The 55,444-nt window shown below is 71.7% G+C and carries 48 protein-coding genes (1 of these 48 only partly in view); 22 read left to right on the top strand and 26 right to left on the bottom strand.

Going from position 1 to position 55,444, the window contains the following annotated elements:
- Positions 1-161: 161 nt before the first annotated feature.
- A complete protein-coding gene (locus tag AACH11_RS18410; RefSeq protein WP_341375716.1) occupies positions 162-947 on the top strand; it encodes a UDP-2,3-diacylglucosamine diphosphatase in 786 nt (261 codons plus the stop codon).
- Positions 944-1,753: a M90 family metallopeptidase gene (locus AACH11_RS18405; protein WP_341375715.1), complete on the top strand. Its 810-nt coding sequence runs from the start codon at positions 944-946 to the stop codon at positions 1,751-1,753. Before AACH11_RS18410 ends, AACH11_RS18405 begins: the two co-directional genes overlap by 4 nt.
- A gap of 100 nt (positions 1,754-1,853) precedes the next feature.
- On the opposite strand, the gene clpA is transcribed toward AACH11_RS18405, so the two are convergent.
- A complete protein-coding gene (gene clpA / locus AACH11_RS18400; protein WP_341375714.1) occupies positions 1,854-4,166 on the bottom strand; it encodes an ATP-dependent Clp protease ATP-binding subunit ClpA in 2,313 nt (770 codons plus the stop codon).
- The gene (gene clpS / locus AACH11_RS18395; protein WP_341375713.1) at positions 4,163-4,519 is read right to left on the bottom strand and encodes an ATP-dependent Clp protease adapter ClpS; all 357 of its coding nucleotides are present in this window, start codon (positions 4,517-4,519) and stop codon (positions 4,163-4,165) included. Before clpS ends, clpA begins: the two co-directional genes overlap by 4 nt.
- A gap of 300 nt (positions 4,520-4,819) precedes the next feature.
- On the opposite strand from clpS, the gene AACH11_RS18390 reads away from it, so the two are divergent.
- The 3 genes from AACH11_RS18390 (at position 4,820) to AACH11_RS18380 (ending at position 6,173) form a co-directional block, all read left to right on the top strand.
- Complete coding sequence (locus AACH11_RS18390) at positions 4,820-5,104, top strand: cold-shock protein (RefSeq protein ID WP_341375712.1); 285 nt, start codon at positions 4,820-4,822, stop codon at positions 5,102-5,104.
- A gap of 241 nt (positions 5,105-5,345) precedes the next feature.
- Positions 5,346-5,825: a bacterioferritin gene (gene bfr, locus AACH11_RS18385; RefSeq protein WP_341375711.1), complete on the top strand. Its 480-nt coding sequence runs from the start codon at positions 5,346-5,348 to the stop codon at positions 5,823-5,825.
- A gap of 126 nt (positions 5,826-5,951) precedes the next feature.
- Positions 5,952-6,173: a (2Fe-2S)-binding protein gene (locus AACH11_RS18380; protein WP_341375710.1), complete on the top strand. Its 222-nt coding sequence runs from the start codon at positions 5,952-5,954 to the stop codon at positions 6,171-6,173.
- Between the two features lie 127 nt (positions 6,174-6,300).
- On the opposite strand, the gene icd is transcribed toward AACH11_RS18380, so the two are convergent.
- From icd to hemN, 3 genes are all read right to left on the bottom strand, one after another.
- Positions 6,301-7,566, bottom strand: coding sequence for an NADP-dependent isocitrate dehydrogenase (gene icd / locus AACH11_RS18375; protein WP_341375709.1), 1,266 nt, complete (start codon positions 7,564-7,566; stop codon positions 6,301-6,303).
- 172 nt (positions 7,567-7,738) lie between these two features.
- Positions 7,739-8,515 (bottom strand): sulfite exporter TauE/SafE family protein, encoded by a 777-nt coding sequence (locus AACH11_RS18370; protein WP_341375708.1) that lies wholly within the window; start codon positions 8,513-8,515, stop codon positions 7,739-7,741.
- Between the two features lie 97 nt (positions 8,516-8,612).
- Complete coding sequence (gene hemN / locus AACH11_RS18365) at positions 8,613-10,022, bottom strand: oxygen-independent coproporphyrinogen III oxidase (protein WP_341375707.1); 1,410 nt, start codon at positions 10,020-10,022, stop codon at positions 8,613-8,615.
- Between the two features lie 202 nt (positions 10,023-10,224).
- Here hemN and fnr point away from each other — a divergent pair, with 202 nt between their 5' ends.
- Complete coding sequence (gene fnr, locus AACH11_RS18360) at positions 10,225-10,968, top strand: fumarate/nitrate reduction transcriptional regulator Fnr (protein ID WP_341375706.1); 744 nt, start codon at positions 10,225-10,227, stop codon at positions 10,966-10,968.
- A 120-nt stretch (positions 10,969-11,088) separates the two neighbouring features.
- On the opposite strand, the gene AACH11_RS18355 is transcribed toward fnr, so the two are convergent.
- From AACH11_RS18355 to AACH11_RS18325, 7 genes are all read right to left on the bottom strand, one after another.
- Positions 11,089-11,394 (bottom strand): nitrogen fixation protein FixH, encoded by a 306-nt coding sequence (locus tag AACH11_RS18355; protein ID WP_341375705.1) that lies wholly within the window; start codon positions 11,392-11,394, stop codon positions 11,089-11,091.
- A 76-nt stretch (positions 11,395-11,470) separates the two neighbouring features.
- Positions 11,471-12,388, bottom strand: coding sequence for a cytochrome-c oxidase, cbb3-type subunit III (ccoP, locus tag AACH11_RS18350; RefSeq protein ID WP_341375704.1), 918 nt, complete (start codon positions 12,386-12,388; stop codon positions 11,471-11,473).
- A gap of 31 nt (positions 12,389-12,419) precedes the next feature.
- Complete coding sequence (locus AACH11_RS18345; RefSeq protein ID WP_341375703.1) at positions 12,420-12,572, bottom strand: cbb3-type cytochrome oxidase subunit 3; 153 nt, start codon at positions 12,570-12,572, stop codon at positions 12,420-12,422.
- Between the two features lie 14 nt (positions 12,573-12,586).
- Positions 12,587-13,204 carry a cytochrome-c oxidase, cbb3-type subunit II gene (gene ccoO / locus AACH11_RS18340; protein WP_341375702.1) on the bottom strand — a complete coding sequence of 206 codons (618 nt, stop codon included), beginning with the start codon at positions 13,202-13,204 and terminating at the stop codon, positions 12,587-12,589.
- A 23-nt stretch (positions 13,205-13,227) separates the two neighbouring features.
- The gene (gene ccoN / locus AACH11_RS18335) at positions 13,228-14,667 is read right to left on the bottom strand and encodes a cytochrome-c oxidase, cbb3-type subunit I (RefSeq protein ID WP_341375701.1); all 1,440 of its coding nucleotides are present in this window, start codon (positions 14,665-14,667) and stop codon (positions 13,228-13,230) included.
- A 39-nt stretch (positions 14,668-14,706) separates the two neighbouring features.
- Positions 14,707-14,928 carry a cbb3-type cytochrome oxidase assembly protein CcoS gene (ccoS, locus tag AACH11_RS18330; protein ID WP_341375700.1) on the bottom strand — a complete coding sequence of 74 codons (222 nt, stop codon included), beginning with the start codon at positions 14,926-14,928 and terminating at the stop codon, positions 14,707-14,709.
- Positions 14,929-14,943: 15 nt separating this feature from the next.
- Positions 14,944-17,256: a heavy metal translocating P-type ATPase gene (locus AACH11_RS18325; RefSeq protein ID WP_341375699.1), complete on the bottom strand. Its 2,313-nt coding sequence runs from the start codon at positions 17,254-17,256 to the stop codon at positions 14,944-14,946.
- Positions 17,257-17,354: 98 nt separating this feature from the next.
- On the opposite strand from AACH11_RS18325, the gene AACH11_RS18320 reads away from it, so the two are divergent.
- Entirely contained in the window at positions 17,355-17,894 is a 540-nt protein-coding gene (locus AACH11_RS18320; RefSeq protein WP_341375698.1) for a DUF192 domain-containing protein, read from the top strand.
- A 159-nt stretch (positions 17,895-18,053) separates the two neighbouring features.
- On the opposite strand, the gene AACH11_RS18315 is transcribed toward AACH11_RS18320, so the two are convergent.
- On the bottom strand, positions 18,054-18,635 hold the full coding sequence (locus tag AACH11_RS18315; RefSeq protein WP_341375697.1) for a superoxide dismutase: 582 nt from the start codon (positions 18,633-18,635) through the stop codon (positions 18,054-18,056).
- A gap of 98 nt (positions 18,636-18,733) precedes the next feature.
- Positions 18,734-20,104, bottom strand: coding sequence for an exodeoxyribonuclease VII large subunit (xseA, locus tag AACH11_RS18310; protein ID WP_341375696.1), 1,371 nt, complete (start codon positions 20,102-20,104; stop codon positions 18,734-18,736).
- 563 nt (positions 20,105-20,667) lie between these two features.
- Here xseA and AACH11_RS18305 point away from each other — a divergent pair.
- The 6 genes from AACH11_RS18305 to adk all read left to right on the top strand — a co-directional run bounded on the left by AACH11_RS18305 (position 20,668) and on the right by adk (position 25,023).
- Positions 20,668-21,342, top strand: a complete 675-nt coding sequence (locus AACH11_RS18305) for a MotA/TolQ/ExbB proton channel family protein (RefSeq protein WP_341375695.1) — start codon at positions 20,668-20,670, stop codon at positions 21,340-21,342.
- A gap of 9 nt (positions 21,343-21,351) precedes the next feature.
- The gene (locus tag AACH11_RS18300; RefSeq protein WP_341375694.1) at positions 21,352-21,783 is read left to right on the top strand and encodes an ExbD/TolR family protein; all 432 of its coding nucleotides are present in this window, start codon (positions 21,352-21,354) and stop codon (positions 21,781-21,783) included.
- A gap of 13 nt (positions 21,784-21,796) precedes the next feature.
- Positions 21,797-22,918, top strand: coding sequence for a tetraacyldisaccharide 4'-kinase (gene lpxK / locus AACH11_RS18295; RefSeq protein WP_341375722.1), 1,122 nt, complete (start codon positions 21,797-21,799; stop codon positions 22,916-22,918).
- Between the two features lie 47 nt (positions 22,919-22,965).
- On the top strand, positions 22,966-23,193 hold the full coding sequence (locus AACH11_RS18290) for a Trm112 family protein (RefSeq protein WP_341375721.1): 228 nt from the start codon (positions 22,966-22,968) through the stop codon (positions 23,191-23,193).
- Between the two features lie 143 nt (positions 23,194-23,336).
- Positions 23,337-24,116: a 3-deoxy-manno-octulosonate cytidylyltransferase gene (gene kdsB / locus AACH11_RS18285; RefSeq protein WP_341375693.1), complete on the top strand. Its 780-nt coding sequence runs from the start codon at positions 23,337-23,339 to the stop codon at positions 24,114-24,116.
- 250 nt (positions 24,117-24,366) lie between these two features.
- A complete protein-coding gene (gene adk / locus AACH11_RS18280) occupies positions 24,367-25,023 on the top strand; it encodes an adenylate kinase (RefSeq protein WP_341375692.1) in 657 nt (218 codons plus the stop codon).
- Between the two features lie 106 nt (positions 25,024-25,129).
- On the opposite strand, the gene AACH11_RS18275 is transcribed toward adk, so the two are convergent.
- The 7 genes from AACH11_RS18275 to guaB form a co-directional block, all read right to left on the bottom strand.
- Positions 25,130-27,697: a TonB-dependent receptor plug domain-containing protein gene (locus AACH11_RS18275; protein WP_341375691.1), complete on the bottom strand. Its 2,568-nt coding sequence runs from the start codon at positions 27,695-27,697 to the stop codon at positions 25,130-25,132.
- Positions 27,698-27,826: 129 nt separating this feature from the next.
- Positions 27,827-28,894 (bottom strand): LD-carboxypeptidase, encoded by a 1,068-nt coding sequence (locus tag AACH11_RS18270; RefSeq protein WP_341375690.1) that lies wholly within the window; start codon positions 28,892-28,894, stop codon positions 27,827-27,829.
- Positions 28,891-29,571, bottom strand: coding sequence for a tRNA adenosine(34) deaminase TadA (gene tadA / locus AACH11_RS18265; RefSeq protein WP_341375689.1), 681 nt, complete (start codon positions 29,569-29,571; stop codon positions 28,891-28,893). The genes AACH11_RS18270 and tadA overlap by 4 nt, the downstream gene beginning before the upstream one ends.
- Positions 29,572-29,613: 42 nt before the next feature.
- On the bottom strand, positions 29,614-30,285 hold the full coding sequence (locus AACH11_RS18260) for a hypothetical protein (RefSeq protein ID WP_341375688.1): 672 nt from the start codon (positions 30,283-30,285) through the stop codon (positions 29,614-29,616).
- A 161-nt stretch (positions 30,286-30,446) separates the two neighbouring features.
- Positions 30,447-32,060 carry a glutamine-hydrolyzing GMP synthase gene (gene guaA, locus AACH11_RS18255; protein ID WP_341375687.1) on the bottom strand — a complete coding sequence of 538 codons (1,614 nt, stop codon included), beginning with the start codon at positions 32,058-32,060 and terminating at the stop codon, positions 30,447-30,449.
- Positions 32,061-32,157: 97 nt separating this feature from the next.
- Positions 32,158-33,372: an MFS transporter gene (locus tag AACH11_RS18250; RefSeq protein WP_341375686.1), complete on the bottom strand. Its 1,215-nt coding sequence runs from the start codon at positions 33,370-33,372 to the stop codon at positions 32,158-32,160.
- Between the two features lie 95 nt (positions 33,373-33,467).
- A complete protein-coding gene (gene guaB, locus AACH11_RS18245) occupies positions 33,468-34,940 on the bottom strand; it encodes an IMP dehydrogenase (protein ID WP_341375685.1) in 1,473 nt (490 codons plus the stop codon).
- 185 nt (positions 34,941-35,125) lie between these two features.
- On the opposite strand from guaB, the gene AACH11_RS18240 reads away from it, so the two are divergent.
- Positions 35,126-35,662, top strand: a complete 537-nt coding sequence (locus AACH11_RS18240; protein WP_341375684.1) for a DUF4124 domain-containing protein — start codon at positions 35,126-35,128, stop codon at positions 35,660-35,662.
- Positions 35,663-35,690: 28 nt separating this feature from the next.
- Here AACH11_RS18240 and AACH11_RS18235 read toward each other — a convergent pair whose 3' ends face one another.
- Positions 35,691-36,008, bottom strand: coding sequence for an RnfH family protein (locus AACH11_RS18235; RefSeq protein WP_341375683.1), 318 nt, complete (start codon positions 36,006-36,008; stop codon positions 35,691-35,693).
- Positions 36,009-36,142: 134 nt separating this feature from the next.
- Complete coding sequence (locus tag AACH11_RS18230) at positions 36,143-36,616, bottom strand: type II toxin-antitoxin system RatA family toxin (RefSeq protein WP_341375682.1); 474 nt, start codon at positions 36,614-36,616, stop codon at positions 36,143-36,145.
- A 155-nt stretch (positions 36,617-36,771) separates the two neighbouring features.
- Here AACH11_RS18230 and smpB point away from each other — a divergent pair, with 155 nt between their 5' ends.
- Positions 36,772-37,398 (top strand): SsrA-binding protein SmpB, encoded by a 627-nt coding sequence (gene smpB / locus AACH11_RS18225; protein WP_341375681.1) that lies wholly within the window; start codon positions 36,772-36,774, stop codon positions 37,396-37,398.
- Positions 37,399-37,485: 87 nt separating this feature from the next.
- Here smpB and AACH11_RS18220 read toward each other — a convergent pair whose 3' ends face one another.
- The 3 genes from AACH11_RS18220 to AACH11_RS18210 are packed head-to-tail and all read right to left on the bottom strand — an operon-like array spanning position 37,486 to position 50,334.
- The gene (locus AACH11_RS18220; protein WP_341375680.1) at positions 37,486-38,742 is read right to left on the bottom strand and encodes an OmpA family protein; all 1,257 of its coding nucleotides are present in this window, start codon (positions 38,740-38,742) and stop codon (positions 37,486-37,488) included.
- Between the two features lie 17 nt (positions 38,743-38,759).
- Positions 38,760-42,131 carry a hypothetical protein gene (locus AACH11_RS18215; protein ID WP_341375679.1) on the bottom strand — a complete coding sequence of 1,124 codons (3,372 nt, stop codon included), beginning with the start codon at positions 42,129-42,131 and terminating at the stop codon, positions 38,760-38,762.
- A complete protein-coding gene (locus tag AACH11_RS18210) occupies positions 42,118-50,334 on the bottom strand; it encodes an SdrD B-like domain-containing protein (protein WP_341375678.1) in 8,217 nt (2,738 codons plus the stop codon). Before AACH11_RS18210 ends, AACH11_RS18215 begins: the two co-directional genes overlap by 14 nt.
- A gap of 462 nt (positions 50,335-50,796) precedes the next feature.
- On the opposite strand from AACH11_RS18210, the gene aat reads away from it, so the two are divergent.
- From aat to tolQ, 7 genes are all read left to right on the top strand, one after another.
- The gene (gene aat, locus AACH11_RS18205) at positions 50,797-51,618 is read left to right on the top strand and encodes a leucyl/phenylalanyl-tRNA--protein transferase (protein WP_341375677.1); all 822 of its coding nucleotides are present in this window, start codon (positions 50,797-50,799) and stop codon (positions 51,616-51,618) included.
- Positions 51,615-52,364: an arginyltransferase gene (locus AACH11_RS18200; protein WP_341375676.1), complete on the top strand. Its 750-nt coding sequence runs from the start codon at positions 51,615-51,617 to the stop codon at positions 52,362-52,364. Before aat ends, AACH11_RS18200 begins: the two co-directional genes overlap by 4 nt.
- Positions 52,365-52,422: 58 nt before the next feature.
- A complete protein-coding gene (gene ribH, locus AACH11_RS18195) occupies positions 52,423-52,887 on the top strand; it encodes a 6,7-dimethyl-8-ribityllumazine synthase (RefSeq protein WP_341375675.1) in 465 nt (154 codons plus the stop codon).
- The gene (gene nusB / locus AACH11_RS18190; RefSeq protein WP_341375674.1) at positions 52,884-53,411 is read left to right on the top strand and encodes a transcription antitermination factor NusB; all 528 of its coding nucleotides are present in this window, start codon (positions 52,884-52,886) and stop codon (positions 53,409-53,411) included. Before ribH ends, nusB begins: the two co-directional genes overlap by 4 nt.
- 83 nt (positions 53,412-53,494) lie before the next feature.
- Positions 53,495-54,688 (top strand): pyridoxal phosphate-dependent aminotransferase, encoded by a 1,194-nt coding sequence (locus AACH11_RS18185; RefSeq protein WP_341375673.1) that lies wholly within the window; start codon positions 53,495-53,497, stop codon positions 54,686-54,688.
- Positions 54,685-55,146: a tol-pal system-associated acyl-CoA thioesterase gene (gene ybgC, locus AACH11_RS18180; protein ID WP_341375672.1), complete on the top strand. Its 462-nt coding sequence runs from the start codon at positions 54,685-54,687 to the stop codon at positions 55,144-55,146. The genes AACH11_RS18185 and ybgC overlap by 4 nt, the downstream gene beginning before the upstream one ends.
- Positions 55,143-55,444: the 5' portion of a protein TolQ gene (tolQ, locus tag AACH11_RS18175; protein ID WP_341375671.1), read on the top strand. It continues 421 nt past the right edge of the window; only the first 302 of its 723 coding nucleotides appear in the window; its start codon is at positions 55,143-55,145; the stop codon falls past the right edge of the window. The genes ybgC and tolQ overlap by 4 nt, the downstream gene beginning before the upstream one ends.

Raw genomic sequence — 55,444 nt, 5'->3', positions numbered from 1 at the left:
GGCAACTCCCCTTCACCGAACAGACCTTGTTGGGTCTGCTCACCCTCGTCTCCAACCGTCGTAGCGTCCATGCAATGCTCAACGGTTCAGGGGCGCATTTCGTTCACACGTTCTGAGGCCAGGATCGCCGGGCGGGCGCCAAGGCTCGTCCGCCATCGCCCATGAGTGATTCTCCGGCCGCGCTCGGTCATCTCGTCGCCCCCGCGCACTGGCGCCGCATCGACCTGCTGTCGGACGTGCACCTGCATGCGCAGGCACCGGCCACCGCGGCACTGTGGTGCGAGCACCTGCGCCACACCGATGCCGACGCGGTCCTGATGCTCGGTGATCTGTTCGAGGCCTGGGTCGGCGACGACGCGCGCCACCAGGGCTTCGAACAGCAGATGCTGCAGGTGCTGCGCGAGGCGTCGGCACGGCTCACGCTGGCCTTCCTGCCGGGCAACCGCGATTTCCTGCTGGGCGCCGCGATGGCCGCCGATGCAGGCCTCCTGCTGCTCGACGATCCCTGCCTGCTGGAGGCCTTCGGCCAGCGCTGGCTGCTGGGTCATGGCGACGCCTGGTGCGTCGATGACGTGGCCTACCAGCGCTTCCGTGCGCAGGTGCGGGCGCCGGCCTGGCAGCAGGCCTTCCTGGCCCAGCCGCTGGCCGAGCGCCAACGCCAGGCCCGCACCATGCGCGAAGCCAGCCAGGCCCGACAAGCGGGCCTGCCGGCCGCGGACTATGGCGAGGTCGATCCCGGCTGCGCCGCTCAGGCCCTCCACACGCACGGCGCGACCACCTTGATCCACGGCCACACCCACCGCCCCGGCTGCCATGCGCTGCCCGGCGGTGGCACGCGGCACGTGCTCGGCGACTGGGATGCGGAGGCCACCCCCCCGCGCGCGCGCTGGTTGCGCCTGGATGCGCAGGGCCTCCACCCGCGCGACGCGACCCGGCCCGCCGCATGAGCGGCGCACCGCCCTGGTGGCGGGACCCGCTGGGCTGCTGGCGCCGACACCGGCTGCAGCGGGCGCTCGCGCGCCGTGCGATCCCGGAGCCGCTGTGGCAGCAGACCATGCTGCGCCTGCCCTTCATCGCCGTCCGCCCGCCGCAGGACCTGCAGCGGCTGCGCACGCTGTGCAGCCTGTTCCTCGATCGCAAGCAGTTCAGCGGTGCCGGCGGCCTCGAGATCACCGACGAGATCGCGCTGGCCATCGCGATGCAGGCCTGCCTGCCGGTGCTCGGCCTGGGACTGGCGGCCTACGACGGCTTCGTCGGCATCGTGGTCCATCCGGACGGGGTGATCGTGACCCGCCAGCACCTGTCCGACGACGGCGTGGTGCACGAGTACGAGGAGACGCTGGCCGGCGAGGCCGTGGCCGGCGGCCCCCTGATGTTGAGCTGGCGTGACGTGCAGGCCGCGGGTGCCGGCGACGGCGCACGGCCCGAGCCCTACAGCGTCGTGATCCACGAGTTCGCCCATGTGCTGGACATGGGTGATGGCCAGGCCGACGGCGTGCCACCGCTGCCCGGAGGTGCCGCCGCACGCGCACGCTGGCAAGCCACCCTCGAGCGCTGCTGGCGCCAGTTCTGCCGCGCCGTCGACGAAGGCCGCGACACCCTGCTCGACCCGTACGCGGCCGAGGCACCGGAGGAGTTCTTCGCCGTCGCCAGCGAGGCCTTCTTCGTCTGCCCACAGGCGCTGCGCGAGGCCTCACCCTCGCTGTACCGGCTGCTGGCCGGCTACTACCGCCAGGATCCGGCGCCCCCCTGAAAACGCGACAGGCCCGCTCCCTCGTACGGGAACGGGCCTGCCGGGGGAAGACCGTGCAGGAGCGGCATCGACCCGATGCCGCCCGGGATGACGACCCGACTCAGGCCGGCGTGGTCTCGGCCTTGGGCTTGTCGCTCTTCTTCGGCGGCTGGATGTCCAGCAGCACCTCGCCCTTGTCATCGAGATCGACCGTCAGGCGCCCACCGTCGGTCAGACGACCGAACAGCAGTTCGTCGGCCAACGCCCGGCGGATCACGTCCTGGATCAGGCGCTGCATCGGCCGCGCGCCCATCAGCGGATCGAAGCCGGTCTTGGCCAGATGCTGGCGCAGCGGATCGGTGAAGGTCACCTCGACCTTCTTCTCGGCCAGCTGGCTTTCGAGCTGCAGCAGGAACTTGTCGACCACGCGCAGGATGATCTCCTCCGTCAGCGGCCGGAACGAGACCTGGGCATCGAGCCGGTTGCGGAACTCGGGCGTGAACATGCGCTTGAGGTCGGCCAGCTCGTCACCGGCCTCACGGGCGGTGGTGAAGCCGATGGTCGACTTGTTCATGGTCTCGGCGCCCGCGTTCGTGGTCATGATGATGATCACGTTGCGGAAGTCGGCCTTGCGCCCGTTGTTGTCGGTCAGGCTGCCATGGTCCATCACCTGCAGCAGCACGTTGTAGACGTCCGGATGGGCCTTCTCGATCTCGTCGAGGAGCAGCACGCAGTGCGGCTTCTTGGTGACCGCCTCGGTCAGCAGGCCGCCCTGGTCGAAGCCGACATAGCCCGGAGGCGCACCGATCAGGCGGCTGACCGCATGGCGCTCCATGTACTCGGACATGTCGAAGCGGATCAGCTCGATGCCGAGGATGTAGGCCAGCTGCTTGGCGACCTCGGTCTTGCCGACGCCGGTGGGGCCACTGAACAGGAAGGAACCGATCGGCTTGTCGGCCTTGCCCAGGCCCGAGCGCGCCATCTTGATGGCCGCGGCCAGCACGTCGACGGCCGCGTCCTGACCGAAGACCACGCTCTTCAGATCGCGATCCAGGCTCTTGAGCTTGCCGCGGTCGTCGTTGCTGACCGAGGCCGGCGGGATGCGCGCGATCTTGGCGACGATCTCCTCGACCTCGTTGCGCGTGATGGTCTTCTTCTGCCGGCTCTTGGGCAGGATGCGCTGCGCGGCACCGGCCTCGTCGATCACGTCGATCGCCTTGTCGGGCAGGTGACGGTCGTTGATGTACTTGGCCGACAGCTCGGCGGCGGCCTGCAGCGCCCCCAGCGCGTACTTCACGCTGTGGTGCTCCTCGAAGCGGGACTTCAGGCCCTTGAGGATCTCGACCGTCTGCTCGACGGTGGGCTCGGCCACGTCGACCTTCTGGAAGCGCCGCGACAGCGCCGCGTCCTTCTCGAAGATGCCGCGGTATTCCTGGAAGGTGGTCGCGCCCATGCACTTCATCGAACCCGACGACAGCGCGGGCTTGAGCAGGTTGGATGCGTCCAGCGTCCCGCCCGAGGCCGCACCGGCACCGATCAGCGTGTGGATCTCGTCGACGAACAGCACGGCATGGGGCTGCTCCTTGAGCTGCTTGAGCACGCCCTTGAGCCGTTGCTCGAAGTCACCGCGGTACTTGGTGCCGGCCAGCAGCGCACCCATGTCGAGCGCGTAGACGGTGGACTGCGCCAGCACCTCGGGCACATCGCCCTGGGTGATGCGCCAGGCCAGGCCTTCGGCGATGGCGGTCTTGCCCACGCCGGCCTCGCCGACCAGCAGCGGGTTGTTCTTGCGCCGACGGCACAGGACCTGGATCACCCGCTCGACCTCGGCGTCACGGCCGATGAGCGGATCGATCTTGCCGTCCTTGGCCTGCTGGTTCAGGTTCTGCGTGAACTGGTCCAGCGGCGAGCCTTTGCCGGAGTCCGCGATGTCTTCCTTGTCGCCCTCACCACCGGCGGAGCCCTCGGCGCCCTTGCCGGTGGGCTCGGGCGGCTCGCTCTTCTTGATGCCGTGGGCGATGTAGTTGACGACGTCCAGACGCGTCACGCCCTGTTGGTGCAGGTAGTAGACGGCATGGGAGTCCTTCTCACCGAAGATCGCGACCAGCACGTTGGCGCCGGTGACTTCCTTCTTGCCGGTGCCGGTGGACTGCACATGCATGATGGCGCGCTGGATCACGCGCTGGAAGCCGAGCGTCGGCTGGGTGTCGACCTCCTCGGTGCCGCTGACGGTCGGCGTGTTCTCCTTGATGAAGGTCGTCAGGCTCTTGCGCAGGTCATCGATGTTGGCTGCGCAGGCCTTGAGGACTTCGGAGGCGGATGGGTTGTCCAGCAGCGCGAGCAGCAGGTGCTCGACGGTGATGAACTCATGGCGCTGCTGGCGGGCGTCGACGAACGCCATGTGCAGGCTGACTTCCAGTTCTTGCGCGATCATGCGGCCTCCATAATGCACTGCAGCGGGTGCCCGGCGCGGCGCGCCTCGGCTTGGACCAGTTCTACCTTGGTGGCGGCGACGTCCTTGGTGAAGACGCCGCACACCCCTCGACCTTCGTGATGAATCTTCAGCATGATCATCGTGGATGTCTCGAGATCAAGCCGGAAGAACTGCTGAAGCACCATCACGACGAATTCCATCGGCGTGTAGTCATCGTTGAGCAGTACCACCTGGTACATCTGCGGCGGTTGGGTACGCGCCGTCTTGCGCTCGGCCACCACCGCGCCACTGTCGTCGCGACGTGGCACGACCGGAGGCCTCGGCGGGTTCACGGGGGGTTCGTCCTGAGGCATGACCCATTCTATAGAGAGCGGCTTTTGCGCGTGTCCATGACCCGGATATTGCGCCAGAGGCGTCGGACTCAAGCCGTGAAAAGCGACGCGCGAGGCCGGTTGCTGGTGGGCGGACGATGTCGAGAAATGTCCGCGGCACCTGCAACTTAGCAAGCCTCAGGCCAACATCGGCCGCTCCCCGCCCATCTGTAGGGGAAACACGACCGAGCCTCGTCCAGAGCTCCGCATTGACGCTTTTTGACCCGGATCCCGAGAATTTGCTTCATCCCGTCGAGGGCACGGGAACCTCGGGAGTACGCAATGCAAGTTGGAATGGTCAAGTGGTTCAATGACGCGAAGGGCTACGGCTTCATCGAGCCGGAGGGCGGTGGCCCGGACATCTTCGCCCACTTCTCGGCGATCGACATGGAGGGGTTCCGTACGCTCAAGCAGGGCTCATCGGTGACCTTCGTGATGGAGCAAGGTCCGAAGGGTCTGCTGGCCAAGCAGATCCGCCCGCTGGGTCAGACCGCCGCGGCGCCCGGCAAGACGCTCGCCACGCCGGACGAGGAAGTCAGCGAACAGGGCCTGCGCATGACGGCCTGACGCCGTACAGGTCCATGGTTTGCGGCACCACGACGGCCGCACGCGACGGCCGACAGGCTCCGACAACGGGCCTGTCGGCCGTCGTGCGTTGGGGCGTCCGGCCGCCACGCCGTGGATCGTGGCGGCCACGCCACGCCGCCGGACGGAACGGCGATGCCTGACCCCCGACAGGCGCGGCCGGGTCGGGCGACAATCGACGTCCCTACGAGATACGGGGCCCAGGGCCCGGAGGACAGACGCGATGCAAGGCGATCCCGACGTGCTGCGCTACCTGAACGCCCAGCTCAAGAACGAGCTGACGGCGATCAACCAGTACTTCATGCACTACCGCATGCTCAAGCACTGGGGCTTCGGTCGCATGGCCAAGCACGAGTACCACGAGTCGATCGAGGAGATGAAGCACGCCGATCGGCTGATGGACCGCATCCTGATGCTCGAAGGCCTGCCCAATCTGCAGGACCTGGGCAAGCTGCTGATCGGCGAGAACGCGGTCGAGATCCTGCACTGCGACCTCAAGATGGAACAGGGCTCACATGCCCTGCTCAAGGAAGCCATCGTGCACTGCGAGACCGTGCGCGACTTCGTCACCCGCGAGCTGCTGGCCGACATCCTCGACGACACCGAAGAGCACATCGACCATCTGGAGACCCAGATCGAGCTGGTGGCCAAGGTCGGTGAGCAGAACTGGCTGCAGAGCCAGATGGACGAAGCGGCGTCCTGAGCCTGTCCGGCGACCGGTGCGCACAAGGCCCGCGGTGACACGGGGTCTTGCGACCGACATTGCGAATCATTCGCATCACGTTCATACTGCGGCCCGTCCAGACTGAAATGCCTGACGGAGCCCACCATGATCGTCTGCCTGTGCCACAAGGTGTCCGACCGCGACATCGATCTCGCCGTGCGCCAGGGCACCCACTGCTTCGATCTGCTGCAGGACGACACCGGCGTGGCGTCGGCCTGCGGGCGCTGCCACGACTGCGCACGCGAGACCTTCGGTGAATCGTGCCGCCGCCACGGGGTGGCGACCGGCGGCACGGGTCACGAGCAGGTCGTGCGTCTGGCGGGCTGAGGCCCTCCCGCGGGCCGCCACAAGCCGCAACAGACGGCGCCCCCCCGGCGCCTGCGGCCGGCGCGGGCGGATCGACATCCGCGCGCCGCTCCTGCGGTGACCGGCCGAGCGGTCACCGCCACCGCCATCACTCGGCCGGCGTCATCTGGTCGATCAGCACCTGGCCGAATCCCGAGCACGAGACCTGGGTCGCACCGGCCATCAGACGGGCGAAGTCGTAGGTCACGCGCTTGGTCTGCACCGCCCGCTCCATCGCCGCGATGATCAGGTCCGCGGCCTCGGTCCAGCCGATGTGGCGCAGCATCATCTCCGCCGACAGGATCATCGAGCCCGGGTTCACGTAGTCCTTGCCGGCATAGCGCGGCGCCGTGCCGTGCGTGGCCTCGAAGCAGGCGATGGTGTCCGACAGATTGGCGCCCGGGGCGATGCCGATGCCGCCGACCTGGGCCGCCACCGCGTCCGAGATGTAGTCGCCGTTGAGGTTCAGCGTGGCGATGACCGAGTACTCGGCCGGCCGCGTCAGCACCTGCTGAAGGAAGGCGTCGGTGATGACGTCCTTGATGATGATCTCGCGGCCGCTGCGCGGATGGCGCAGGCGGCACCAGGGACCGCCGTCGATCGGCTCGGCACCGAACTCGCGCTGGGCCAGCGCGTAGCCCCAGTCGCGGAAGCCCCCTTCGGTGAACTTCATGATGTTGCCCTTGTGCACCAGGGTGACGTTGGGCTTGTCGTGGTCGATCGCGTACTGGATGGCCTTGCGCACCAGACGCTCCGTGCCCTCGATCGACACCGGCTTGACGCCGATGGCCGAGGTTTCCGGGAAGCGGATCTTGTGCACGCCCATCTCCTCGCGCAGGAAGCGGATCAGGCGCTCGGCCTGCTCGCTGCGCGCCGGGTACTCGATGCCCGCGTAGATGTCCTCGGAGTTCTCGCGGAAGACCACCATGTCGGTCTTCTCGGGCTCCTTCAGCGGCGAGGGCACGCCCTTGTAGTAGCGCACCGGACGCAGGCAGACGTAGAGGTCGAGCTCCTGGCGCAGCGTGACGTTCAGCGAGCGGATGCCGCCGCCGACCGGCGTCGTCAGCGGGCCCTTGATCGACACCAGCGAGGACTTCAGCGCCTCGACGGTCTCCTCCGGCAGCCAGACATCGGGCCCGTACAGCCGCGTGGCCTTCTCGCCGGCATAGACCTCCATCCAGTGGATACGGCGCTCCGCACCGTAGACCCGCTCGACGGCCGCATCCACGACCCGCCGCATCACCGGGGTGACATCGCGGCCGACCCCGTCGCCCTCGATGAACGGGATGATGGGATTCGGCGGGACGATCAGCGCGTGGTCCGCACGGGCGGTGATCTTCTGGCCACCCTCGGGCACCTGGATGTGCTGGTACATGAGCAGGGGACTTTCGTGCCTCTCGGCAGGCTGTGGTTGGACGGTTGCGCGGGATTATGTCGTCGCAGGCTGGCACTGCCAGCCGACGGGCTCTCTCAAGGACACAGCGGCCTGCCCACGGTTGCCCTGCCCCCGCCGGGGACAGGCCGGGCAAGGCCCGGCGCAAAGGCCCTCAGAAGCCGCACCAGGCCGCCACCCGCAGCCACAGCCCATGGCCCAGCGCCCAGGCCGAGGCCGAGGCCAATGCCAGCCCGGCGAGCCGGATCGACATCACGGACCAGCGCTGCGCCCGGCGTGGATCGATCCGATGCCCGGCCAGGCGCCACCACAACCACGGGCCGAACAACAGGCCGGCGGCCGATCCGGCGGCAAAGCCGGTCATGACCAGTGCGCCCTGCCAGGGCCGCGAAGCCAGGGCGGCGACCAGCAGCGCCGACTGCAACAGCCCGCAAGGCCAGGCGGCCCACAGCAGACCCGCGCCGCCCGCGCGCAGCCAGCGTCGTGCATCGACGCGGGCCACGCCGGGGCGCTCGCCGGGCAGCGCGACGACGGCGTGCTGGCCTTGTGGCGGCCGCACCGCGCCCGACCGCTCCATCCAGCCAGGCTGACGCCCCTGCCACAGCAGCCAGACGCCGAGCACCAGCGCCGCGACGTGCAACAGCGTCCACAACGGACGCAGCACGGCCACCGCCTGCCCCAGGGCCGACAGCGCGCCGACGCCAGCCGCCACGACGGCACCGGCTGCCGCATAGGACGACGCCCGGCCCAGATGGAAGGCCAGCAGCGGCAGCAGGTCGGCGACGGACCTTGACGGGGCACAGCCCCCGCCCTCGCCCCCATCGCGCGGCGGCCCGGCCAGGGCCGTGCAGGCGGCCCCGCACATGGCCAGGCAATGTGCGCTGCCCGCCAGGCCCATCAGCACGGCGCTGCTCAGCAGGCTCTGCCACATCTCGGTCCCATCCTCTCGCGCATGCCCTGCGCGTCACACCGATCCGATGACCGGGCCGCGGACCCGCTCCAGGGCCCGGCCAACGCCCGGGATCAGCTCAGATGATGCGCGAGAAACGCTCGCGGGCCTGGTCGGCGCGCAGATGACGGTCGAACACCGCCGCCACCGCCCGCACGAAATACCAGCCCAGGGCCGTGACCTGGATGGCCGCGGGCTCGACCTCGACCAGACCGAGGTTCTGCAACTCGGCCAGTTCATCGAGTTCCGGGCGGAAGTAGTCGCGCACCCGCACCAGATGGGACAGCTCGATCGATTCGAACTCCAGCCGCCCCTGGCACATCAGCGCCATCACCACCGCGCGGCGCAGCAGATCGTCACGGGTGAGGGCCAGGCCGCGCACGACCGGCAGCAGGCCCTGCCGCAGGGCGTCCGCATACTCCTCGATCGTCTTGGCATTCTGGCTGTAGGTCGCGCCCATGCGGCCGATGGCCGACACGCCGAGCGCGATCAGGTCGCAATCGGGCTGGGTGCTGTAGCCCTGGAAATTGCGGTGCAGACGGCCCTGCCGCTTGGCCTGGGCCAGCGCATCGCCCGGCAGCGCGAAATGGTCCATGCCGATGTAGGCATAGCCCAGCGCGTTGAAGCCGCTGATCGCGCTGCCCAGCATCTGCACCCGGGCCTCGGGCCCCGGCAGTTGCAGCGGATCGATGCGGCGTTGCGGCTTGAAGCGCTGCGGCAGATGGGCATAGGCATACAGCGCGATGCGGTCCGGCCGCAGTTCGCCGATGCGCTCGATGGTCTGCGTGAAGCTGGCCGGGGTCTGGCGCGGCAGGCCGTAGATCAGGTCGGCGTTGATCGAGTCATAACGCAACTCGCGGGCGGCCAGCACCAGATCACGCACCAGCTCCCAGGGCTGGACGCGGTGCACGGCTTTCTGCACCTCGACATCGAAGTCCTGCACGCCGAAGCTCAGGCGATTGAAGCCCAGCGTGCGGAAATGCGCCAGCCGCTGCGGCGTGGCCGTGCGTGGATCGACCTCGATCGAGATCTCGGCATTCGGCGCGAGACGGAAGTTCTCGCGCAGCAGGTCCATCAGCCGCGTCAGTTCCTCGTCACTGAGAAAGGTCGGGCTGCCGCCGCCGAAATGCAGCTGGCTGACCGCCTGCCCCCGACCGAGCACCTCGACATGCAAGGCGATCTCGCGCGCCAGCAGGTCGAGATACTCCGCCGCCCGCTCATGGTGCTTGGTGATGACCTTGTTGCAGGCGCAGTAGTAGCAGACCGATTCGCAGAACGGAATGTGCAGGTACAGCGACAGCGGCGGCTTGCCACCGACGGTGGCGCCGGTGGCCCGCTGTTCCAGCGCCTGGCGGTATTCGGCGGCACCGAAGGCCTCGACGAACCGGTCGGCGGTGGGGTAGGAGGTGTAGCGCGGGCCGGGCCGGTCGAGCCGGCGCAGCATCGCCTCGGTGAGGACAGGGACCTCGTCGGCTTGGGCGGTGGACATGGGAGCGGACTGTGCCAAAGCCCGCGCGCCCGGACTTGACCTGCCTCAAGCGCGGCCGAGCGGACACACCGAACAATCCCGCAGACCGACGCGCAGAGGCCTTCCCGGCACGGCCCGCCATCCCGTCGGTCAAGCATCGAACACCCGCGTGGACGGCACGTTTGATCTACCGCAGCCGCCACTCACCCCAGATAATCCGTGCATGACCACGACACCTGACGTCCCGAAGCTGCGGCTCGAGCCCTTCAAGGTCGCCTGCTCCAGCTGCAACCTGCGCGAGCTGTGCCTGCCCGTGGGTCTGTCGCGCGACAACCTCGACCGACTGGACACGCTGGTGGCCACCCGCCGCACGGTCGGCCGCGGCGAATCGCTGTTCCGCGCCGGCGACGCCTTCCAGTCGCTGTACGCGGTGCGCACCGGCTTCTTCAAGACCTGCGTCTCGTCCGAGGACGGCCGCGACCAGGTCACCGGCTTCCAGATGGCCGGCGAACTGCTGGGCCTGGACGGCATCAGCACCGACCTGCACACCTGCGACGCCGTCGCGCTGGAGGACTCGCAGGTCTGCGTGATCCCCTACAACACGCTCGAGGACGTCGCCCGCGACTTCACCGAGCTGCAGCACCAGTTCCACAAGATCATGAGCCGCGAGATCGTGCGCGACCATGGCGTGATGCTGCTGCTGGGCTCGATGCGGGCCGAGGAACGCCTGGCCGCCTTCCTGCTGAACCTCACGCAGCGCCTGCAGGCGCGCGGCTTCTCCGGCTCGGCGCTGATCCTGCGCATGACGCGCGAGGAGATCGGCAGCTACCTCGGCCTGAAGCTGGAGACGGTCAGCCGCACCTTCAGCAAGTTCCAGGACGACGGCATCCTGGAGGTCAAGCAGCGCCAGATCCGCATCATCGACCAGAGCAAGCTGCAGAGCCTGGTCAACGGCGCGAACTGCTGAGTCCGCGGGGCGAAGGGCGCACGGCCGCCCGCAGCGCCTCGCCGGAAACGACGAAGCCCGCACGGCCTGGTGGCCATGCGGGCTTTTTCTCATGTGTCGCGGACGGGCCGCGCCCCCGCTTCAGCGCCCGCGGCCGACGGCATCGGCGGCCGCCGCCGTCGCCGCATGGTTGCGCGCCATCATCGCCGGCGTCTCGCCCGACGGCCGCACGGCCGACTGCACGGTGGCGCGGTCGACCAGTACCTCGTCGGCATGGCGGTAGGCGATGACGGCGGTCGTCAGTCCGGCGACGACGACGGCCAGCGGGCCACCGACGACCAGCCAGACGATGCCGTAACGCCACCAGGGACGCCCGGCCTCCTCGTGGTCGGGGCCCGGGGCCGCGGAACGGACGGAGGAGGCGGCGGCGCGGATCGAATCGGACATGGAAGGGCTCGCGGGTCGGGCCGGGCTGCTCTGCTGCCCGGCGATCAGGAGAGGAACGGGCGTCGGCGCGTCACGCTCACGGCGCGGCGGCGACGGTCGTCTTCTGCGACAGGCTCCAGACGTAGGCCGACAGCACGTGGATCTGCTCCGGGGTCAGGCGCTTGCCGAAGGCGGGCATGACGTTGGTCTTGCCCTGGTTGATGATCGACACGATCTGGCCCTCGCCCCAGCCATGCAGCCAGACCTTGTCGGTCAGGTTGGGCGCACCCAGCACCGGGTTGCCCTTGCCATCCGGACCATGGCAGGCCGCACAGGCGGCGAACTTGCCCTGACCCAGCTGCGCCGCGACGCTGCTGTGCGCACTGCCCGACAGGCTCAGCACGTAGTTGGCGACGTTCTTGACGTCATCGCCACTGCCGACGGCCGCAGCCATCGGCGGCATCATGCCTTGACGCCCTTCGGTGACGGTCTTCTTGATGTAGTCGGCACCGGTGCCGCCCAGCCAGTCGGCGTCGGTCAGGTTGGGAAAGCCCTTGGAGCCGCGGGCGTCCGAGCCATGGCACTGCGCGCAGTTGTTGGCGAACAGCCGCTCGCCGATGCCCATGGCCTGGCCGTCCTTGGCCAGATCCTCGGCCTTCATGGCGGTGAACTTGGCGTAGACCGGGGCCATCGCCTCGTTGGCCTTGGCCTGCTCGGACTCGAGCTGGCCCACGCTCGACCACTTGAACGTGCCGGCATGGGTGCCCAGGCCAGGGTAGAACGTCAGGTAGGCGGCGGCGAAGACGATGGTCAGGATGAACAGGCCCATCCACCAGCGCGGCAGCGGGTTGTTCAGCTCGCGCAGGTCCTCGTCCCAGGTGTGGCCGGTGGTGTTGTCGTTGGCCATCACCTTGCGCTTGCTGGCCACGGCCAGCACGAACACGCAGAAGATCAGCCCGCCGACCGTGATGCCGGCGACCCACAGGGCCCAGCCGGCGTTGATGAAATCACTCATAGAAAACTCTCCGTGAGGGGTGAGTGAAGGCCTAACGGGAGACCTGATCGTCGTCGACGAGCGGCAGACGCTCGGCATCGGCGAAGCCCGCCTGCTGGCGGCGGCTCCAGGCCCAGACGCAGATGCCGACGAACAGCACGAACATCAGCAGCGTGGCGATGCTGCGCAACAGGTTCAGATCCATGTCAGGCCCTCCGGTCACTTGCGGGCCGTGCCCATCACCTGCAGATAGGCGATGACGGCGTCCATCTCGGTCTTGCCCTTGACGTCTTCGGCCGCCTTGGCGATCTCGTCGTCCGCGTAGGGCACGCCCACGGTGCGCAGCGCCTTCATGCGCGGCGCCATGCTGGCGGGATCGATGGTGGCTTCCAGCAGCCAGGGATAGGCCGGCATGTTCGATTCAGGCACCAGATCCCGCGGGTTGTTCAGGTGGATGCGATGCCATTCGTCGCTGTACTTGCCGCCGACGCGGTGCAGGTCGGGACCGGTGCGCTTGCTGCCCCACTGGAAGGGGTGGTCGTAGACGAACTCGCCGGCCAGCGAGATCGGACCGTAGCGCAGCACCTCGGCGCGGAACGGACGGATCATCTGCGAGTGGCAGTTGTAGCAGCCCTCGCGGATGTAGACGTCACGGCCGGCCAGCTGCAGCGCGGTGTAGGGCTTGACGCCCTCGACCGGCTGGGTCGTCGACCGCTGGAAGAACAGCGGCACGATCTCCACCAGACCACCGAAGGCGATGGCCAGCAGGATCAGCACGATCATCAGGGTGTTGCTGGTCTCGATCTTCTCGTGACCGACAGGGGCATGGGATGCCATCGATGTGCTCCTCGATTCAGCGGTCAGGCGTGGGCGGCGACCAGCGGGATGCGGGCCGTCGTCACCTTGCCGACCTGCACGGTCTTGATCGTGTTCCAGGCCATGATCAGCATGCCGGTGAGGTACAGCGCACCCCCGCCGAGACGGATCACGTAGAACGGGAAGGTGGCCTTGACGCTCTCGACGAAGGTGTAGACCAGCGTGCCGTCCGGGTTGACCGCGCGCCACATCAGGCCCTGCATCACGCCGGCGATCCACATCGCGGCGATGTAGAGCACGATGCCGATGGTGGCGACCCAGAAGTGCAGCTCCACCGCACGGGTCGAGTACATCTTCTCGCGGCCGAACATGCGCGGGATCAGGTGGTACAGCGAGCCCATCGAGATCAGGCCCACCCAGCCCAGGGCACCCGAGTGCACGTGGCCGACGGTCCAGTCCGTGTAGTGCGACAGCGCGTTGACGGTCTTGATCGACATCATCGGACCCTCGAAGGTCGACATGCCGTAGAACGACAGCGAGACGATCAGGAACTTCAGGATCGGGTCGTCACGCAGTTTGTGCCAGGCACCCGACAGGGTCATGATGCCGTTGATCATGCCGCCCCAGCTCGGTGCCAGCAGCACCAGCGAGAAGATCATGCCGACCGACTGCGCCCAGTCCGGCAGCGCCGTGTAGTGCAGGTGGTGGGGGCCCGCCCACATGTAGGTGAAGATCAGCGCCCAGAAGTGGACGATCGACAGGCGGTAGCTGTAGACCGGACGGCCGGCCTGCTTGGGGATGTAGTAATACATCATCCCCAGGAAGCCCGCGGTCAGGAAGAAGCCCACGGCGTTGTGGCCGTACCACCACTGCACCATCGCGTCCTGCACGCCGGCATAGGCCGAGTACGACTTCGTCAGGCTGACCGGAATCTCGGCCGAGTTGACGATGTGCAGCAGCGCCACCGCCAGGATGAAGGCGCCGAAGAACCAGTTGGCGACGTAGATGTGGCGGACCTTGCGGGTGCCCACCGTGCCGAAGAAGACCACGGCGTAGGCCACCCACACGATGGCGATCAGGATGTCGATCGGCCATTCGAGCTCGGCGTATTCCTTGCCCGTGGTCATGCCCAGCGGCAGCGTGATGGCCGCCAGCAGGATCACGACCTGCCAGCCGACGAAGGTGAACATGGCCAGGCGCGGCATGAACAGGCGCGTCTGACAGGTGCGCTGCACGACGTGGTAGCTGGTGGCGAACAGCACCGAGCCGCCGAAGGCGAAGATCACCGCGTTGGTGTGCAGCGGCCGCAGTCGTCCGTAGCTCAGCCACGGGATGCCCGCCGTCAGGTCGGGAAAGGCAAGCTGCGCGGCGACGATGACGCCGACCAGCATGCCCACGATGCCCCACAGCACAGCGACGAGGGCGAATGCACGCACCACGGTATCGCTGTAGACCGGTGAAGCGCTGGTGGCATTGGAAGCCATGGACTCCTCCTAGGAAAAAATCTCGACGGGTCGCGGTTTTCAGACGCGCGAATGCCCCGACCCTGGACCTGGGTATTGTTCGGCCGACGACCCCGCCGGGGATTGATCGCCATCAACGGGCTCGGGATCGGTCGCCAGAATGCGTGTGCCCTCTCGCTCGAGGTCATCGAACTGGCCGCGGTTCAGGGCCCAGCCGAAGACGCCGATGATCCCGAGCACCAGCACGGCCGACAGCGGAATCAGCAACCACAGGATGTCCATCGGTGCTCCGTCGTCTCAGCGGGCCAGCCGCAGCGAATTGCCGATCACGAACAGCGAACTGCTGGCCATGCCCAGGCCGGCGGCCCAGGGCGGCAGCCAACCGGCCATCGCCAGCGGAATGCACACGGCGTTGTAGGCGGCGGCCCAGCCCAGGTTCTGCCGCACCACGCGCAAGGTGCGCCGGGCCAACGCCCGGGCGCGCAACAGATCGTCGAGCCGGCCACGCACCAGCACCGCATCGGCATGGGCGCGGGCGACCAGTGCGCCCTGCCCCATCGCCAGGGAAATGTCGGCCTGCGCCAGCACCGGCGCATCGTTGATGCCGTCGCCGACCATGGCCACCACATGACCGGCCGCCTGCGCGGCCTGCACCTCGGCCAGCTTGGATTCCGGTGTCGCGTCGCCGATCGCCTGGCGCAGTCCCAGGCGCTGCGCCATGGCCCGAGCGCGCGCCGCGCGGTCGCCGGACAGCAGGCACAGCGTCAGCCCTTCGGCCTGCAGCGCGGCCACGGTCTGTGCCGCGCCGTCGCGCAGCACCTCGTCGAAGCGCACGTGCAGCAGCGGACGACCTTCCCGGCCCAGCCAGACCGCAGGACCGTCCTGCAGGGCATCGTCCTCGGCCCACGCCGGCGACGTGCCGTCAGCGGCCGGCCGCACATGGGCCAGCGAGCCCAGGCGCCATTCGCGGCCCTCGGCGTCACGGGCGCACAGCCCGCCGCCCGCGACCTCGCGCAGATCGGACCAGACGGTGCCCGACGGCTCGGCCGCCGCCGCCAGCGCGCGCGACAGCGGATGACCGGACCAGCCCGCCAGCGCCGCGGCCTGCGCCAGCAGCGCCGCCTGGCGCTGCGCCGACGCATCGCCCGCCGGCCCCTCGCCGACATCGGGCAGCAGCCGGACCTCGCCCAGGCTGAGGCGGTCCTCGGTCACGGTGCCGGTCTTGTCCAGATACAGGCGGTCGATGCGGGTGAGCGTCTCCAGCGCATCGAGCCGCTGCAGCAGCACGCCGTGGCGGGCCAGCGCGCGGGCGGCCGACAACAGCGCGGACGGCACGGCCAGCGACAGCGCGCACGGGCAGGTGACGATCAGCACCGAGACCGCGACCCACACCGCACGCGACGGGTCGATCACGCTCCAGACCGCCGCCGAGCCCGCGGCCAGCACCAGCACCGCCCAGAGGAAGGGGCCGGCCCAGCGGTCGGCCAGCCGGGCCAGCGCCGGACGCTGGGTCAGCGCGTCGCGCATCAGCGCGACGATGGCCTCCAGGCGCGTGTCATCGCCCACGCGCTCGACACGCATCAGCACCGGATCACCCAGGTTCAGGCTGCCGGCGACCACCGTCGAGCCCGGCTCCTTGGCCACCGGCAGCGACTCGCCGCTGAGCAGCGACTCGTCCGCCGTGGTCCGCCCCTCGATCAACACCCCGTCGGCGGCGAAGGCCTGGCCCGCCGGCACGCGCACGCGGTCACCCGGCAGCAGGCGCTGGACGCTGACGGATTCGACCGTCCCGTCCTCGGCCACACGCCAGGCGGTCTGCGGCATGCCTTCGAGCGCGGCCTCCAGCGTCTGGGCGACGCGGTGGCGGGCCCGCGTCTCCAGCAACCGGCCACCGAGCAGGAAGCTGACGAACATCGTCATCGAGTCGAAATAGACCTCGTGGCCGAACAGGCCCTGCGGATCGAAGGTGGCGCCGCTGCTGGCGACGAAGGTGACGGCGATGCCGAGGGCCACCGGCACATCCATGCCGATGCGCCGTGCCCGCAGGCTGCGCCACGCCCCCTGGAAGAACGGACCACAGGAGAAGACCAGAACCGGCAGGCTCATCAGCCAGCTGCCCCAGTTCAGCAGCTGGCGCAGGTCCGGTTCGAGCTCGTTGCCGTGGGCGACGTAGCTGGGCGTGGCCATCATCATCACCTGCATCGCGCAGAAGGCGGCGACGAAGAGCTGCCACAGCGCCCGGCGCTGCTCGATGCGGCGCGCCTCGCGCGCGTCGGCCGCGGCATCGGGCAGCGCGCCGTAGCCGGCCGCGCGCACCGCCTGCACCAGCGCGGAGGCACGGGTGCGCGCGGGCTGCCAGCGCACGCGCGCGCGCTCGCCCGCCGCACTGACGGTGGCCTCGATCACACCGGGCACCCGGCGCAGCGCGTCCTCGACCAGGCCGGCACAGGCCGCACAGTGCATGCCCGTGATGCGCAGCGACGAATCCGCCAGCGTCTGGCCACCGGCCCCGGTGTCGAAGCGCGTGTAGCGGCGCAGCTCGACCGGGTCATCCAGCACCGCGAGATCCGGCGGCACGGCGCCGGACGTCGTGCTGGACAAGGTGGACATGTTGAAATCGCTCCAGAGCGCCCGCGATGGTGGCCGCCCGGCGGACGGCCGGTCGACATCGGGCAGACCGGATCCTAGAGTTAGCCCCAGGAATCGAAATGATCTATGTCAAGACACCGCCGACCCGGCTTGATCCGTCGGCGGTGAGCCCCGCGGCCCGCGGACGCCACCGGCGCGCGCTCGCGGCGGCCGTGGCCCTGGTCGTGTCCGCGGCCGGCCTGCTGGCCGGCGCGTCCGAAGCGCAGGCGCAGACCGAGGCCCAGCACCTGCCGGCGATCACGCTGCAGGCCGGCATGCACCTGATCCGGGCCGAGCTGGCCCGCACCCCGGCCGAGCGCCAGACCGGCCTGATGTTCCGCCGCGACCTGGGGCCGAACGACGGCATGCTCTTCGTCTTCGAGGAGCCGGCCGTGCAGTGCTTCTGGATGCGCAACACGCCCACACCGCTGGACATCGCCTTCGTCGAGGACGACGGCCGCATCGTCAACCTCGACCAGATGGCGCCGCTGAGCGATGACTCGCACTGCTCGAAGAAGCCGGTGCGCTTCGTGCTGGAGATGAACCGCGGCTGGTTCGCCAAGCGCGGCATCCAGGGCGGCTTCAAGCTGGGCGGCGCGCCCTTCAGCGGCGCACGCTGAGGACCGCCACCCGCAAACGACAACGGCCGGACCCGTCACCGGATCCGGCCGTCAGGGCGGCGGCGGACTGCGCAGCGTCAGTCCACGGCATGCCCGCCTTCAGGTGTCCCCCGCGGCCGGGCCCGTGGCCCCCCGGGGATGGCACCTGCCGGCGCGGACTCAGGCGAAGTTGGCCGCCACGAAGTCCCAGTTGACCAGGCTGTTCAGGAAGGTCTCGACGAACTTCGGACGCGCGTTGCGGTAGTCGACGTAGTAGGCGTGTTCCCAGACGTCGATCGTCAGCAGCGCCTTGTCGGCGGTCGTCAGCGGGGTGCCGGCGGCGCCGGTGTTGACGATGTCCAGCGAACCGTCGGCCTTCTTGACCAGCCAGGTCCAGCCCGAACCGAAGTTGCCGACGGCCGACTTGGTGAAGGCCTCCTTGAAGGCGGCGTAGCTGCCCCACTTGGCGGCGATGGCCGCAGCCAGGGCGCCGGTGGGCTCGCCACCGCCGGCCGGCTTCATGCAGTTCCAGAAGAAGGTGTGGTTCCAGACCTGGGCGGCGTTGTTGTAGATCGGGCCGCTGGCCTTCTTCACCACGTCTTCCAGCGGCAGACCGGCCAGCTCCGTGCCCTCGACCAGGTTGTTCAGGTTGGTGACGTAGGCCTGGTGGTGCTTGCCGTAGTGGTACTCGAAGGTCTCGGCCGACATGTGCGGGGCCAGGGCATCGGTGGCGTACGGCAGGGCCGGCAGGGTGTAGCTCATCGGTGGTTCCTTGCTGCGAGGACGGGCCGCACGGCCACGTCCGGGTTGAGGGTGCGCGGCCATTGTAGGCAGGCCCCCTGCCCCGGCAGCACCGGGGGTCAATCGTCGGCGTCGCCCTCTGGCCGGAGCGGTGTCGATGTCGATGTCGATGTCGGCGTCGCGGCCGGCAGCCGGCGCACCTGCACCTCGGCCTGACCGTCATGCCATCGGGCCTGCAAGGTCTGGCCGATCTCCAGGCCGCGTGCCGAGGTCACCGGACGCCCCTGCCCGTCGGCCAGCCAGGCATAACCCCGCGCCAGCACGCGCTGCGGGTCCAGCGCCTGCAGCCGCAGTTGCAGCTGCGCCAGGGCCTGCCCGCGCGCCGGCCACTGGCGCTGCCAGGATGCCTGGCCACGCCGGGCGACGGCCTCCAGCCGCGACTGCTGCGTCTGCGACACGGCGCGCGCGGCCTGCGGCAGACGCAACTGCAGGGCCTGCAGCCGGGCCTGCTGCTGACGCAGCAGCCGGGTCGGACGACCGATCTGCAGCGCCAGCCGGTCCAGCCGCTGGGCCTGGCCGTCCAGCCGGTGATGGAGCGCACGCTGCAGGCGTCCGGCGAGCTGGGACAGGCGCAGCAGGGCCTCGTCTCGCCGAGGCGTCGCCAGCTCGGCGGCGGCCGTGGGGGTGGGCGCCCGCACATCGGCGGCCAGCTCGGCCAAGGTCACGTCGGTCTCGTGGCCGACGCCACAGACCACCGGCAGCGGGCAGGCGGCGATGGTGCGCACCAGCAGTTCGTCGTTGAAGGCCCAGAGGTCCTCCAGCGAGCCCCCACCGCGGCAGACGATCAGGGCATCGGCCACCCCGTGATCGACCGCCGCGACGATCGCCCGCACCAGCTGCGCCGGCGCATCGGCGCCCTGCACCACGCTCGGATAGACCACCACCCGGACATGCGGCGCGCGGCGCCGGATCGCCGTCAGCACATCGTGCAGGGCTGCCGCGCCGAGTGAGGTGACGATCCCCAGCGTGCGCGGCCAGACCGGCAACGGCCGCTTGCGCCCGGCATCGAAGAGGCCCGCCGCTTCCAGCTTGGCCCGCAGGCGCAGGAACATCTCGTACAGCGAGCCGGCGCCCAGCGGCTGCAGGTGCTCGACGATGCACTGCAGCTCACCCCGGGCCTCGTAGACCGCCAGGCGCCCGCGCAGTTCGACCTGCTGGCCATCGGCGGGCCGGAACGCCAGCATCCCGGCCGCCCGGCGGAACATCGCACAGCGCAAGGTCGCCGACTGACCGTCCGCATCCTTCAGGGTGAAGTAGCAGTGGCCGCTGGCCGCCCGGGTGAAGCCCGAGAGCTCACCGCGCACCGAGACCACCCCGAAGCGCGCGCCCAGGGCATCCCCGACCGCCAGCATCAGCGCGCCAACACCCCAGGCCCGCGCCGCCGGCGCCGCGGACACCGTCGGACCATCGCCTGTCACACGGACGGTCATCGCGATCTCCGGGCCGCGATGGCCAGGGCAGTGTCGGCCGACCGGGACAGAGGCCCGCGCGGTGTCGCACAAGCCGGGTAATCCACAGCTTGCCGCACCATGAACGTGCCATGACCGCTGTACCGTGCCATGCAGATGACCGACATCAAATCCTTGTCCTTGAACGTTTTTTCCCGGCAGGCCGGCCCCGCCTCCGGCGCATCGACCCGCGGCGGGCGCCTCCGCGACGGACCCCGGGCCGGATTGCCCACACAGTTGTCCACAGGCCGACCCGCAGCGGACCGCCCCGTCACGGGCGGACATCCACCGACAGGGCTGGCGGTCAACCCCGAAGCGCACAGCGCCCGGTGGCGCCGATGGAGGCTGCAGGGCGCGGCCATAATCGCAGGCTGACGCGAACGGCGCAGCACGCCGACGAGACCGACCCAGGGCAGCGATGCCGGACCGTGACAACGGCCCCGGCACGCTGGCCGCGCAGACCGCGCGAGCGGTGGCGGGTCGGCCCACCCACGCCGTGCGACGCCGGGCGCGATGCCCTGACATTCCACCGCTGCGAGGACTTCTTGCTGTCGATCATACAAGCCGCGGGCTGGCCGATCTGGCCGCTGATCGCCTGTTCCATCGTCGGTCTGGCGCTGATCATCGAGCGCCTGGTCGCGCTGCGCGCGCGCCGCATCCTGCCGCCCACGCTGCTCGACGAGGTCATCGGCATCAGCCGCAACAGCCTGCCGGCGATGGACGTGGTCGGCAAGCTGGCCGAGAACTCGGTGCTGGGCAAGGTGCTGGCCGCCGGCCTGGCGGCCGTCATCCACGAGCCCCGCATCACCGAGGAGGGCCTGCGCCAGGCCTTCGAGTCCGCTGGCCGTGCCGCGGCCCATCATCTGGAACGCTATCTGAACGCCCTGGGCACCATCGCCGCGGCCGCGCCGCTGATGGGCCTGTTCGGCACCGTGGTGGGCATGATCGAGATCTTCGGCGCACAGGCGCCGGGCGGTGGCAGCAACCCGACGCAACTGGCCCACGGCATCTCCGTGGCGCTCTACAACACCGCCTTCGGTCTGGTGATCGCGATTCCCGCGCTGATGTTCTACCGCTACTTCCGCGGCGTGGTCGACGAGCTGGTCATCGGCCTGGAACAGGCGGCCGAACGCATGCTGCCGCACCTGATGCGCTTCGCCGTGCGGTCGGGCGCGGCGGGCACCTTCGCTGGCGGTGGCGCCGGATCGACCCCGCGCTGAACCCCGGCCATGAACTTCAAGCGTCGCCGCCCCGAGGATCCGGAGATCAACCTGATCCCGTTCATCGACGTGCTGCTGGTCGTGCTGATCTTCCTGATGCTGTCGACCACCTACAGCCGCTACTCCGAGCTGCAGATCACCTTGCCGAGCGCGCGGGCCCAGGCCAGTGCGCAGACGCCACGCGAGGTGCAGGTCAGCGTCGCCGCCGACGGCCGCTACAGCGTCAATCAGCAGCCGGTGGCCGGCCAGAGCGTGGTGGTGCTGGCCGCGGCACTGCGCGAGGCCGCCGGCGGCGCCCGTGCCGAGGACGTGGCGCTGATCGTCTCGGCCGACGCGATGGCCACCCACCAGTCGGTGGTCAACGTGATGGACGCCGCACGCCGCGCCGGCCTGCCGCAGCTGAGCTTCGCCACCCAGAGCAACGACGGCAGCGCACCGTGAGGCCGCTCCGGTGATGCCTGCCGCGGCCGGACGCTCCTGGCGCGCACGGCTCGAACAGGCCCTGCTCAGGCAATGGCAGCGGCCACGGCCGGGGCCCGCGCTGTGGCCGCTGCTGCCGTTGCAGGCCCTGCACGTGGCCGTGCTGCGCCTGCGGCGCGCGCTCTACGACCACGGTCTGGTGCGACGCCACCCGGCACCGCGCCCGCTGATCGTCGTCGGCAACCTGGTGGCCGGTGGCGCCGGCAAGACCCCGACCGTGCTGGCCTTGCTGCCGCTGTTGCGCGCACTCGGCCACCGGCCGGGTGTCATCAGCCGCGGGCATGGCCGGCGCGAGGATCCTGCGCAGCCGGTGCGTCTGCTGCAGGCCGACGACCGTGCCGAGGACGTCGGCGACGAACCCCTGCTGATCCATCTGCGCGGACAGGTCCCCGTGGCCGTCGGCCGCGACCGGTTGCGGGCCGCGCACGCGCTGTGCGAGGCCCATCCGGAGCTCACCGTGCTGGTGGCCGACGACGGACTGCAGCACCTGCGCCTGCGGCCGGACGTCTCGGTGCTGGTGTTCGACGACCGCGGCTGCGGCAATGGCTGGTGCCTGCCGATGGGCCCGCTGCGCGAGCCCCTGCCGAGCCGTCTGCCGCCCCGCACGCTGGTGCTCTACAGCGCGGGCGTGGCCAGCACGGCCTGGCCCGGCCATCTCGGCCAGCGCACGCTGGCCGGCAGCCTGCCCTTGGCGGACTGGCGCCGCGGCCTGCCCGCGCGGCCGCTGCGCCGGCTGATGCCGACGGCCGCGCCGGAGGGCGCAAGGTCCACGCCGAACCGTCTCTGGGCGGCTGCGGGTCTGGCTCGGCCCGATCGCTTCTTCGAGATGCTGCGCGACGCCGGCCTGGCGCTGGAGCGCACGCTGGCACTGCCCGACCATGCCCGCCTGCAGACCGCACCGTGGCCCGAGGACGCCGAGCTGTGCGTGCTGGTCACCGAGAAGGACGCGGTCAAGCTGCCGTCCGCGCAGACCGGCGGCACGCGCCTGGAGGTGGTCAGGCTAGACTTCGACCCCGGTCCGGCCTTCGGCCCCGCCCTGGCACAGGCCCTGCAGCAGGCCCAGGCCGCGCGGGCCGCCGCCGCGACGACGCCCTGAACGTCCCGTACCCTTTCCCCACGCGCCCTCCCCCATCCGCCATGAGCCTGGACCACCGCCTGATCGAGCTGCTCGTCTGCCCCGTCTGCAAGGGCCCGCTGCAGCTGCAGCGCGACGAGCAGCAGCTCGCCGTCGAGCTGCAATGTCCAGCCGATCGCCTGGGCTTCCCGATCCGCGACGGCATTCCGGTGATGCTCGAAGGCGAGGCCCGCCTGCTCGATGAACCGGCCCCGGCCACCCAGCCGACCGCTCAGCCGACCGAGCAGGCCGGCTGACGCCCGGACGGACACGCCGCGCCCCACCCCACGGATCCCCCGGACCGCCGGGCACGGCCGCCGCCCCGGCCGTCCAGCCCCTCATCCCGACCGTCTTCGCCTTCACCGGATCGCGCCGCCGCCCGCCGCCGACCCACCGACCGATGTCCTCCAGCCCCCGCACCACCGTCCTGATCCCCGCCCGCATGGCGAGCACCCGCCTGCCGGACAAGCCGCTGGCCGACCTCGACGGCCTGCCGATGGTGGTGCGCGTGGCGCGCGCCGCGGCACAGGCACAGGTCGACGCGGTGGTGGTGGCCACCGACCATGCCGACATCGTCAGCGCCTGCGAGGCCCACGGTGTCCGTGCGGTGCTCACCCGCGCCGACCATCCGAGCGGCAGCGACCGTCTGGCCGAGGCCTGCACGCTGCTGGGGCTGGACGGCGACGACGTGGTGGTCAACGTGCAAGGCGACGAGCCCCTCATCCTGGCCACCATGATCGACGCCTGCGCGGCACTGCTGCGTCAGCGCCCCGACTGCGTGATGAGCACCGTCGCCCATCCGATCGACGACGTGGCCGAGCTGCGCAACCCGAACGTGGTCAAGGTCGTCCTCGACGCCGCCAGCCGTGCGCTGTACTTCTCGCGGGCGCCGATCGCCTGGTGGCGTGACGGCTGGTCCGCCGGCATCGACGGCCTGCCCGAGCATCCGCCCGCGCTGCGCCACGTCGGTCTCTACGGCTACCGTGCCGGCTTCCTGCGGCGCTTTCCGCTGCTGCCACCGGCGCCGCTGGAGCGGCTCGAATCGCTGGAACAGCTGCGCGTGCTGTGGCACGGCGAACGCATCGCCGTGCACGTCAGTGCCGAGCGGCCGGGCCCGGGCGTGGACACCTCCGACGACCTGGACCGTGTCCGGGCCCTGCTGCGCGCCGCCCGCCCCTGAGACCGCCCCAGGACGACACAGCCCGGGACAGTCCCCCCGCCGGCTGTTGCGGCCTGCACCAGGGCCCTGCCGCAAGCCCGGAAAGACGAGCATGCCACCGGGCGGTGGCACGTCAGTTCGGTGCCAGGGGCCCATGCTATTCTCGAAAGAGACTTGAATCTTCCACTTCAGTGCCGGCACGGTGCTGCGCCGTCCGCGGCGAGGCGACCTCCGTCGGCCCCATGAATCCACAGAGACCGAGGAACGACGGATGAGACTCATTCTTCTGGGCGCACCGGGCGCCGGCAAGGGCACCCAGGCTGCCTTCATCTGCAAGCAGTTCGGCATCCCCCAGATCTCCACCGGCGACATGCTGCGCGCGGCGGTCAAGGCCGGCACGCCGCTGGGCCTGGCGGCCAAGGCGGTGATGGACGCCGGCCAGCTGGTCAGCGACGAGATCATCATCGGCCTGGTCCAGGAGCGCATCGCGCAGCCGGACTGCGCCAAGGGCTTCCTGTTCGACGGCTTCCCGCGCACGATCCCGCAGGCCGACGCGATGAAGGCCGCCGGCGTCAAGCTCGACGTGGTGCTGGAGATCGATGTGCCGGATGCGGCCATCATCGAGCGCATGAGCGGCCGCCTGTTCCACATCGCCTCGGGCCGCAGCTATCACGTCAAGTTCAACCCGCCCCAGGTCGCCGGCAAGGACGACGTGACCGGCGAGGACCTGATCCAGCGCGACGACGACAAGGAAGCCACCGTGCGCAAGCGCCTGGAGGTCTACCACGCACAGACGCGGCCGCTGGTCGACTACTACGCGTCGTGGGCGGCCACCGGTGATGCGCAGGCGCCGCGTTATGCCCGCATCGAGGGCATCGGCAGCGTCGACGAGATCACCAGCCGCGCACGGGCCGCGCTGCAGGGCTGAGCCTGCCGGTCGCCCGGGGCTGCCCCCGGGTCACTTGCCCGATCGAAGGCCACCTGCGGGTGGCCTTTTTCATGGGCATCACGGACGGCGGACCGTGGACCGGCCCTCAGTGCTCCTGGCGGGCGACGAGCTGGACGAAGCGCCCGCGCGGGCTGTGGAGATAGGGGAAGCCCAGACCGCCGTACTGGTTGCTGGTGGCCATCTGTGCGTAGGGCGGCGCCCGGTCGAACAGATTCTTGACCGCGGCGTCGATGCGCCAGCGCGCACCGGCACGCCACTGGCACGTCAGGTCGATCTCGTGGTGCGAGGCGATCGTGCGTGCGGCGGCATGGGCGGCAGTGCCGACGGGCTGATCGGTGTCGCGCATCGGGCCGGTGCTGCGCAGGGCCAGACCGCCACTCCAGCCCGCCTGCTCGGCCGTGACGCTCCAGATGTTGCGCCAACGTGGGCGCAGGAAGGTGCCGACCTGCTCCTGGACCGGCGCACCGGCCGTGTCCTGGCGCCGCAGCGCGTGATACCAGGTCAGCGTGTCGCCGATGACCAGACGGCCCAGCGGCGTGCGATCGAGCCGCCAGCGCAGGTCGACGTCACTGCCGATCGACTCCCGGCGGGCCAGGTTGCGCAGGTGGGTGTAGACGGTCCACTCGTGGTTGTGCAAGGCGTAGGCCCCTTCACGCACCGCCGTGGCGACATCGGGCGCCTCGACCTCGTCACGCTTGCGGATGCGCCAGAGGTCGATGCCGACCGACCAGCCCGGCGACGGATCCGCCACCAGGCCCAGGTTCACCGTGTGACCGATCTCCGGCCGCAGACCCGGCTGGGCACCCGCCACGGTGCGATAGGGAAAGCCGCTGCATGCAGCGTCGGGCACGCCGAAGGCCGGGCACAGCAGGGCGGTGTCGTCGGTCGACTCCATGCCCTCCTCGGTGGCGCCGAACAACTGTTTGAGTGTCGGCGCCAGAAAGCTCTGGGCCCACGACGCCCTCAGCGCGAGATCGGCGCGCGGCTGCCAGCGGCCGGCGACCTTGCGGCTGCCGCGACGGGCGTCGGCGCTGCGCGCCCGGCCCCCCTCGACCCAACCCTGCACCTGATCATGCCGGTCATGCCGCAGCGCCAGCTGCAGCTCCAGCGTGCGCGACAGGGGCAGCGACAGCTCACCGAACCAGGCCCGCGAGCGCCGGCCCGCCTGCACCGGGGCCTGCTGGATGTCACCGAAGACCAGGCCCTGCTGCGCCAGGGGATCGGGCGTGTCGCGCAACTGCTCCTGCTGCCAGGACAGGCCGACGGCAAAGGCCGCGGCACCTCCAGGCAGACGCACGGACGGCCCACCGAACCGGGCCTGGGCGAAGCGCAGCGTCGACCGGCCGTGCCGCAGCGGGCGGACCTGCAGCCGGTCCATCACGGATGCCGGATTCGTGCTCGAGGTCGGGTCGAAGCTGGCATCGGCGATCGCCTCGGCGACCTGCCGTGCATCGAGGTAGTTGCGGTCACGGTTGAGCACCCGTGAGTCACCCTGCCCGAAGGCCAGATTCCAGTCGAGATCGCCACTGCGCCCGTCCAGCGCCGTGACCCAGCGCGAGAGCGTGGCGCGGCGCTCGGTCGTGCGCGGCCCCGCCTGCAGCGGCCGCACCAGCGTCACCGCGCCATCGATCTCGACCGCATCGGGCGCCGGCTGGGTCAGCAGCTGGTCGCGGGCACCGGCATGCAGCCATTCGGCCTGCAGATGCAGGTCCGGCGCCAGCGGCAGGCTGCCGATCAGCAGGCCGCCATGGCGCCGGGCCCCGTTGATCGCCGCCAGGACCGTGCGGTTGACGTCGAACCGGCAGCCGGCCCCATCCCGGTCCGCCGGCGCACACGGCGCCCGCGTGCCGATGACCTCCACCGCATCGGCATCCAGGATGTTGCCGGCAGGCGCGTACAGGCTGCGCCCGTCGACGCCACCGTCATAACGCCCGCGCCAGTCCGACGAGCGGCTGATCTCGCGCCGGGCACGCGGCAGCGGATCCCGTTCGAACAGCTCCAGCGTGGCCAGCAGATGGGCGCCCGCCAGGCCCTGCCCTCCGGGACCGGTGAAGCCGGCACTCAGGCCCGCGGTGCGCTCGTGCGCGTCACCGTGCGTCGTGCCGCCCAGACCCGCACGCAGCGCCAGCCCGGTGACATCCCGCCGCGTGACGATGTTCATCACGCCGGCCACCGCATCGGCGCCGTAGATCGCCGAGCCGCCGTCCTTGAGCAGCTCGATGCGTTCGACCGCACCGAGCGGGATCAGGTTGATGTCGACGGCCGCACCGGCGCCGCTGCCGTCGGTCAAGGCGTTGATCGGCAAGCGACGGCCATTGAGCAGCACCAGCACGTTGCGCTCGCCCAGGCCGCGCATCTGCACGGTGGCGGTGCCCGAGCCCGTCGGCGAGGCTGCACTGGTCTCGCCGTGGTCGAGGACGTCGAGTGCCGGCATCAGACGCACCAGCTCGGCCAGCGTCGTCACGCCGCTGCGCTCGATCGCCGCACGGCCGAGGATCTCGACCGGCAAGGGGCCCGCACCGGCGGCACGCCGGATCGACGATCCGGTGACCTCGACACGGGGCGGCGAGGTCTCGGCCACCACCTGCAGTGGCAGGCCGACGGTGCAGGCCAGCACGGTGCTGGCCACGACGCGGGGGCGATCGAACAACATGGACTTCCTCCTGACAGCAAGGACGGAAGCAAGCGTAGTCAGCAGGACCCGATCGACCATCGGGACGGCCCGCAGGCCGCCGCCGGCGCGTCCATCCGACGGGGGAGATCGGCCGCGGTCCGTGGACGGCTAGTGGCCCCAGGCCAGCAGCACGTCGCGCCCCTCGACCAGCAATTCGGCCTTGCGACCGACGGGCAGGCAGACCTTGGTCGGCACATGGCCGAAGGGCAAGCCGGTGAGGATGGGCACGCCGCTGACCTGGCGCAGGTGGGCGACCACCGTCTTCAGCGTGTAGCCGCGGTCGATCGGTGACGGCTTCCAGCCGCTGAAGGCACCGAGCAGCACGGCCTTCTGGCGGGCGAGCACACCCGCCTGGTGCAGCTGCAGCAGCATGCGCTCGACCCGGTACGGCGGCTCGCCGACGTCTTCGAGGAACAGGATGCCGCCCCGCACCTGGCGCGGCCAGTGCGGGGTGCCGAGCAAGGCCGTCAGCACGGCCAGATTGCCCCCCCACAGCAGGCCACGCGCCTGCAGACCGTCGTGGCCGGCCTCGGTGCGCCAGCCCACGGCCTCCAGCTCACCGTGCATCGCCTCGACGAAGCAGTCGCGGGTCACCTCGTCGACCGCCGGTTCGGCCGGTGGGTCCTCGCGGCCGAAATCCTCGCTGGCCATCGGCCCGTGCCAGCTGGACGCACCGGTATGGGCCAGCAAGGCCAGCTGGATCGCCGTCAGATCGCTGTGCCCCACCCAGCGCGTCCCGCGCTCGACGCTCCGGGCGATGCGCGGCCAGTCGATCGCGTCGAGCAGCCGCGTGCTGCCGTACCCACCGCGCACCGCCAGGGCGATGTCGGGGGCCGCGTCGGCGATGCGGTGCAGGGTGGCCACACGGGTCGCGTCGTCCCCGGCGAAACGCTGGGCCCGGGCCCGCACGCTGGGATCGACATCGACCGCGAAGCCGAGCGCCTTCAGCCGACGCCGCGCACGCTGCACGGCGGCCGTGCGCAGCTCGACACCGGCGCTGGCGTACAGGCTCAGCCGCAGGGGCGCCGCCGACTCATGGGCGCCGTGGGCGGGGTGATCGTGGTCGTGGTCGTGCCCGCAATGGCCGTCACAGGTGGACGGATGGTCATGGGACGCGTGGGAAGGATCGGTCGCGGGTGCGGCAGCAGAGGCCGCGCGGCGGCGCTGGGCGGTCATCGGGGGTCCTGGGAAAGATCGGCCGCGTCACCCATGGGTGCGTCCGTGCCGCTGTCGTCGAGGCCGAGCTCCAGGCTCTCGCCGACGGGAATCGGCGGCTCGAGCGGCCAGAGCGCACCGGAAGACAAGAGAGGATCGGCGCCGGGCACCGACGCCTGCGCGGCGGCCTGCCGCTGCTGCTCGCGCAGCGCCTTCTGCGCCGCACGCCGCTCGGCGAAGAAGCGCCGCAGCAATGCGGCGGCCGGTTCGGCCAGCACACCGCCGACAAGCTCGGTCTGGTGGTTGAGCAGCGGCTGGGCGAACAGGTCGACCACCGAGCCGGCCGCACCGGTCTTGGGGTCGGCCGTGGCGTAGACGATGCGCGCCACCCGGGCGTGCAGCAGCGCCATCGCGCACATCGCGCAGGGCTCCAGCGTCACGTACAGCGTGACCCCCGGCAGGCGGTAGTTCTGCGCGAGCTGCGCGGCATGGCGCAGCGCGACGATCTCGGCGTGGGCGGTCGGATCGCAGGTGGTGATCGGACGGTTGTAGCCGGTGGCCAGCACCTGGCCCTCGCGCATCAGCACGGCGCCCACCGGCACCTCGCCGGCCAGCTGCGCGTTCAGCGCCTGGTCCAGCGCCAGGCGCATGCCGGCTTCATCGTCGGGCCGCCAGCCGGCGGCGGTCTGTTCAAGCATGGGCCGGATGTTAGGGCACGCGGCGGCCCGGCCCGCCGGCGGTCAGAACTGCCAGTTCAGGCCGAGGGCGACGTAGGGCAGCACCGGCAGCTTGTTCAGCGCGTCGCGCACCTTGCGCACCTCGGCATCGACGTCTTCCTGGGTGATGTCATCGACGCCGACGATGTCGGTATCGACCTTGAACTTGAACTTGCCCACGCTGACGCCGATGTCGGCCCAGAAGCCCAGACCCCCTTCGGGCCGGTGGTGGTGACCCCAGCCGATGCCCAGATAGGGTGTGGCCGTGGGGTACTTCAGCTCGACGTTGAAGTAGCGGCCGTCGAGGTTGACGGGCTTGTCGTTGATCGTGGCCTCGCCGCCCTGGCTGTTCAGCGTGGCCTTGATCTGGTTGGCATTCACGCCGCCGGTCAGACGGAAGCGGCCGGAAAAGGGGAACCAGTCGGCGTAGGCCCCGACCCGCCCCAGGCGCAGATCACCCTGGTAGGTGACGCCTTCCTCGCGACCGTTGCGCGAGGCCTTGAGGCCGCCGGAGAACTCGCCGCGCAGCGCCAGGCGTTCATTGACGGCCGTGGCCGCGCCCAGGGTCACCCCGAGCAGGCTCACGCCGCCGTAGATCTCGGCCGCACCGGCTGGTGCGGACAGCCCGGCGACAGCCAGAACGAGACAGGCCCGCCACGCGAGGGACGGGCGACGGATCAGGGCGGTGCGGTTCATGGGCGGCGTTCCGTGGATGGGCAGGACCCGCAGCTTAACGAGCACCGCACGCGGCAAGACCGCGATCAAGCCTCACGGCCCCGCCTTGTTGAGGAATCCTGACGCCGAGCATGCACGGAACCGGCGTCACCGGTCCGTGGACCGGCGGCCCGGCCCGCGCCTCACTCCCACTCGATCGTGGCCGGCGGCTTGCTGCTCACGTCGTAGGTGACGCGGTTGATGCCACGCACCTCGTTGATGATGCGGCCGCTCACCTTCTTCAGCAGGCTGTAGGGCAGCTCGGCCCAGTCGGCGGTCATGAAGTCGCTGGTCTGCACGGCGCGCAGCGCCACCACGTAATCGTAGGTGCGGCCGTCGCCCATCACGCCCACGCTCTTGACGGGCAGGAAGACGGTGAAGGCCTGGCTGGTCAGGTCGTACCAGCTCTTGCCCGTGGCCGGGTCGATGGCCGCGCGCAGCTCTTCGATGAAGACCGCGTCGGCCCGCTGCAGCAGGCGGGCGTACTCGGGCTTGACCTCGCCCAGGATGCGCACCCCCAGGCCCGGTCCCGGGAACGGGTGGCGGTAGACCATGTCGTGCGGCAGGCCCAGCGCCACGCCCAGCTCGCGCACCTCGTCCTTGAACAGCTCGCGCAGCGGCTCCAGCAGCTTCAGGCCGAGCTGCTCGGGCAGGCCACCGACGTTGTGGTGGCTCTTGATCGTGGTGGCCTTCTTGGTCTTGGTGCCGCCGCTCTCGACCACGTCGGGGTAGATCGTGCCCTGGGCCAGGAAGGTGGCGCCCTTGTGGCCGGCACCCGACGCCTTGAGCTTGGCCGCCTCGGCCTTGAAGACATCGACGAACAGGCCACCGATGATCTTGCGCTTCTTCTCGGGGTCGGTCACGCCCGCCAGCTGGCCCAGGAACAGATCGGCCGCGTCGACGCGGATGACCTTGGCATGCAGCCGGCCGGCGAACATGTCCATCACCATGTCGCCTTCGTTCAGGCGCAGCAGGCCGTGGTCGACGAACACGCAGGTCAGCTGGTCGCCGATGGCGCGGTGGATCAGGGCCGCGGCCACGCTGGAATCGACGCCGCCGGACAGGCCCAGGATGACTTCCTCGTCGCCGACCTGGGCACGGATCCTCGCGACCGCTTCCTCGATGTAGTTGCCCATGATCCAGTCGCCCGCGCAGCCACAGATGTCGCGCACGAAACGCTGGAACAGCGCCGCGCCCTGCACCGTGTGGGTGACCTCGGGGTGGAACTGCACGGCGTAGTAGCGCTTGGCCTCGTCGGCCATGCCGGCGATCGGGCAGCTGGGCGTGCTGGCCATGAGCTTGAAGCCCGGCGGCAGCGCGGTGACCTTGTCGCCATGGCTCATCCACACCTTGAGCATGCCGTGGCCCTCGGGCGTGGCGAAGTCTTCGATGTCCTTGAGCAGCGCGGTGTGGCCATGGGCCCGCACCTCGGCATAGCCGAATTCGCGGCTGTCGCTCCACTCGACCTTGCCGCCCAGCTGCACCGCCATGGTCTGCATGCCGTAGCAGATGCCCAGCACCGGCACGCCGGCGTCCCACACGGCCTGCGGCGCGCGCAGCTCGTGGTCCTCATAGGTGCTGGCATGGCTGCCGCTGAGGATGATGCCCTTGGCCCCGAAGCTGCGGATGAACTCGTCCGACACGTCGTTGGGGTGGATCTCGCAGTACACCTGCGCCTCGCGCACGCGGCGCGCGATCAGCTGGGTGACCTGGGAGCCGAAATCGAGGATCAGGATCTTGTCGTGGGCAGTGGCCATGGCGTCGGGCGTCGTCCGGCGGAAGGAAAAGGAGCGCTGTGGCCGCCCGCCGGGGCTGCCGCAGACCAGTAAGGGAAAGACCGGCAGGGCCGGCGGCTCAGGCCGCCGCGGCCGGGCGCGCGGTCAGCTCGGGATGGCGGCGGAAATGCCGCCAGGCGATCAACGTGCTGCACAGCTGCAGCAGCGCACAGAAGAAGAAGGGCAGCCCGACCAGCAGATGGTCACGCGGGAAGTGCGCGCCCCAGGCCTGCAGCACGGCACCGATGACCGGTGCCAGCACCGCCATCAGGCTGTTGAGCGCGGCCACCGCGCCCAGCGTCGCGCCCTGGCTGCGGGCGTCGGCCGCCTGCGAGATCAGGCTCTGCACGGCGGTGTTGACGGCGAAGCCCAGCAGGTTGGCCGCCATCACCGCGTACAGCATCCAGGGAGCGGTCGACAGCCCCCAGCCGACGAAGGCCAGCGTCGACGACACCAGCCCCCACTGCACCAGCGTCGCCGCGCTCCAGCGCTTGAGCAGATGGCGCAGCAGGCCGCCCTGCACGATGATGGACATCACGCCGACGGCGAACAGCGACCAGCCGTTCTCGGCCGGCCCCCAGCCGAAGCGGTAGCTGCCGTAGAGCACCCAGACCACGTGCAGCACGAACTGCGCGAGGCCCGAGCAGGCGACGATGGCCACCAGCGGGCCCACGCCCTGCAGCTGCGTCAGCCCATGCAGCGCGTGCACCGGATTGGCCCGGCGCCAGTCGACCGGACGCCGCCGCTCGGGCGGCAGCGACTCGGGCAGCACACGCCAGCCGTAGAGCGCGTTGATCAGGGCCAGCACGCCGGAGACGTAGAACGGCAGGTGCAGATCCTGCGCGCCCAGCCAGCCGCCGAGCATCGGCCCGATCGTGAAGCCGGCGCCGAAGGCCGCGCCGATCATGCCGAAATGGCGTGCGCGGTGGGCCGGATCGGTGATGTCGGCGACATAGGCATTGGCCACCGCCGCGTTCGACTGCATGGCCCCGGCCACCAGCCGCACCGCGATCAGCATCCACAGCGCGGTGGCCTGGGCGGTGACGAAGAAGCTCAGCGCCAGGCCGGTGAAGCCCAGCAGCAGCACCGGCCGGCGGCCATGCGCATCCGACAGGGCCCCCAGCACCGGACTGCCGAAGAAGTTGGCGAACGCGAAGGCGAAGCTGACCGCGCCGTACCAGTAGTTCTGCTCGACCGCCGAGGACGTGAACTGCCCCACCAGATGCGGCAGCACCGGGATCATCACGCCGATCGCGATGATGTCGATCAGCACCGCGATCAGGATGAAGCGCATGGCCGCGGCACGCCGCGGCGGCGAGGCCGCGGCGGCCGTGTCCGTCGCGTCGTCCGCAGGCGCCCCGCGAACCACTGGCTGGGGCCCGCCCACCGTCACTCCAGGCGGTAGTTCGGCGCTTCCTTCGTGATCTGCACGTCGTGGACGTGGCTCTCACGGATGCCGGCCGAGGTGATCTCGACGAACTCCGCCTGGGCATGCATCTGCTCGATGCTGCCGCAGCCGCAGTAGCCCATCGAGGCGCGCAGGCCGCCGGCCATCTGGTAGATGATCGAGACGACCGAGCCCTTGTAGGGCACGCGGCCTTCGATGCCCTCCGGGACCAGCTTGTCCTGGTTGGGGTTCGTGGTCTCGTCGTTTTCCTGGAAGTAGCGGTCGGCCGAACCGGCCTTCATCGCACCGATCGAGCCCATGCCACGGTAGCTCTTGTAGGAGCGGCCCTGGTAGAGGATGACCTCGCCCGGCGCTTCCTCGGTGCCGGCGAACATGCCGCCCATCATCACCGTGCTGGCGCCGGCGGCGATCGCCTTGGAGATGTCGCCCGAGTAGCGGATGCCGCCATCGGCGATCAGCGGCACGCCGGTGCCCGCCAGGGCGGTGGCCACGTTGTCGATCGCGGTGATCTGCGGCACGCCGACACCGGCGACGATGCGGGTGGTGCAGATCGAACCCGGCCCGATGCCGACCTTGACGCCGTCGGCGCCGGCCTCGACCAGGGCCCGTGCGGCCGCGCCGGTGGCGATGTTGCCGCCGATGACGTCGACCTGCGGGAAGTTCTTCTTGACCCAGCGCACGCGCTCGATCACGCCATGGCTGTGGCCATGGGCGGTGTCGACCACCAGCGCGTCGACGCCGGCCTTGACCAGCAGTTCGACCCGTTCCTCGGTGCCCTCGCCGACGCCGACCGCAGCGCCGACACGCAGCTTGCCGAAGGCATCCCGCGCGGCATTGGGGAAGTTGGTCTGCTTGGTGATGTCCTTGACGGTCATCAGGCCACGCAGCTCGAAGGCGTCGTTGACGACCAGCACGCGCTCGAGCTTGTGCTGGTGCATCAGGGCCTTGGCCTGTTCGAGTGTCGCGCCGTCCGGCACGGTGATCAGGCGCTCGCGCGGCGTCATGATCTCGCGCACCGGGATGTCCATGCGCGTCTCGAAGCGCAGGTCACGGCCGGTGACGATGCCCACCACCTTGCCGCCGTCGACGACGGGGAAGCCGGAGATGCCGTGCTGGCGGCTGAGCGCGATCACGTCACGCACCGGCACGCCGGGGCTGATCGTGATCGGATCGCGCAGCACACCGGATTCGTAGCGCTTGACGCGCGCCACTTCGGCCGCCTGCTGCATCGGCGTGAGGTTCTTGTGGACGATGCCCATGCCGCCCTCCTGGGCGATGGCGATCGCCAGGCGGGCCTCGGTGACCGTGTCCATGGCGGCCGAAACCACCGGCAGGTTCAGACGGATGTTGCGCGACAGCTGGGTCGCGAGGCTGGTGTCGCGCGGCAACACCTGAGAGTAGGCCGGCACCAACAACACATCGTCGAAGGTGAGCGCTTTGCCGAGAAGGCGCATGGGGAAGCTCCAGACGCAAAAGCGGATTATAGGGACCCCGCGCGCCGCTACACTCATCCGGCTGCCGCAAGGCGCCACCATGCCGCGTCACCGGTGCGTGCGCGACCCGTTCCGCCCCGCCTGCGCATGCCTGTCCTGCGGGCGCCGAGTCCGGCGCAGGCGGTACGGCATTTCCTCGAGAGATCATGGTCCCTGCTGCCTTCTCCCCCGCCGTGACGCTGCTGCCGGCCGGTCGTCTCCCGTCCCGCCCGATGCTCGCGGCGGCGCTCGTCGGCCTGCTCGCGCTCGGTGCGGCGATGCCGGTCGCCGCCCAGTACCAGTGGCGCGATGCCAAGGGCCAGCTGCACGTCAGCGACCTGCCGCCGCCGCGCGAGGTGCCCGAGAAATCGATCGTCCGCCGGCCGGCGCGCACGCCGGCCACGGCCGCACCCGCGGGTGGTGCGGCGCCATCGGCCGCGGCCAGCGCCGCCAGTGCGCCAGCGCCGGGCCGCGGCGCATCGCGCCCGGCCGCCGCCGAGGCCCGCGAGCAGGCCGAACAGGCCCGCCGCCAGGCCCAGCGGGCCGACAACTGCCAGCGTGCCCGTCAATGGCTGTCGACGCTGGACAGCGGCCAGCGCCTGAGCCGGCCCGATGCCCGTGGCGAGAACGTGCCGCTGGACGACGCGACCCGCCGCGCCGAGGCCGAACGCGCCCGCAGCGCCATCGCCAGCGAGTGCGGTTGAGGTTGAGGTTGAGGCGGAAGCCGCCGGCTCAGACCGCGGGCGGCGTGCCCTCACCGCGCCGGCGGGGCGTGCGGCGCTGCGGACGCAGGCCGTCGCGCTGGTAGCGCAGGCGCCGGGCCTCCTTGGGGTCGACCTGCAGGCCCCGCGTGAGCAGCAGACGGTCGCCGTCGGCCAGCACGCGCCCGGGCACGCAGGCCCGGCCCCAGACCGACGGCCACAGCGCGTCCACCGCCTCAGCGGCCAGCCCCGCGAACGACGACCGGCCCTCGCGCAGCGCGTCGGCCACGGTCGCGCCGGCGGCCAGCGTCAGCCACTGGCGACGCACGGCACCGGGCTCTGCGCACACCAGCAGCTCGACGCGCAGCGGCGCCGCGGCGGCCGCAACACCCTCCGTCGCGGCCGTCCCGCGAACCGGCTCCGGTTGCGGTTGCGGTTGCGGTTGCGGCCCCGATGACGGCATCGTCGAAGGCTCGGAGGTGTTCATCGCGGACCGTAGACCTGTTCGGCCCGCAGCACGAAGCTGTCGACGAAGGTGCTGGCCACGCGGTCGAAGACCGGGCTGAGCACCGTCGACAGCGCGCGGCTGGAGAAGGCATAGGCCAGATCGAACTCGATGCGGCAGGCCTGGGGCATCACGCCATCACCGGCCGCACCCTCGGGCGGACTGCCGATGGGGATGAACTTCCAGGTCCCGTCCAGCGTCGAGAACGGCCCGTCGACCAAGGTCATGCGCACCTCGCGATCGGCCACGTGCTGGTTGCGCGTGGTGAACGCGTGGCGCAGCCCGGCGAAATGCAGGTGCAGCCGCGCGGTCATGCCGTCGGCGTCATGGGCCAGCACCTCGGCGCGGTCGCACCAGGGCAGGAAACGGGGATAGTCCTCGACCGCGGTCACGAGCCGGTACATCTCGCTGGCCGAGTACCACAGGAGAACCGACTTCTTCACGTGCTTCATACAATCGCCGCATTCTAGAAGCCGGTGCGCGGTTGCGCCGCCGGCTCGGACACCACCCGGGCTGCGGGTGGAGCGTCCATCCCGTATCCGACGGTGAGCGCCCGGCCAGTCCACGGCCGATCGCGCTCCGCAGCACCGGCCCGTCCACGGCCCCGATGTCCGCCTCCTCTGCCAAGTCTTCTGCCTCATCGTCCGGCAAGTCCGCGTCCGGCAAGTCCGCATCCGGCAGCAAAGCCGGGGCCGGCAAATCCGCCCCGAAGTCCACCGGCGGCACCGCGCCCGGCGAGCGCGGCCCGCGCGAACGCCCGCCGGCCTCGGCGCCGATCGTCGACAACCGGCGTGCCCGCTTCGAATACCACCTGGAGGAGAAGCACGAGGCCGGCGTCGTGCTGTACGGCTGGGAGATCAAGGCCATCCGCGCCGGCCAGGTGCAGATGACCGACGGCTACGTGGTGATCAAGAACGGCGAGCTGTTCGTGATCGGTCTGCGCATCAACGCGCTGCGCTCGGCGTCGACCCACGTGCTGCCCGAGCCCGACCGCACGAAGAAGCTGCTGATGCGCAAGGACGAGATCCGGCGCCTGGTCGGCAAGGTCGAGCAGCGGGGCTTCACGCTGGTGCCGCTCAACCTCCACTACCGGGGCGGTCTGGTCAAGTGCGACATCGCGCTGGCCAAGGGCAAGGCCCAGCATGACAAGCGCAATGCGGAGAAGGACCGCGACTGGGAACGCGAGAAGGGGCGCCTGATGCGCCACCAGGTCTCGAGCCCGGGCCGGGACTGAGCCGGCGCCGGGGGGCCGGCGTCCGGCCTCCCCGGCCCGATCCGCCGGGCCCGATCCGCCGGGCCCGATCCGCCCGGCCTGATCCGTTCAGCGCGCGGCGGCCGGCACGGCCTCGACCAGCACCTCGACCCGTCGGTTGGGCAGCAGGCAGGTCTGGACCGCCTGCACGCTCATGCCCGGCGCATCGCAGCGCACCTGCTGGACCCCGTCACCGGCGGCCTGCAGGTCCACCTGCGCCGCCTGCACCCCGAAGTCGGCCAGCACCGCACGCACGGTCTGCGCCCGGCGCTCGGACAGGCGCTGGTTGTAGTCGCCGTGGCCGGTGCCGTTCAGACGGTCGGCATGGCCGACCAGCACCAGACGCCGCACGCTCAGGCCCTGGGCCTTGACCCGCTCGGCCAGCAGCCGCAGCGCGGTCACGCTCTCGGGCCGCAGCGCGGCGGCGTCCGCGCGGTTGAACTCGAACAGCGCGGCGGCCTGCAGCTGCACCGGCGGCGGCAGGGCGCGCGGGGCCTCGGGCGCGGGCGGCACCACCGGCACCGGAACGACCGCAGGCGCCACGGCCACCGCGGGCGGCGGCACCTCGGCGACGGGCACCGCGGGCGGCGACACGGCAGGCGCGGCCGGCACGACCGGTGGACGACAGCCCGCCGCCAGCGCTTCCGCCTCGCCGATCAGGTCCTCGGCGATCTGCACATAGGGCCGGGCGTGGCGCCAGTCGAGCTGGCGCTGCTCATGGCCGGCATGGGCCAGCTCGACCTCGCCGCAGTTCGCGCGCGCGGCCGCACACGACCAGCCCGGATGGCCGCGCAGCGCGGCGCTGCGGGCCCACAGATCGGGCCGCAGGCGCAGCCCGTCGGCGACCAGCGGCACCGTGAGATCCGGCGTGGCGCCCTGCTCCATCGCCGCGGCCAGACGGGCGCTCTGGGCCAGCGCCTCGGTCGGGAAGGCGCCGCGGTCGTTGCGGGTGTACTCGTGGAAGCTGACGTCCAGCCAGCACTGGGCCTGGGCCAGCGCGCCGTCGGCCAGACGCCGGCCACCGTCGTTGATGGCCTTGAGCCGGGCCTGGGCGGCCTCGTAGACCTGCTGGTCGAGCGCGATCGCACGGTCGCTGATGCGCGCGGGTGCGGGCTGCAGCGGGCCGTCGGCGGCTACCGCAGGCACGACCTGGGCCTGGACGGCTACGGGACTGGCGGCGGCCAGCAGCAGACCGGCGAGCAGCGGCCGCAGACGGCCACCCTCCGGCCGGCAGGCCGCGCAGGCGGTGCCGGACACCCCGGCGGTACGGCGCTGCGGCGCCGGACCACGGCGGTGACGAAGCAAGGAAGAGGAACGGGCGATCATCGGACTGGGGCCTCGCATCAGCGATCCAGGCTGCGGTTGACCTCGGGGTCACCGCGCTTGAACAGGGTCTCGTCGAACTTGAAGCGCAGGCGCACGAAGGCGCCGCGCCGGGTGTACTCGGCACCGGCCAGATCGCTGTCGGCGCGGAAGCCGCTCCAGTTCCAGCCGGCCGACAGCCAGAGGTTGGTCTGCGCCAGCCAGCCGGCTTCCACGCCCCAGGCCTGCTGCAGCGCGCCGTGACGACCGAACTGCAGCGCGGTGCCCAGGCCCAGGTCCCAGCGCTCGCGCCAGTCCCAGACCACGCGGCCGCCGATCAGGTGGCTGCGGAAGCGGTCGCGCACGCCGCCCTCGAACTGGTCGGTCTGCCACTTGGTGGCCACGCGCCCGGTCCACCACCAGGGGCGCGACGGATGCCAGTCGGCCACCACCGCGGCGATCACGGCCTGGCTCTCCAGGCGGCCGACCTCGGCATTGCTGGCATCGACCTCGCGCTTGTGCTCCAGCCGGCCCAGCAGGTTCCAGCGGTTGTGGTCGACCGGTCGCCAGGCCAGACCGGCCTGGGCCCGGTGCTGGGCCACGTCGCCCTTGGCCGCGTAGCCGGTGTAGAGCAGGTACTCGCGCAGCAGCAGGGTCCAGTCGCGGTCGAGCTTGCGCGCGCCCCAGACCTGGGCCAGCGTGGTGTGGAAGCGCTCGTCGGCGGGGGTGCCGTCGACGTCGCCGCTGCGGCGGTGCTCCAGCCGCGAGCCGGCCTTCCACAGCGCGCCGCCGGTGTAGTCCAGGCCGCCGAAGACCGCCTGGCCGGAGGCGGTGTCACCGCTGACGACCTGCAGCCGCTCATAGCCGGCGTTGGCGCGCCAGCCGGCGGCCGGCTGCCAGCCGTGGCGGATGCCGGAGGCCAGCTGCGCATCGCGCGCGCTCAGGCTGTCGCGCAGCCGGTACTCGCTGAAGACCTGGGTCTCGGCGCCCGCGCCGTCCGGCCCGCCGTCGTGCAGCCAACGGCTGTCGACGCCGAAGGCCAGCACATGGGCGCTGCGGCCGGTGGCCGAGGTGCCGGCGGACTGCACCCAGCCCTGCTGCCATTCGCCGCGGCCGTAGAGCCGGCTGCGCTCGCTCCACTGGTACTGGGCGAGCGCGCCCAGGCGTCGGCGGTCCTCGCCGGCGATGTCCTGCTCGGCCTCGGCGCCGAGCGTCCAGCGCTCGGTCGCGCGCCAGCCCAGGCCCAGGCGCAGGCTGTCGCTCTCCAGCCGGGTGCCCAGCGGCAGGCTGCTGGCGGTCGCGCCCAGGCTGCTGCCGCTGATGGCGGGCAGGCCGGTGGCCGTATCCAGCGCCTGGTTGCCATAGCCCAGCAGGCCGCCGCCGGCGCCGCTGCCCAGGCTGCTGCCGAGTCCGGCCGTGCTGTTCCACGGTGCGGTACTGGCCTGACCGGTGGTGCCGACCGTCTCGCGCTGGCGGCGCAGACCGACGGCCAGGCTCAGGCGCTCGGCCGCCTGCCAGCGCACGCCGACGCCACCGGCGCCGTAGTGGCCGCCGTCGGGATTGCGGTCCTCGCTGGACAGGGCCTCGGCCTCCAGCGTCCAGCGTTCGGCCAGGCGCTGCTCGGCCTTCAGCGCCGCCTCGCCGCGGCCGCCGGTCAGCGGGGCCGACGGATTGGCGAAGGTCGGCTGGCTGCGCCCGGCATGGCCGCGCACGCGCCGCCCCTCGTCCTCGTGCACCAGCTCGACCCGCCAGGCCGAGCCCTCGGCCTCGCCGATCACGCCGGCCAGGCCGGTCGCCGTGGCGGTGTTGACCGGGTTGGTGTTGACCGTGGTCTGGCTGCGCGCCACCTCCAGCACGACGGCCGAGCGCGGGCCGAAGCGCCAGCCCAGGTTGGCGCTGGCCAGCGTGTAGGGCGCCAGCGGATTGCTGTCGCGCGCCAGGCTGCCGCCGAGCTCGACGCGCTCGCCCAGCCGCCACTGCGCGTCGGCCTGGCCGGCCCAGAAGGCCTCGCCGCCCTGGTCGACCTCGTAGGTGATGCGCAGCGTGACCGGGTTGAGCTCGGCGTCGAAGGCCGCCAGGTACTGGCTGAGCAGCAGCCGGCCGGAGAAGGGCTCGAAGCTGTAGTCGACGCCGCGCGTCAGCGTGCGCACGCTGAGGATGCGCGCCGGCTGCTGGCGGTCACGCACCAGCACCTCGACCTTCTCGCTGCCCTCGACCGCGCCGCTGTTGCGCAGGCCGTAGGGGCCCGAGCCCTGGCTCGCGTATTCCTCGACCACCTGGCGCAGGCTGTCGCGGAAGGCCGCGCCGTTGACGACCAGACCGTCGGCCTCGTGGTGCAGGCGCACGCCGGTCGCGGTGCGGCTCCACTGGCCCAGGCTGCGCGCCTTCAGCGGCGCCGCCTCCGACGGCCCGCCCGGCCCCACGCCGAAGGCCTGGAGGGCGCCGTCGCCGGTCGTGAAATCGCCCAGCAGCGCCCAGCTGCGGTCCTGGTCCAGGCGCAGGTAGAGGCGTTCGGTCGACCGGGCGTCGGCGCTGCGCAGCGCGGCGTCGCCGTAGACCGGATACCAGGCGTCGGGCTGGATGTCGCGCAGCAGGCGGCTGCGCACGTCCTTGTCGCTGTCATAGGCGGCGGTCAGCAGCGTGCTGCCGCGCACCACGCCCTTGAAATAGAAGGCGACGCGGCCGTCGACGCTGGCGCGGCCGCCGCTGAAATCGTGCGACCAGCGGCGGATCTCGCGCTCGAACACGTCGGCGCGCTCGGCCGCCTCGATGCCGCCGCTGTGCACGCGCAGCACGCCCTCGACCAGACCGGCGCCCAGCATCGGCCGCAGGTCGGGGCCGAAGCGCAGCTGGCCGTGGACCTGCTCGTCACCGGCGGTCGCGCGCAGGCGCACGTCGGCCGGCTCGGCCGGCGCCAGCAGCACGACACGGGCCACGCCCTGCTCGACCCGCAGCTGCAGGCCGGGCGTGCGCGGATCGGCATCGCGCCCGCGCGGGCCCTCCTCGTCGGTGGCCGCGCCGGGCACGCGCCAGCGGCCGGCGCTGGCCTCCAGCGTGACGGTGACCGGCTGGGCCAGCGGCTGGCCGTCGCGGCCGTAGACGCGCAGCGTCAGCGCGATGCCGCTCTGGCCATCGGCCGGCGCCGCGTCGCGGTCGGCCTCCAGCACCAGGCGGCCGACGGCGGCATTCGCCGCCCAGTCGACCTCGCCGACGCGGGCGGCCAGCAGCGACGGCGCCGTGCCCGTGCCACGGCCGTTCTGCGACGGCGCCAACGGCAGGTCATCGACCAGCGGCGCATAGCCGGCAGCGAGCGTGGACAGGGACCAGGGCAGCAGCACGGCGGCGGCCAGCAGGCGGGGGCAGGATCGTGGCGCACGGTGGTGGCGTGGCCGGTGGGGCTCAACGCGTCGCATCGTCGTCTCCGGTGTGGGGGTCATCGCCGGTGGTGCGGCCCTGGGGTGGGGGCCGGTTCATCGGCAGGTCGGGCACCGGACGCATCGCCTCCGACGGCGCGGGGGCGTCCGCCGACAGCGCGCGCGGGCGCACCCGCTGGTTGGCGCCGTCGGTGCCGCGCGGCGGGCTGCGCAGCGCATCCAGGCCGTGGGCCTTGCTGTCCAGGCGCAGCGGGCGGCTGCCGGCACGCTCGGTCTGCGGCGCCGTCACCTCGCCGAGCGCGCGGCGGGCCTTGACCTGCTCCAGCACGGTGTTGCTGCAGCTGCCCTCGACCACGTCGGCACGGTGCAGCTCACCGTGCTTCAGGTCCAGCCACAGGCTGCCGGCGTCACCCAGGTTGCGGCTGCCGCTGGTGGTCAGGCGGCTGCCGCGCGGCAGCGTGGTCTCGTCGACCCGCAGCACGTGGCTGCGCGGGGCCAGACCGCAGACGGCGTACTTGCCCTCGACGTCGGACACGAGGTTCGTGCCGTCGCTCAGGATCAGCCGCACGCCCGGGATGCCGAGCTCCTCGGCGCCCTGCACATGGTCGTGGTTGCAGTCGACGAAGACCTTGCCGGCCAGGCAGGCCTCGGTGGCGAACACGCCGCCGCCGACGGCCACCGTGTGGCGACCCTCGTTGCTGCTGGACGCACCGGCCAGCGGCGTGCGGCCGTCGGCGGCCACGCAGCTGGCGGGCGTCGCGCAGCCATGGGCCACCGCGCGGTTGACGCCATCGCCCTGCTGCGCACCGGTGTCGATGCGCACGCGGTAGCGCAGCACCAGGCGGTCGGCATCGCTGCCGCTGGCACTCATCGCGCCGAGCTGGAAGGTCAGCACCGGGCCCAGGCCACCGGCCGGATCGGCGATGGCGCTGCCGTTGACGCTGGCCGTGCCGCGGACGTAGGTGAAGCCGGCCGGCAGGCGATCGACCACCGTGGTCTGCGCCGGACGGCTGCCGCTGCCGCGCTGCACGGTGATCGTGTAGCGCACGCTGTCGCCGATCTCGGCCTTGGCCCGGTCGCCGGTCTTGGCCAGCGTCAGCACGGCGTTGCTGCCCGGATCCAGCGGCAGGTGGTTGTTGACCGCCGTGGCCACCGCGCTGCCGGCGGCCAGCGTCGCGTACCAGACGGTGCTGGCGCCGCCCACCGGCGCCGTGGCCTGGGCCTGGACGGCCACGACCACGGCCGGATCGTCGGCCACCGGCGAGAACGCGCGCGACTCGGCCGGGATGGCCGTCGACGGCGACGCATAACCGCTGGCCTGCACGCTCAGCGCGAAGGTGCACTGGGCGGGCGCGGCGCTGCCCGGCAGGAACTGGAACTGGTAGAGGCCCTGGCTGCCGGTGAGCATCGAGACGGTCTGGCCGGCGATCGTGTAGCCGGTGACCGCCCCGCCCGGCAGGCTGGCGCCCACCAGCTGGCCGGCCGGATCGAAGCCGGCGCAGCTGCCCTCGGGCGCGAAGCTCACGCGGGCGCCGGCCACCGGCTGGCGGGTGGTCGAGTCGTAGACGACGCCACCGGCGGCCACCGGCAGGCTCTGCTGCATCAGCTCGGCGCCGGGGGCGACGACGATGCGGCTCCAGGGCTGGCCGCCGCTGCGCACGCAGGCGCTGGCACGCCCTTGCGAGCGCGCATCGGCATCGGCCAGGCAGTCGGCCGGGGCCGAGGCCGTGCCCTGCTCGCCGTTGACCGGCCAGCCGAAGACCACGCCGGAGGCCGGCTCGCGGTAGCGCAGTTGCAGCGGCAGGCCCGGCTCCAGATCGCCGATGCGCCAGCGGCCATCGCTGGCCGTGCGGGCCTGGGCGACGACGGCACCGGCCGCATCGACCAGCTCCACCGTCCAGCCGGCCAGCCGGGTGTCGGTGCTGTCCAGACGGCTGGCGACGCTGCCGCTGTCCAGCCAGGCGGTGCCGGAAACGGCGCCCGGTGCACGCACCGTGATCGCCAGCTGGCAGGCCTGGTGCTGCGGCGTGGCCGAGCAGGCCGTCAGCGTGGACGGATCGCCGCCGGCCAGCAGGGCGGCCTGCTCGGCCGCGCTCGGCTCGGCCGATGCGAGCTCACCGCCACCGCGCACCAGCGCGGCATCCAGCAGCGTGCCCGCGGCGGTGACGGCCACCTGCACCGGCACGCTCAGCGGGGCAGCCAGCGTCGCGCCGGCGGCCAGGCTGTCGCTGCGGCTGCAGCTGAAGGCGGTGTCGCCGATGGCGCCGGAGCAGGTCCAGCCGCTGCCCGTGGGCACGGCGGCCAGGCTCAGGCCGGCGGGCAGGCGGTCGCTGACGCTCCAGTTGCCGCTGGTGGCCACGCTGCCGGCATTGGCCACCGCCAGCGTCAGCGTCAGGCTGCGGCCGGCGGTCACCGTGGTGGCGCTGGCCGTGGCGGTCACGCGCAGATCGGGCGTGGCCGTGCGCTCGCCGAACAGCAGGCCGTCGACCGTGGCGCCGGCGGCCAGCGCCAGCGTGCCGATCTCGGACTGGCCGTCGGCATTGGCCGCGCCGCCGGCACCGGCAGCCGCGGCGGCGGCCCCGGCGACGATCGCGCCTTCGACGGTGCCCGTCGGCTGCTGCGGCTGCAGCACCCGGTAGCGGCCCGGGCGCAGGCCGTCGACACGCCACTGGCCCTGGGCGTCGGTGCGCACCTCCAGATCGACGGCCACACCGCGGTCATCGGTGCCGAGCAGACGCACGCGGCTGTCGGCGATGCCGGCCTCGGTCGCGCCGGGCAGGCCGTCGCCATCGGCGTCGAGCCAGACGCGGCCGGCCAGCGCCGCCGCCGGAATCTCGGCGAAGTCGTAGCCGGTGCCGGCCTGGTCGGCGCCGAGCATCACCGCATCGATGCGGTCCGGCTCGGCCGCGGTGACCGTGCCGACGGTGGCACCGGCCACCTGGCCGGCCACCGCGCGGCCATCGAGCAGGCCGCTGCCGGCCGGCAGCGCCCCCTCGCTGACGCGGTAGCGGCCGGCGGTCAGGCCAGCGACGCTCCAGCGGCCGTCGGCGCCGGTCGTCGCCGTGCCGGCGGCCTCCAGGCTGCCGTCGGCCAGCAGGCGCTGCACGCTGACGGTGATGCCGGCGATGCCGGTCTCGCCGGCGGCGTCGCCGTCGGGCAGGCCGTCGGCATCGAGGTCACGCCAGACACGGCCGGCCAGGCTGGCACCGTTGGGCTGCTCGCCGAACAGGTTGTCGCCGGCCTGCTGGCCCGCGGCCAGCACGAGGTTGGTGATGCGCGAACCGCCCTCGGCCGGATTGCCGGCCAGCGCGCCGGCCAGGGCCGAGCGCGTGACGCCGTTGACGGTGCCGGCGGGCTGGCCGCTCTGCGACACCGCATAGGTGCCCGGCCGCAGGTCGCTGAAGGACCAGCGGCCATCGGCCGCCGTCACGGTCGTGCGGCTGACGCTCTGGCCGCGGTCGTCGGTGCCGGTCAGCGTCAGCGTGACGCCGGCCAGGCCGGTCTCGGTCGCGCCGACCACGCCGTCGCCATCGGCATCGAGCCAGACACGGCCGCTGAGGGCCGCGGCCGGGATCTCGGCGAAGTCATAGCCGGTGCCGGACTGATCGGCGCCGAGCGTCACCGCATCGATGCGGTCGGGCTCGCCCACGGTGACGGTGCCGACGGTGGCTCCGGCCACCTGGCCGGCCACCGCCCGGCCGTCGAGCAGACCACTGCCCGCGGGCAGTGCGCCCTCGCTGATGCGGTAGCGGCCGGCGGCCAGGCCGCCCAGGCTCCAGCGGCCATCGGCGCCGGTGGTCGCCGTGCCGGCGGCCTCCAGGCTGCCGTCGGCCAGCAGGCGCTGCAGCGTGATCGTCACACCGGCGATGCCGGTCTCGCCCGCCGCGTCGCCATCGGCCACGCCGTCGGCGTCCAGGTCACGCCAGACGCGGCCGGCCAGACGGGCGGCCGCATCGGTGTCGGCGAACAGCAGGCCGCTGACCGACTGGCCGCCGGCCAGCGTGAGCGCGGTCCAGCGGCTGCCGGTGCCGGCGGTGGCGTCGGCCGCCACGGCCTGCGCGCCGCTGCCTGCCGGCGCGGCCGGCAGCACCGGGCTGTCGACCAGACCGGCCGGCTGCGTCTCCTCGACGGCATAGCTGCCGGGCGGCAGGTGGTCGAAGGCCCAGCTGCCGTCGGCGGCGGTGCGCACGCTGCGCACGATCGCCGCGCCCCAGAGGTCGGTGCCGCGCACGGTCACGGTCACGCCTTCGAGCGGGCTGTCGGCCGACGCGCCGCTGCCATCGGCCACGCCGTTGCCATTGCGGTCCAGGATCACGCGGCCGGACAGGCCGGCGCGCTGCAGCACCACGCTGGCACTCGCGCTGTCATTGCCGCTGACCGGATCGACCGCCAGCGGCATGCCCGCGGCATCGACGCCCGGCGCCACGCTGGCGGTGTTGAGCTGGGCGGTGCCGTACGGGCCCTGCAGCCAGTCGGCCCGGCGCCGGGCCCACAGCCGCAGCGTGATCTGGTGCTCGGCATCGTCGCCGACGGCGATCGCCTGGCCGGCCGGCGCGCTGATCACGCAGCTGACGGTCTGCTGCGCGCTGACGCTGGCGAGCGCGGCCGGGCTGGCGCTGCAGGCCAGCGTGGGCACGCTGCCCACCGCGCTGCCCAGCGTCAGGGCGGGCGCGTGCGCGCTGTCGTCCAGCCAGTCGAAGCCGGCCGGCAGCACGTCGCTGACGCGCAGCACGGTGGCCGCCTGCGGGCCCCGGTTGCGCAGGCCCAGGTCCCAGGCCAGTGGCTCGTTGAGCGAGGCCGGCGCGCCACCCGCCACCTGGACCTTGGTGATGGCCAGATCGGTCGCCGGGAAGACGGTGTCGTTGACCGCCGAGCGGTTGTTGTTGTCGGCGCTGGCCGTGATCGAGCAGCTGCCCGAGGACTCGTAGCCGGCCTGCGATTCGTCGGCACAGACCACCGAGGTCTGGCTGTAGGTGACCGGCACCAGCGCGCTGCCGGTGCTGGCGAGTTCGACGTCGAAGTTGACCTCGGCGCCGGCGGCCAGCCAGGCATCGGCGGCCTGCGGCGCGAGCCGGCAGCTCAGCAGCGTGGCCTCGGCCAGGGCGCAGGTCACGGCACCGGTCTTGGTCGCGTCGAGCACGTAACGCGCAGCCCCGACGGCCTGGGCATTGACCGCCACCACCGACGGCGAGGCGACGCTGAAGCCGGTCGGCAGCGTCAGCCGCGCCTGCAGCGTGACACCCTCGGCGCGCGACGGGCCGTTGTTCTGCAGCACGAAGCGGTAGCGCAGCGGCTGGCCGATGGCCGGCATGCTCTGCCCGGTGGGCAGCACCAGCTGGGTGCCCAGGATCAGGTCGATCTGCGGCAGGCCGATGTCGTAGCTCAGGCTGGCCTGGTTGTTGGCCAGGGACGCGGCATCGCCGCAGGCGCTGGAGACGGCCGCCGAGGAGCTGGTCTCCTCCTTGAACTCGCACAGGCCACCACCGAGCACGACGCGGGCGGTGTGCGCCTGGGCGGTCCAGGCCGCCCCACTGGCCGGCAGGCTGCCGGCCGGCTTGAGCAGCCGTGCGCTGACGGTCACCGTGCGCGTCGCATAACGGGCGACGGCCGTGGTGTTGGTGCAGCGCACACGGCGGTGGCCGGCGGCCAGCGCCGGCTCACCGCTGGCGGCGGTGCCGACGACGCTGCAGCTCATCCCCTCGCCGCTGGCCACGAGATCGGCATAGGCCGCCTGACCGGCGGCCGTGTCGACGTTGAAGTCGTCGATCACGGTGAAGGCGCCCGGCGCACTGACCTCGTCCGGCCCCAGGTTCTGCGCGGTGGCCACGAACTGCACGGTCTGGCCGATGCGCGGCTGGTTCGGCGCCATGCTCAGGCTGGTCAGCGCGAGATCGGTGCGCGGCAGCACCTGCACCGCGGCATCGTCATCGACGACCTGGCCCGGCACGGCGCTCAGGAAGGCGTCCGGCGAGGTGACCCAGGCCATGGTGTTGGCCAGCAGACCGGCGGCCAGCGGACGCGGCACGGCCAGCGTCAACCGCAGCCGGGTGCCGGGGGCGACCTGGGTCAGCGTGCACACCAGCTGGCCGCTGCCGGCGCTGATCACCGTCGGGCAACCGGTCAGCGTCGCGCTGCCCGACAGCAGCTCGCGCGTGACGGTGATGGCCGGCGTGCGGTAGCCGGGCGCTGGCGCGCCGGGCGAGCTGACGTCGAGCAGGCCGGGCAGGCTGCCGTTGTAGACCAGCAGCGTCGGGATCGTGACCTGGGGCGACGCCGCCGGCGTGGCCACCTCGAAGCGCCAGTACAGCGTGGACTGGTCGGCCGCCAGCACGGCCGGAGCGGCCACGTCGTCGTGCCAGTCGGCGCTGGTGGCGGTGTCCTGGCCGGCGACCGGCGCCACCGTCGACGACCACTGGCGCAACGCGACCAGCGCGCGGCCGAGGGTGGCCGTGGTCGCGCGCAGGAAGCCGCCAGCCGTCGCGCAGTCGTTGGCGGTCTGGCCGTTGCCCGGGGGCTGCGGGCCGGCGGCCGCGCCCAGGCCGAGCTGGCTCAGCACGGTCTCGCCGGTGCAGGCGCGGTTTTCCAGCAGCGGTGCGCCGTCCATCGTCGCGCTGACCTGGGTCGAGAACGACAGCGTCAGGCTCTCGCCGGGCGCCAGCGTGCCGGCCGCCGTGCGCAGGCACAGGACGCGCCGGCTGCGGGCGGCGTTGGCCGGATCGCTGCCGGCACCGACGCTGCAGGTCCAGCCGGCGGACACGCCGCTCAGCCCGTCGACACCGACGGCCGCATCGATCTCCGCCGGCAGCAGGTAGTCGACCACGCGCAGCGGTTGCGCGCCGCCGGCCGCGGTGTAGGTGGCGGCCGCGGTGCTGGAGGCCTCGTTGCGCACCGTGATCGTGGTGGTGACCACGGTGCCGGGCACGACCGGGCCGTACTGCGGCAGCTTGGTCTTGTCCAGGCCGAGATCGGCGTAGGCGCCACTGACGGTGTAGAGCGTGCTGGCGACATCGTTGGCGGCATTGGCATCGCGCCAGCCGCTGGCCGCGAGCGCCGTGGCGCTCCAGGTGCCGGTGGCCGCGGCCGACGGCATGCGCAGGCCCAGGGCCCAGCTCTGGCTGCCGGCCTGGGGCAGCGCGGCGGCAGTGCAGCGCAGCGTGGCCGCAGCGCTCAAGGTCTGGCCACTGGCCACCCCACTGCAGCCCGCGGGCAGGCTGGTGACGGTGAAACCGGCGGCCAGCGGCAGGCTGATCTGCGCCCCGGCGGGCATCGTCATCGGGCCGTTGTTCGACAGCGTCAGCGTCAGCGTCTGGCTGCTGCCGGCGAGCACCGGCTGCGACGTGAAGGCGATGGCCGCCTGCAGGTCGGCCGCCGGATCGACGGTGTAGGCGCTGGTGACCACGTTGTCGTCGGGCTGCGCATCCAGATAGGGCGAGCCGTCCTGCAGCGCGACCGTGGCCTGGTGCACGAAGCTGCCGGAGGTGCCAGCGATGCCGCTGAAGCGGATGCGCAGCGCACCGAGCGCCGCGCGGGTGAGCGGACCGCTGACCCGGCACACCAGCGTGCGCGAGGACTGGGCCTGCGTCACGCTGTCGCAGCTGACGCCCGGGGCCTCGCTCAGGTCGATGGCCTGCAGCGTGAAGTCGGTGGCCGTGCCCGGCAGACGATCCGACAGCACGATCGTGGCCTGGGACGGCAGGTCGTCGGCCGCCGCATCGAGCGTCGGCCGCCAGCTCATCGCGATCGTGGCGCCGGCCGCATGGGGGCCGGCCACGTCCTGGCTCAACAGGTGGCTGATGTTGCCGGCGGTGATCACGCTGCCGCCCCGGGTGGCCGAGCTGGTGCCGGCCGTCGCCGTCATCGACAGCCCGCCGAGCTGACGACCACGCACCGCGAAGCTCAGGCTGCCACTGGAGCCGACCGCACCGGCGGCCACCGCGCAATCGATGCCGGCCACGCCGGCGACCGTCGACCGCTGGCAGCCCGCCGGCAGCGCGGGCGGCGCGACCTGCAGCACCGCCGGCAGATCCACCCGCACGACCGTGGCCGCCGACAGCTGGCGCAGATAGCGCACCTGCACCGTCGCATCCAGCGGCGTGGTGGCGGCCGCCAGATCGGAGGCCCGCCCGATGCTGGCCGGGAAATCGATCTGGTTGATCGTCAGGATCTGGGCCGCCACCGGCAGCGCGGCGAACAGCCCGGCACACCCCAGGGCGCGCGCGGCGTCCTTCAGATCGAACTTCATGCGTGTCAAGCGCGTGTCTCCACGCAGGGCCTGCGCAGGAGCCCGGGGCCGTGACGCACGGCGGCGGATGCCTTGCAGAGCGCCCTGCGCCTTCATGCAAAACGCGCGAAGGTAGACGTTTCAGCAACACACCCCCCTACCGCGTCCTAGGGGTTGCAGAGCCGTGCGCACACGCAGCGTGTTACAAATGATTCGCCACAAGACGTTTCGCCCCGCGGGCGAAACTCCGGCCGATCGATGTCCGCATTTGGCCTCTGGATTTCTGGCCACCTCTCAGGAACAGAAAAGCCGCATGACCCGGAACACGCTTTCCGGTACACGGCCCGGCCCCGCACCGGTCACGGCCGACGGGGCCGCACCGGCCGATCGGCGCGCCCCCCGGAAATCCGGGAGCTGCAGCATCCGCACCACACCGGGACACGCGATGAGCCCGCCGCAGTGGCCGCTTACCATGCGGAAACGATGAGCACCCCCCCGCTGATCTGGATCGACGACGCCCAGCCCCTGCCGCCGACCGCCTTCGCCCTCGGCCCGGACAGCGACGCCCCCGGCCTGCTCGCCGCCGGCGGCACGGTCAGCCCCGCCCGCCTGGAAGAGGCCTACCGGCGCGGCATCTTCCCCTGGTACAGCACCGGACAACCGGTGCTGTGGTGGACACCGGATCCCCGCATGGTGCTGCGCACGGCCGACTTCCGCTTCCACCGCAACCTGCGCAAGACCGTGCGCCGCTTCCTGCGCACGCCGGGCTGCGAGATCCGCTTCGACCATGCCTACACCGACGTGATGCTGGCCTGCGCGCAGACCCCGCGCGAAGGCCAGCACGGCACCTGGATCGCCCCGGAGATGGTGGCCGCCTACAGCGCCTGGCACACGGCCGGCCGCACCCACAGCATCGAGACCTGGATCGACGGCCGGCTCGTCGGCGGCCTGTACGGCGTCAACCTCGGCCGCATGTTCTTCGGCGAGTCGATGTTCAGCCGGCGCACCGACGCCAGCAAGATCGCGCTGGCCGCGCTGGTCGCCTTCTGCCGCGCCGAGGGCATCGCCCTGATCGATTGCCAGCAGCACACCGGCCACCTCGAACGGATGGGCGGTCAGACCATCGCCCGCACGGACTTCGAGGCCCACCTTGAACGGACGGTCGGCCGCCCTGGGCCGTCACGTTGGGCCTATGATCCGGCCCACTGGGAGCACCTGGGCCTGTGGCAGGACGACGCGGCGGACCGCGCGACCCCCACATCCGACGGCGCTGACGAACACGACGAGACTCCGCCGCGCGCGTGACCTATCCGAAGGAACTTCCGCTGTCGTCGCTGCAGTTCTATGCAACGGCACCGTACCCCTGCAGCTATCTGCCCGACCGCCTGGCGCGGTCGCAGGTCGCCACGCCCAGCCACCTGATCCACGCCGACGCGTACTCCGGCCTGGTGGCCAACGGGTTCCGCCGCAGCGGCATGTTCACCTACCGGCCGCTGTGCGACCACTGCCACGCCTGCGTGCCGATGCGTGTGCCGGTCGACCGTTTCCAGCCCAACCGCAGCCAACGCCGGGCCTGGAAACAGCATGCGGCGCTGCGCCCGCGCGTGCTGCGCCTGTGCTTCGTCCCCGAGCACTATCAGCTCTACCTGCGCTACCAGAGCGGCCGGCATTCGGGCGGCGGCATGGACCAGGACAGCGTCGACCAGTACACCCAGTTCCTGCTGCAGAGCCGCGTGAACTCGCGCCTGGTCGAGTTCCGTGATCCGGACGTCGATGGCCAGCCCGGCGCACTGCGCATGGTCTCGATCGTCGACGTGCTCAACGACGGCATCTCGGCCGTCTACACCTTCTACGATCCGGACTTCAAGGGCAGCCTGGGCACCTGGGGCATCCTGTGGCAGATCGAACAGGTGCGGCTGCTGAAGCTGCCCTACCTCTACCTCGGCTACTGGATCGAGGGCAGCGACAAGATGGCCTACAAGGCCGCCTTTCGTCCCCATGAACTGCTGCAGCAGTCGCGCTGGCAGGAAGCCCCTGCGCCGCCCGACTGAGCCCCCGTGGCACGGGCCGGCGCGGGGTGGCCCCGGCCGCGCAGCCTACAATCGGGGGATGCAACATGCGAACCAGGGCACGGGCCCGACGATCGACGGCCAGGGCCTGTCGATCGCGATCGTGCAGGCCCGATTCAACGCCGACATCACCGACACGCTGGCCCGCGCCTGCCGTGACGAACTGGCCGCGCTCGGCGTGGCCGACTCCGCCATCAGCCTGCACCAGGTGCCGGGCGCCCTCGAGGTGCCGGTGGTGCTGGAGCGACTGGCCCGCAGCGGGCGCCATCAGGCGCTGATCGCGCTGGGCTGCATCATCCGCGGCGAGACCTACCACTTCGAGCTGGTCGCCAACGAGAGTGGCGCCGGTGTCACCCGCGTCGGCCTCGACCACGCGCTGCCGATCGCCAACGCCATCCTCACCGTCGAGACCGAAGCCCAGGCCCACGCCCGCGCCGAGGACAAGGGCCGCGACGCGGCCCGCGTGGCCGTCGAGATGGCCCGTCTGCTGGAGCGCCTGGCATGAGCGACGCCCCCCGCACCCCGAATGCCGACGGCAAGCCGCAGGGCAAGGCCGCCGGCCGCAAGCCTCAGGGCAAGAGCGGCCGCCGCCGCGCGCGCGAGTTCGCCGTCCAGGGCCTCTACCAGTGGCTGGTCGGCGGCGCCGACACCGCCGAGGTCGACGTCCACATCCGCGAGCTGGAAGAATTCGACAAGGCCGACCGCCTGCACTTCGACGCCCTGCTGCACGGCTGCATCGCCGAGGCCTCGCAGATCGACGCCGTGCTGGCCCGCCACGTCGACCGCCGCACCAGCGACCTGTCGCCGATCGAGCACGGCGTGCTGATGATCGGCGTCTACGAGCTGACGCACTGCCTGGACATCCCCTACCGCGTCGCGGTCAACGAGGCGGTGGAGCTGGCCAAGACCTTCGGCGGCACCGACGGCCACAAGTACGTGAACGCCGTGCTCGACAAGGCCGCCGGCGACCTGCGCCCGCACGAGGTCGCCGAGCGCAAGCGCCAGCAACAGCAGCAGTCGGCCGGCTGACGACCCGCGGCGCGCGGTACCCGCGCGCCCACGGCCGTGCAGCCTTCCCACCGCCTCCGCGACCGACCTTCCGCGACCGCCCCATGCGCCTGGCGTCCCGGCTCGACCACATCGAGCCTTTCTACGTGATGGAGTGCGCCAAGACCGCGGCGCGCCTCGCGGCCAGCCCGGCCTGTGATCCGGCGCGCGGCGGCGAGCCCATGCTGTTCCTGAACATCGGCGAGCCCGATTTCGGCGCACCGCCGCTGGTGCAGCAGGCCGCCGAGCGGGCGATCCGCGACGGCCGCACCCAGTACACCGACGCCACCGGCACCGCCGCGCTGCGCGAGGCGTTGTCGACCTGGTACGCGCAGCGCTTCGGGCTGGACATCGCACCGCAGCGCATCGTCATCACCGCCGGCGCCTCGGCCGCGCTGCAGCTGGCCTGCCTGGCGCTGTTCCAGGCCGGGGACGAGGTGCTGATGCCCGACCCCTGCTATCCCTGCAACCGGCACTTCGTCGCCGCGGCCGACGCCACGCCGTGCCTGCTGCCCACCGGGCCGGCCCAGCGCTTCCAGCTCGACGCGGCGATGGTGCGCGCGGCCTGGGGCGAGGCCACCCGCGGCGTGCTGCTGGCCTCGCCGTCGAACCCGACCGGCACCTCGATTCCGGCCGACGAGCTGGCGCGCATCGACGCCTGGGTGCAGGCCCACGGCGGCGTGACCGTCATCGACGAGATCTACCTCGGTCTGAGCTACGAGGCAGCCTATGGCCAGAGCGCGCTGGCGCTCGGCGAGCACGTCGTCAGCGTCAACAGCTTCAGCAAGTACTTCGGCATGACCGGCTGGCGCCTGGGCTGGCTGGTGCTGCCCGAGGCCCTGGTCGCCCCGGTCGAACGCCTGGCGCAGAACCTCTACATCTGCCCGTCGAGCATCGCCCAGCATGCGGCGCTGGCCTGCTTCGCACCCGGATCGCTGGCCGAGTACGAGCGCCGCCGCACCGAGTTCCGCCAGCGCCGCGACGCCGTCGTGCCGGCGCTGCGGCGCCTGGGCCTGGACGTGCCGGTGATGCCCGACGGCGCCTTCTACGCCTACGCCGACTGCCGCGCCCATGCCGCCGACAGCTGGGACTTCGCGCTGCAGCTGATGGAACGCGCCCACGTGGCACTGACGCCCGGCCGCGACTTCGGCCGCGCCGAGCCCGGCCGCTGGCTGCGCCTGAGCTATGCCAGCAGCCAGGCCGTGCTCGACGAGGCCCTCTGGCGGCTGGAGCGCGTGCTCTCGCGCGCGGGCGCATGAGCGCCGAACGCAGCGGGCTGCCGCCGGGCGCGGCCGACGCCCCGCCGGTCTTCACCTGGGACGTGCGCGTCTACTGGGAAGACACGGACGCCGGCGGCGTGGTGTTCTACGCCAACTACCTGAAGTTCTTCGAACGCGCCCGCACCGAGTGGCTGCGCGCGCTCGGCATCGGCCAGCAGGCGCTGCGTGAGGCCAGCGGCGCGATCTTCGTCGTCGCCGAGACCGCGCTGCGTTACCGTGCGCCGGCCCGCCTCGACGACCTGCTGCGCATCACCGTGCAGCCGGTGGAGACCGGCCGCGTCTCGATGCTGCTGGCCCAGCAGGCCTGGCGCTGCCACGCCGACGGCCCCGCCACGCTGTTGTGCGACGGCACGATCCGCATCGGCTGCGTCGATGCGGGAACCTTCCGCCCGCGCCGCTTTCCCAGTCCTCTTCCCGAACTGCTGTCCGACCGATGACCACGGCTGCCGCCTCCCCCGCCGATTTCTCGCTGATCTCGCTCGTGCTGCAGGCCAGCCCGGTCGTGCAGCTCGTGATGGCCGGCCTGCTGCTGACCTCGCTGGCCAGCTGGGCCGTGATCTTCGGCAAGCTCTTCGGCCTGCGCCGCCTGCGCCAGGGCAACGAGGACTTCGAGCGCGAGTTCTGGTCGGGCAAGAACCTCAACGACCTCTACAGCACCGCCGCCGCCCGCACCAGCGGCGGCCAGGCCGAGGACAGCGCACCGATGCAGCGCATCTTCGCCAGCGGCATGCGCGA

It is taken from the genome of Pseudaquabacterium rugosum, assembly GCF_038066575.1.
In the GTDB taxonomy this organism is placed as follows: Bacteria; Pseudomonadota; Gammaproteobacteria; order Burkholderiales; family Burkholderiaceae_C; genus Pseudaquabacterium; species Pseudaquabacterium rugosum.
This window is presented reverse-complemented; position numbering and strand designations above follow the sequence as displayed.

What these genes read in the sequence shown, in the direction of transcription:
- ccoP (WP_341375704.1), bottom strand. Translation starts at nt 12,388, where the DNA reads ATGAGTGATTTCATCAACGCCGGCTGGGCCCTGTGGGTCGCCGGCATC.
- guaB (WP_341375685.1), bottom strand. Translation starts at nt 34,940, where the DNA reads ATGCGCCTTCTCGGCAAAGCGCTCACCTTCGACGATGTGTTGTTGGTG.
- smpB (WP_341375681.1), top strand. Translation starts at nt 36,772, where the DNA reads ATGTCCGCCTCCTCTGCCAAGTCTTCTGCCTCATCGTCCGGCAAGTCC.
- AACH11_RS18260 (WP_341375688.1), bottom strand. Translation starts at nt 30,285, where the DNA reads ATGAACCGCACCGCCCTGATCCGTCGCCCGTCCCTCGCGTGGCGGGCC.
- aat (WP_341375677.1), top strand. Translation starts at nt 50,797, where the DNA reads ATGAGCACCCCCCCGCTGATCTGGATCGACGACGCCCAGCCCCTGCCG.
- AACH11_RS18240 (WP_341375684.1), top strand. Translation starts at nt 35,126, where the DNA reads ATGGTCCCTGCTGCCTTCTCCCCCGCCGTGACGCTGCTGCCGGCCGGT.
- AACH11_RS18320 (WP_341375698.1), top strand. Translation starts at nt 17,355, where the DNA reads ATGATCTATGTCAAGACACCGCCGACCCGGCTTGATCCGTCGGCGGTG.
- clpA (WP_341375714.1), bottom strand. Translation starts at nt 4,166, where the DNA reads ATGATCGCGCAAGAACTGGAAGTCAGCCTGCACATGGCGTTCGTCGAC.
- icd (WP_341375709.1), bottom strand. Translation starts at nt 7,566, where the DNA reads ATGTACCAGCACATCCAGGTGCCCGAGGGTGGCCAGAAGATCACCGCC.
- AACH11_RS18215 (WP_341375679.1), bottom strand. Translation starts at nt 42,131, where the DNA reads ATGCGACGCGTTGAGCCCCACCGGCCACGCCACCACCGTGCGCCACGA.
- nusB (WP_341375674.1), top strand. Translation starts at nt 52,884, where the DNA reads ATGAGCGACGCCCCCCGCACCCCGAATGCCGACGGCAAGCCGCAGGGC.
- AACH11_RS18220 (WP_341375680.1), bottom strand. Translation starts at nt 38,742, where the DNA reads ATGATCGCCCGTTCCTCTTCCTTGCTTCGTCACCGCCGTGGTCCGGCG.
- AACH11_RS18210 (WP_341375678.1), bottom strand. Translation starts at nt 50,334, where the DNA reads ATGAAGTTCGATCTGAAGGACGCCGCGCGCGCCCTGGGGTGTGCCGGG.
- tadA (WP_341375689.1), bottom strand. Translation starts at nt 29,571, where the DNA reads ATGCTTGAACAGACCGCCGCCGGCTGGCGGCCCGACGATGAAGCCGGC.
- ccoS (WP_341375700.1), bottom strand. Translation starts at nt 14,928, where the DNA reads ATGGACATCCTGTGGTTGCTGATTCCGCTGTCGGCCGTGCTGGTGCTC.
- AACH11_RS18300 (WP_341375694.1), top strand. Translation starts at nt 21,352, where the DNA reads ATGAACTTCAAGCGTCGCCGCCCCGAGGATCCGGAGATCAACCTGATC.
- lpxK (WP_341375722.1), top strand. Translation starts at nt 21,797, where the DNA reads ATGCCTGCCGCGGCCGGACGCTCCTGGCGCGCACGGCTCGAACAGGCC.
- ccoO (WP_341375702.1), bottom strand. Translation starts at nt 13,204, where the DNA reads ATGGCATCCCATGCCCCTGTCGGTCACGAGAAGATCGAGACCAGCAAC.
- AACH11_RS18410 (WP_341375716.1), top strand. Translation starts at nt 162, where the DNA reads ATGAGTGATTCTCCGGCCGCGCTCGGTCATCTCGTCGCCCCCGCGCAC.
- hemN (WP_341375707.1), bottom strand. Translation starts at nt 10,022, where the DNA reads ATGTCCACCGCCCAAGCCGACGAGGTCCCTGTCCTCACCGAGGCGATG.
- ccoN (WP_341375701.1), bottom strand. Translation starts at nt 14,667, where the DNA reads ATGGCTTCCAATGCCACCAGCGCTTCACCGGTCTACAGCGATACCGTG.
- AACH11_RS18355 (WP_341375705.1), bottom strand. Translation starts at nt 11,394, where the DNA reads ATGTCCGATTCGATCCGCGCCGCCGCCTCCTCCGTCCGTTCCGCGGCC.
- fnr (WP_341375706.1), top strand. Translation starts at nt 10,225, where the DNA reads ATGACCACGACACCTGACGTCCCGAAGCTGCGGCTCGAGCCCTTCAAG.
- ybgC (WP_341375672.1), top strand. Translation starts at nt 54,685, where the DNA reads ATGAGCGCCGAACGCAGCGGGCTGCCGCCGGGCGCGGCCGACGCCCCG.
- AACH11_RS18270 (WP_341375690.1), bottom strand. Translation starts at nt 28,894, where the DNA reads ATGACCGCCCAGCGCCGCCGCGCGGCCTCTGCTGCCGCACCCGCGACC.
- AACH11_RS18185 (WP_341375673.1), top strand. Translation starts at nt 53,495, where the DNA reads ATGCGCCTGGCGTCCCGGCTCGACCACATCGAGCCTTTCTACGTGATG.
- AACH11_RS18380 (WP_341375710.1), top strand. Translation starts at nt 5,952, where the DNA reads ATGATCGTCTGCCTGTGCCACAAGGTGTCCGACCGCGACATCGATCTC.
- AACH11_RS18230 (WP_341375682.1), bottom strand. Translation starts at nt 36,616, where the DNA reads ATGAAGCACGTGAAGAAGTCGGTTCTCCTGTGGTACTCGGCCAGCGAG.
- clpS (WP_341375713.1), bottom strand. Translation starts at nt 4,519, where the DNA reads ATGCCTCAGGACGAACCCCCCGTGAACCCGCCGAGGCCTCCGGTCGTG.
- AACH11_RS18325 (WP_341375699.1), bottom strand. Translation starts at nt 17,256, where the DNA reads ATGTCCACCTTGTCCAGCACGACGTCCGGCGCCGTGCCGCCGGATCTC.
- ribH (WP_341375675.1), top strand. Translation starts at nt 52,423, where the DNA reads ATGCAACATGCGAACCAGGGCACGGGCCCGACGATCGACGGCCAGGGC.
- AACH11_RS18250 (WP_341375686.1), bottom strand. Translation starts at nt 33,372, where the DNA reads ATGCGCTTCATCCTGATCGCGGTGCTGATCGACATCATCGCGATCGGC.
- AACH11_RS18275 (WP_341375691.1), bottom strand. Translation starts at nt 27,697, where the DNA reads ATGTTGTTCGATCGCCCCCGCGTCGTGGCCAGCACCGTGCTGGCCTGC.
- bfr (WP_341375711.1), top strand. Translation starts at nt 5,346, where the DNA reads ATGCAAGGCGATCCCGACGTGCTGCGCTACCTGAACGCCCAGCTCAAG.
- AACH11_RS18315 (WP_341375697.1), bottom strand. Translation starts at nt 18,635, where the DNA reads ATGAGCTACACCCTGCCGGCCCTGCCGTACGCCACCGATGCCCTGGCC.
- guaA (WP_341375687.1), bottom strand. Translation starts at nt 32,060, where the DNA reads ATGGCCACTGCCCACGACAAGATCCTGATCCTCGATTTCGGCTCCCAG.
- adk (WP_341375692.1), top strand. Translation starts at nt 24,367, where the DNA reads ATGAGACTCATTCTTCTGGGCGCACCGGGCGCCGGCAAGGGCACCCAG.
- AACH11_RS18405 (WP_341375715.1), top strand. Translation starts at nt 944, where the DNA reads ATGAGCGGCGCACCGCCCTGGTGGCGGGACCCGCTGGGCTGCTGGCGC.
- xseA (WP_341375696.1), bottom strand. Translation starts at nt 20,104, where the DNA reads ATGACCGTCCGTGTGACAGGCGATGGTCCGACGGTGTCCGCGGCGCCG.
- AACH11_RS18390 (WP_341375712.1), top strand. Translation starts at nt 4,820, where the DNA reads ATGCAAGTTGGAATGGTCAAGTGGTTCAATGACGCGAAGGGCTACGGC.
- AACH11_RS18345 (WP_341375703.1), bottom strand. Translation starts at nt 12,572, where the DNA reads ATGGATCTGAACCTGTTGCGCAGCATCGCCACGCTGCTGATGTTCGTG.
- kdsB (WP_341375693.1), top strand. Translation starts at nt 23,337, where the DNA reads ATGTCCTCCAGCCCCCGCACCACCGTCCTGATCCCCGCCCGCATGGCG.
- AACH11_RS18370 (WP_341375708.1), bottom strand. Translation starts at nt 8,515, where the DNA reads ATGTGGCAGAGCCTGCTGAGCAGCGCCGTGCTGATGGGCCTGGCGGGC.